Below are 57671 nucleotides of genomic sequence, written 5' to 3'. Positions count from 1 at the left end.
TGAAATGCCGAATCTCGAAGAAATGCGCAGGGGAGCCGATAACCTGCGTGCGAACGGGTTTGAAGTGGATTATATCATCACGCATATGCCGCCGAAGATCGACGTGAAAACGGAGAATCAACTCGAAGCCTACTTCAGCCAGATTATGAAGCAAACCAAATATAAAAAATGGTTCTTCGGGTCCCAGCATATTGACCGCAAGATTACCTATAAAAATTACGCGGTATTTAACAGCGTACTTCCCGTTGAAGATACATAAAAATGAAATAATTTGCTGGAAGAAATATGCACAAAAATCGGGGTGACAATTTAGCACCCCGATTTTTGTGAATTTTTTTGACAAATTAAGCAGAAGGCGGCTCTCTGCAAGGGTTGTAACATGCCAAATAATGCTGTATAATATAGCAAAATGTAGGATTATGCTTTGGAATTTTATTGGTCAAATGGGAGGAATTGAATTGCAGAAAACATCGCGCCGCTTTTGGCGGACTTCGTTAGCGGCAGTTTGTGCAGCCGTTCTTTTGTTTACGGCTGTTCCGCTCGGGAGCAGCGTGTCCGCGGCCACAACGGCAAAAACAACAGATTACCTCAATTTAAGACAGGGGCCGGGTACCAATACAAAGGTCATTCTGACTCTGATTAAAAATGCCACGGTAACGATTCTGGATAATTCGGACAGCCAGTGGGCGAAGGTTAAGACTGTCAGCGGGTATGTCGGATACTGCTTTAAGCAGTATCTGAGCTTTTCGGGCAGTCAGAACACTTCGTCATCTTCTTCCGGAATCACTGCTAAAACGACAACGGCTTTGAACATGCGAAACGGCCCGTCCCTCGGCAACGGGATTATTACCGTTCTCAAGACCGGTACTTCGTTGAAGGTGCTTGATAATTCCAACCGCGACTGGGTGAAGGTTCAGACTTCCGACGGAAGGAGCGGTTGGTGCTACCGCCAGTACCTGGCAATTTCAGGTGCTGCAAGTTCCACAAGCTCAAATACTTCAACTTCTTCCTCCGGCTCATCTTTGACCGCGGTAACAACGGATTACTTGAATCTCCGCACCGGTGCAGGGTTGAATTACCGTGTTATTCTGACGATGAAGAAAGGTTCCACCGTCACGGTGCTTGATAATTCCAACCGGTCTTGGGTAAAGGTTCGCACAGCGAGCGGAACACAGGGCTGGTGCAGCAGGGATTATCTGAAGATTTCAAGTTCCACATCTTCATCATCCTCGTCATCATCTCGTTCTTCAAGTACCACAACTTCTTCCAGCAGTTCCTCCAAAGCTTCTAGCTCTTCTAGTTCTTCCACTTCTTCCAACTCCAGTTCTTCCGCCTCTTCCGGTTCAACAGGGAGCACGAGCACTCCTTCCACTCCGAAGCTGACGGGTGCGCTCGTGCAGGTTAACGATTTGCTGCGGCTTCGTTCCGGACCAGGCACATCTTACAGTGTGCTTGGATACCTGAAAAATGGTACATATCTTACCGTACTTGAGCCACCGAAGAATAGCTGGATGAAGGTGAAATGGGGAAGCACAATCGGATATGTCTGCACGGACTATGTGAAGTTTCTTTATGACGGCGATACAGGTTCCAGCAATTCCATTTCGATTTCCACGACTTCTGCAAAAATTCCGCAGGGCAAAACGCTTTGGATTAAGGCTTCCGGCTCCGCTACCTGGACAAGCAGCAACACCAAAGTTGCAACCGTCCAGAACGGATATGTTCTGGCTGTCGCGCCCGGAACAGCGGTGATTACCGCCGCTTCCGGTTCTGCAAAAGCTGTCTGCAATGTTACAGTCACTGAGGCAGAACCTGTCCGCGCTGCTTATGCGTCCCCGAATATTGCGGCACCGGGCAGCGCCGTAACGTTTACCGCAGTTACCGATACGCAGCGTGACGGTGTCAGGTTCCTCGTTACGATGCAAAACGGAAGTGTGCGGACGCTGCAGGCTTCTCTCTCAGCAACAAACACCACAAATGGCGTTACGACAAAAGTTTGGACGGCTTCTACCAAGTTTGATACTGCCGGCGTGTACTCCTTTACGGCGGTTTCTTCCGTCAAAGGCGTTTACAGTTCCGGCGGCGTCGCTTCCGATGTGATGGTAGCTACACAGGGCGACCCAGAGGTTTCCACGAACGAATCCCGCCGCGCTTCCGATCAACTTATCAACATGATCGCTAGCTGGGAAGGGTACAGCGCTACGGTTTATGCCGATAAACTTACCTACAACAGCATTCCGACAATCGGCTACGGCTTTACACTCAGCTCCAACGCGGTTTTCTACAACAATCTCAGTAAGCCGGAGGCTTGGGCTCAGTTGGTGAACACGGTTAACCACGGTTCTTACACTACAGAACTGAACCGGATGATTGCCGCGAATAATTTCAAAATGAATCAGAATCAGGCCGATGCCTTGATTAGCTTTGCTTATAACGTCGGCGCGGGATATTTCAACTCTTCGCAAGAGATGGATTTCCGCAGGATTATGAAAAATGCGGTTGTACCGCCCGAAATTCCATCGTCAGGATTAGGCGCGAAGGTTACATACAGCACATCCATGCGCCAAAACCATACGTTCAATTCCAACCCAATTTGCAGCGGCGTTTCCAACGGCACGTCCGTAACGGTAATGGATGTCTGGAAAGAAAAGAAGAATGATGTCTGGTATAAGGTTCGCCTTTCAAACGGGGAGACCGGTTGGCTGAATGCAGGCTATGTCAATTTCAATAATTCGGATAAAATGGAACATGACCTGAATTACACCAATGCAACGGCCTTCGGTTCCGAATTGATTTTGTGGAATCAGGCAGGAGGAAACTTCGTTGCGGGGCTTTTCTACCGCTGCCTGAATGAAGCGAACATTTACAACTACGGAGATTTCAAGAACGACAGAAGTTACCTTCTCAGCAATCCGTATGGATATACATTCCCGAAATCCGCTTCCGTCCTTACAGGCTGAATCCAAAAAGCAAGCGCACTCCTTCATTCCGGAGTGCGCTTTTTCCTTAGAATCCTAAAGTTCTTTCAGCCAGTATTTCCGGTCGAGGCTGCGGTACCGCACTGCCTCGGCAATGTGCTGCGGCTCTATGGTTTCCGAACCGTCAAGGTCGGCAATCGTGCGGCAGACCTTCAGAACACGGTCGTAGGCACGGGCCGAAAGTCCGAGACGCTCAAAGGCAGTTTTCAGAAGATTCCGGCTTTTTTCCGACATGGGGCAGAATTCTCTGAGCCGGTCAGGCGTAATGCGCGCGTTGCAGGTGATGCCGGTGCCATGGAAACGCTGGTTCTGTATCGCACGGGCGGCGTTGACCCGCTTGCGGATTTCCGCGGAGCTTTCCGCTTTTTCATCGGAGGAAAGCTCGTCAAATTCCACGGGAGGAACCTCAATGTGAAGGTCAATCCGGTCCAGCAGCGGGCCGGAAACGCGGGAGAGGTATCGCGTCACCGCCTGCGGCGAACAGATGCACCTGCGCTTCGGATGTCCAAAATAACCGCACGGGCACGGATTCATCGCGGCAACGAGCATGACGGAGCAGGGATACGAAACGGTGCCGCCTGCGCGGGAGATTGTCACCATACCATTTTCAATCGGCTGGCGGAGAACTTCCATGGCTCCCCGGGAGAATTCGGGAAGCTCGTCCAGAAACAGAACACCGTTGTGCGCAAGCGAGATTTCGCCGGGGCGCGGAATACTTCCTCCCCCGGAGAGTCCGGCGGGCGAAACGGTGTGATGGGGGGCACGAAACGGCCGTGTGCGGATTAGGGAAACGCCGGGCGGAATCGCCCCCGCTATGGAATGAATTTTGGTGGTTTCAATCATTTCTTCAAAGGTCATGTCCGGCAGAATGGACGGCAGTCGTTTGGCGAGCATGCTTTTTCCCGAGCCGGGCGAACCGACGAGGAGCACATTATGCCCCCCGGCTGCCGCAATTTCGAGCGCGCGCTTCGCCTGCAGCTGGCCGCGCACATCGGCGAAATCAGCAGCGGGGGGAGAGATAAGATTCTCCGTTTCATTTGCAGAGGCCGGCGAAATGGCTTCGGCACCTGTCAGGTGGCGGAGCAGCTCTGGAAGATTTTTGACGGGAAAGACGTCCAGCCCCTTTACAACAGCACCCTCCGCGGCATTGTCGCAGGGAACAAATATGCGCCGAAAGCCGCGCTTCTTTGCCTCAATGGCCATGGGAAGAACACCGCGGACGCTTCTTACTTCGCCTGTCAGAGAAAGCTCGCCGATGAAGACGCTGTCGTCGGTGCCGCAGTCGAGCTGTTTGCTGGCTTTCAGCAGTGCAATCAGCACGGGCAGGTCATAGAGCGGCCCTTCCTTTTTCTGGTCAGCCGGCGCGAGATTCACCGTAATGCGGCTGACGGGAAATTCATACCCGCAGTTTTTGATTGCGGAACGCACGCGGTCGCGCGATTCTTTCACCGCGGTGCCGGGAAGGCCGACCACCTCGAACGACGGAAGCCCCTGCGAAAGGTCGGCTTCCACTTCCACAGGAAAAGCCTCCATGCCATACAGGCCCATGCTGTACACGTGAGAAACCATCCGATAATTCCTCCTGCGTATATTCTTTTGACATTATACTCCTATCTTCGACGGGTTTCAATGCAATATTCCCGTCGAGGAGGGCGGTTGACTTACGCCCGGTGTTAGAGTATGATGAAACTCAAATCATCGCATTTTCCGGGGGTGATGGATTTGTCCGCCCACAGAATCGACAGTCTTACAGCCTGCGACGATGCGCAGTTGGCGGCGCTCGTTAAGGAAGGAAACGCAGAGGCATTTGCCGAGCTGACGGAGCGCTACATCTCCTTTATTCGGGCAAAGGTTTCCCCTTACCATGCTGCCGGTGTGGAATCAGAGGATCTGTGCCAAGAGGGCCTCTTGGGCCTTCTCCTTGCCGCGGAGAGTTATAATCCGGAGCGCAGCGCCTCGTTCCGCACCTACGCGGATGTTTGTATTTCAAACCGCGTCATCATGGCCTACCGTTCCGCGATGGGCAAGAAAAACAGTCCGCTGAGCAATTTCGTTTCGCTCAGCGGGGAAGATGCGCCGGATTTTCCTGCGGACTGTTCCGCGGACCCGCAGGTCCTTGTTGACAACCGAGAAAGCTTTGAAATTTTTCAGAAACGCTTGGAGCAGCTTTTGACACCTATGGAGCAGAAAGCCCTCCGGCTTTATCTCAGCGGCTGCAGCTACCGCGAGATTGCAGAAAAAATGTCCGTCACCGAAAAGGCGGCGGACAATGCCCTTCAAAGAGTGCGCAGCAAACTGAAACACGCCTACTAAAACATCTCGGAGCGCCGTTTTTCGCGGAGCTGGCGGCGTTTTTCACCGGCTTCCCACTCGGCTTTTTCGGCCGGTGTTTCGCAAATCAGCCGCGGCACGGGTGTCGGCTTGCCGTTTTCGTCAAGTGCCACAAGTACAAGATATGCGGTGTTTACAAGTTTCCGGTTGCCGTCGAGGGCTTCCACATAGCTGTCGACCCGAACTTCCATGGAGGTTTTGCCCACATAGGTCATTCGTCCGTAAAGAACGACGACGTCATCGGGGAAAACGGGTTCTTTGAACTGCAGGCTGTCGATGACGGCGGTTGTAACGTTGCGGTTGCAGTGGCGGCGTGCGACAGCGCCGGCAACAATGTCAATCCATGCAACGAGCTGCCCGCCGAACAGACGATTCTGCGAATTCAGATGAGCTTTAAAAACGGGCTGCACCTGCTCAATTTCAGAATCGCTAACACGTTTTGCAGGCAGCTCCGGTGTTGCTAAATAATCTTTTTTCATCCTCTTCACCATTTTCTTACGTTTTTTTCTTTTACTATATCCTGATAATCAGGAAATAGCAAGCAGTCTTTTAGAGTTAGGAGCCATGAATTTGAGTAACGGAAATCAGTGCTGTGCGGTAATTCTTGCCGCAGGCGCTTCCACAAGAATGAATCTTTCTGTTGGAAAACAATTTTTTCCCCTTCTCGGAATGCCGTCTGTCGCTCGGACGATTTTGGCGTTCGAAAAGGCAGGCGAAATCGGTTCAATCGTCGTCGTCTGCCGGGAAGAGGAGCTTGACCAAATGCGAATCATCGCACGCGGAATCGACGCGAAAAAAATCATCTCCATTGTCCCCGGCGGGGAAACACGCCAGCAGTCCGCCGCCGCGGGCCTTGCGGCTGTTCCGCACGAAGCGGAGCTTGTGGCGGTGCACGACGGTGCCCGTCCGCTTGTCCGCCCGGAGGAGATTGACGCCTGCGTTGCGGACGCGCGTGAACATGGCGCATCTGCCCTTGCCGTTCCGGTCAAGGACACCATTAAGATAACGGACAGCGCCGGCTTTATCGATTCCACGCCGGACCGCAGCTGCCTTTGGGCGGTCCAGACGCCGCAGGTGTTCCGCCGCAGCGATTATGAAGCCGCCATGCGCCGGGCGCAGGAGGAAAACGCAGATTACACCGATGACTGCCAGCTTCTCGAGCATATGGGCGTTCGAGTCCATCTCTGCCGCGGAAGCTACGAGAATATCAAGCTGACAACGCAGGACGATATCATCACCGCAGAGACCATTCTGCGGCGCAGGGAGGAATCGGTATGAGAATCGGTCATGGATATGACGTGCATCGGTTTGCCGAGGGAAGAAAATTGATTCTCGGCGGCGTTGAGATTCCAGCCGAAAAGGGGCTTCTGGGCCATTCGGATGCCGATGTCCTCACGCACGCGATTATGGATGCCCTGCTCGGCGCCGCGGCGCTCGGCGACATCGGAACCCATTTCCCGGACAATGACCCGGCTTATGCCGGTGCGGACAGCCTGAAGCTGCTGGCGAAGGTTTGCTCGCTGCTGGCCGAAAAGAACCTGCGCTTGGGGAACATCGACGCGACAATTATTGCACAGGCACCGAAGCTCAAACCGTATATTATGGAGATGCGGAATAACATCGCAAGAGTATGCGGCGTGCCCGCCGACAGCGTCAGCGTGAAGGCAACCACGGAAGAAGGTCTCGGATTTACCGGAAACAAGGAGGGAATTGCAGCACACGCGGTTTGCCTTCTGGAACAGCTATAAGCAAAGCAGGGGTCTACAGCATATCCTGTATTACTAAAGGAACCGCCGGTTCTTTTCCATGAGGATCTGACCGGCTCATTTTCTGTTCGGATCGGCGTTCCATCACCGTTTTCTGGGCAGCAGGCCTTTCGTCCAGGCTTCTGATCGGCGGTTCGCCAACGGAGGGGATTTGCTGTGGGAAGACCTATGATTCTCATTGGATCAGTCACCTATGCGATGAAAGGGCAAAGACTTCTTGCCCATTACGGAATTCGTTCAAGTGTCGAAAGGATTTATCATAATTCGGACGGCCGTGGCTGCGGCTACGGACTTTATGTGCCGATTCGCACAGATGAAGCAGAACGGATTCTACGCCAGTCCGGAATACCCGTGGCTGGACGTGACGTGTGGGAGGGCTGATGAATGATTTACCTTGATAATGCTGCTACTACTTATCCGAAACCGCGTGAAGTGCGTGCAGCCGTGGCGAACGCACTGGTTCGGTACGGAGCGAACCCGGGAAGAGCGGGCCACAGCTTGGCAATGGCTTCTTCCGAAGAGATTTTCCGCTGCAGAAGCGACGCGGCGGAATTTTTCCATGCACCCGGCCCGGAATGCGTGGCGTTCACTTTGAACTGCACGCATGCCATGAACTATGTGATTAAGGGGCTGCTGAAACCGGGTGACCATGTCGTCATTTCCTGCTTGGAACACAATGCGGTCATTCGTCCGCTTCATGCTTTGAAAGCATTCGACATAACCTATACCGAGGCTCGTGTTTACCCCGGCGACAACGACAGTACGGTAAATTCGTTCCGCAAAGCGCTGCGCCCAAATACCAAGCTTGTCATCTGCACTCATGCATCGAATGTGTGGGGAATTCGTCTGCCGGTGGAGCGCATTGCCGCGCTTGTGCATCAGTATGAAATTCCGATTGCCGTAGACTGTGCCCAGACGGCCGGTTTGCTGCCGATTGACTTGCAGGACAGCAAGATTGATTACCTCTGCGTAGCCGGGCACAAAGGCCTTTACGGCCCCATGGGGACCGGTATGCTCATTACGGCGAAAGGTTCCTCGCTCGCAACGCTGATTGAGGGCGGAACCGGCACGGAATCTATCAACCCTGTGCAGCCTTCCGGCATGCCGGAACGCATGGAGAGCGGAACCCTGAATATGACGGGAATTGCAGGCCTAAGGGCAGGAATCGGTTTTGTGCGCCGCCACGGAATCCAAAGAATTTTTAACCATGAAATCTCTTTGATGCGTGAACTGCACCGCCAGCTGGCTGCGATGGACGGCGTTGTGCTTTATACTCCGGCGCCTGACCCGAAATACTATGTTCCGGTTCTGTCCTTCAACATCCGCGGAATGCAGAGCGAGATAGTCGGCCGTCAGCTGAACGAGTTAGGCGTTGCGGTTCGTGCCGGACTGCATTGCGCACCCGCTGCTCACCGCTTTATGGGAACAATCGAGACAGGAGCCGTAAGGGTCTGCCCGTCTGCGTTTACGACCATGCAGGATATTCAGGGCGCCGCGAATGCCGTAAAAAGAATCTTAGTCAAAAAAAGACAGACAAAGCATTGAAAGTGCTAGTAAATATGTTAAAATAAACTAAGTGTTATATGCGGAAGAAAGGAAAAAGGTATGGATGAAATCATTGCGGCGTGGCATCTCTTCCTCCAGATGCTCCGGCAGTTCAGTTGGAATGATGCACTGGATATCATACTCGTTTCCTTCATCATTTACAACGCAATCAAGCTTGTGCGTGAAACGCGCGCGGGGCAGCTGGTCAAGGGCATAATCATTCTTCTGGTAGTGTGGGGCCTTGCCACTCTGCTGAAACTGACCATGATGAGGACACTCATGGTGTATCTGTTTCAGTATGCACTGATTCTCGTGATGATTGTCTTTCAGCCGGAGATACGGCGCGCGCTTGAACAAATCGGGCGAAGCGAATTCGGCCGAAAATCTTGGCTGGGCGGCGGAACTTCCGAGGAAATTTACCGCAGGAACCGCCTCTGCATCAATGCGGTTGTGGAAGCCGCAGTCCAAATGTCCAAACAAAAGACAGGTGCCCTGATGGTGTTTGAAATGAAAACAAAGCTCGGTGACATCATCGACACGGGAACGATTATCAATGCCCTTCCGAGCGTGCCGCTCATCTGCAATATCTTTTTCAACAAGGCACCTCTGCACGACGGTGCCATGATTCTGCGCGACGGCATGGTCTATGCCGCTGGATGCATTCTTCCGCTGACAAAGAGCGACAGGGTTGCGATTGAACTCGGAACGCGGCACCGTGCCGCAATCGGCATGAGCGAAAATTCCGATGCGGTCATCGTTGTCGTTTCCGAGGAAACCGGCCAGATCTCTGTTGTTTCAAACGGAGTCATTACTAGAAATTACACACGGGAAACGCTTCAAAGTGAACTTGAATCTCGTTTGCTGGCGGAGAGCACCGAGGAAAAGGACGAGAAAAAGCAAAGTCGTTTTCCCTCATTCAGAAGGGGGAAAAAGCAATGAAAAAGGACAAGCAGCCGAAAATTAAGAAACGCTTTAAGTGGAATCGCCTGTTCTACAACAATCGCTTTGTTGCTGTGATTTCTGTGCTGTTGGCAATTGTTCTATGGTTCGTTGTGGCCTGCACCAACACAGAAGATCACCCGCGGGCGATTGTAGGTGTCCCGCTGAAGATTACGCTTTCCGATGCCGCGCAGAGCGAGGGATTGAAGGTTTTCCGCCCGACGAACACGACCGCCTCGGTTTATGTGAAGGGAAATGCTGCGGTCGTATTTCAACTACAGGCTTCCGACTTGGTTGCCTATGTTCCGTCTGCCTCAAGCATCACGACCCCCGGAAACTATTCGCTGCCGGTTGCCGTGCGGAATTCGGAAACGAACCTCGGGCGTACGGCGTATACGGTGGACCACACGGATCCGGAGGTTGTCAGCTTCATGGTGGACCGCTACCGGGAAAAGACATTCAACATTGAAAGCGATATTACCTACAAAGGCGGGCTGAAAACCGACCCCTCTTATTTTGTCGGTTCCCCTGTTCTGACTTCCGACACCGTCACCATTGCCGGTCCGGAAAAAGAAGTCAACCAGGTGAACCGTGTGGCGTATCAATATGAGGTGACAAACACGCCGACGGATTCCTTGCAGTTTACTGCGACGCTTGTGCTGTTTGATGCGAACGGCAATAAACTGGACAAAGGAAACATGACAGTTACCCCCGAAAAGGTAGACGTCACGATTCCCGTTTTGCCGCGCAAGACCATGACGGTTACCGCGACCTTTGCAAATAAACCGTCCGGTCTGACACTCAGTGCCGACCAGATTAGTATTCAGCCCAGCACCATCGACGTCGCAGCGCCGAAAACCGTGCTTGACAATATGATGGGCACAATATCGCTTGACCCAATTGATTTTTCCTTAATCAGCCCGACACACAATTCGTTTGACGCAAACATTACGCTGCCCTCATCCTGCAAGAATCTCAGCAGTTCGCCGACCGCTCATGTTACGTTGGATCTTAGCAACATGGCAACGAAGCAGCTTGTGGCGTCTGTTTTCAACGTGAAGAATGTGGGCACCGACCGGAACGCCACCGTGCGCACGACGGGGCTTTCCGTCACCGCCGTAGGACCGCCGGAGGAACTCGCAAAACTGACCGATACCAGCGTCATCGGCAGTGTTGACCTTTCGGATAAGCAGAATTTCACCGGTCAGACGGAAGCACCGGTTACGTTTACAATCAGCAATTCCACCAAGTGCTGGATTTACGGAAACTACAAGGTTTCCGTAACCATTGCCAGCAAGAACTCATAATTATTCACGAAAACTTTCGATTGAAATATGGAGGCTTAGGTATGTCGAAAATCTATGAAGTACGTGCGGAAATGGTAAAGGCTATGAAGAGCGGCGACAAACAGCGGAAAGACGTTCTTTCACTGCTTCTCTCTCAGCTGAAGGCAAAACAGATCGATAAGCAGGCAGACCTGACGGAAGCCGAGGAAAACGAAGTCGTTCGCAAAGAAATCAAGCAAGTGAAGGAAACCTTGGAAACCACACCGAAAGACCGCGAAGATATTCTGAGCAAGAGCAGGTTTGCGCTTTCCGTTCTTGAGGAATTTGCCCCGAAAGAAATGAGCGAAGAGGAAATCCGCAAGACGATTCAGAGCGTTCTCGCTTCACTCGGCATTACGGCACCTACCCCGAAAGATCGCGGGCGCATCATGAAGGAACTCATGCCGCAGGTCAAGGGCCGTGCCGACGGTGCAGTCGTCAGCCGCATTGTCGGGGAGATTTGTTCGGGCAAATAAAATTAACAGAATCACAAAGAAAGCAGGCTTTACAGCCTGCTTTTTTCATTTTCAGGATTCTTTTTCGAGTGCAGGACTTCCTTCTGCTGCATATAGTAATGTCAGCAGAACTTTCAAATTCGATAAAGGAACGGGAATCTTATGCCATACACGACTCGCGAACTTTTGGCGCGGCTGCTGATGTGCGAAGCAGACGGCGAGGGCTACACCGGAATGCAGGCCGTCGCTTCGGTTATTGTAAACCGCACCAATGTGCCTTACGGCGAGTTTTTCCGCGTCAGCAAAGGCGGAGATATGCGTGCCATCATCACCCAGGCCGGTCAGTTCACCTGCATGAAAGAAGTTGTGGGAGGGGCCTATAATCCACAAAACATATACAACATGGTCCCCAATGATACTCATTATGAGATTGCAGACTGGGCCATGGCCAACGGTACGCTGAACGCTGTTGCGAACTCGCTGTTTTATTTCAATCCTTTCAAACCGTCTTGTATTCAGTATTTTCCGCCAAACCAAACAGGTCAGTTCCTGACACGAATCGGTCAGCACTGCTTCTATATTCCAACTGAAAAATACGCGAAAACCTAGGAGGATTCATAAGATGAATATGCAGACTTCAGATTTCCGAGCGACTTACACAACAAGTCACTCCAGCGGACTTCCGCAGGGGCTTACTCAACAGCCTACACCGCTTATCAATAATTTAGACATCGGTGGAATGAACCAAGGAACATCCGGGATGATGAACCAGGGCACATCCGGGATGATGAATCAGGGAACATCCGGAATGCAACAGATGCAGGGGATGCAGGGCGGCCCCAGTCTTCCCGGGTCGGGTATGCCGATGGCAGACCAGGAGGAAGGCGTGGGAATGGCAGCAGACAGCGTGCAGTTCCTGAACGGTTTTCTCCGCACTCAAATTGGCAACCGCGTGAAAGTGGAGTTTTTGGTGGGAGCAAACACCTACCTTGAAAAATCGGGAAAACTTCTCGCTGTTGGCGCAAACTTCATCATTCTTCAGGAGGCCATGACAGACGACCTTCTGGTGTGCGATTTCTTCAACATCAAGTTCGTAACGATCTACCGCTGACTTCTGCGGGGTGCATCTTCGGCCTCCCGCATGGACTTTGGAAGCGGTCTGTGATACAATCAAGGCAATCTGTTTTCGGGAGGCCGTTCGATGCAATTCGATGCAAAAAATATGGAGCTTCATAACAGCGGCGGGGTGCAATACCTTACATTCCCGTCGTTTTCCACATATTCCTTCGTGCGACATGCGTTTTCCACACGTGCCGGCGGAGTCAGTCAAAATGAGTTTTCTTCCATGAACCTCGGGTTCGGAAGAGGAGACAGCGATGAAAATGTTCTGGAAAACTACCGCCGTTTCTGCAACGCAGTCGGTTTCAATTTCAATTCGCTTGTTTCGTCCGCACAGGATCATCATACAAACATTCGCCGCGTGGGGAAAGAGCATTGCGGCATCGGAATTTGGAAGCCGAAGGATATGCAGAGCGTAGACGGGCTGATTACCAATGAGCCGGGTGTTACGCTTGTCACCCATTATGCAGACTGCGTTCCGATTTTCCTCTTGGACCCGGTAAAGCACGCCGTTGGGCTTGCCCATGCGGGGTGGCGCGGAACGGTGGCACGGATTGCCTCTGCGGCCGTAGAGGCAATGACGCGCGAGTTCGGCAGCCGCCCGCAGGATATGCTGGCGGGGATTGGCCCCTCCATCGGGCCGTGCTGCTTTGAGGTGGATGCTCCTGTTCGCGATGCGTTTGCGCAGCTGACGGATTTAAACCCGCAGGAATTGATTCACGACGACGGAAACGGGAAGTTTCACATTGATCTTTGGGAGACAAACCGCCGTATCCTGATGCGTGCGGGGCTGAAGGCTTCTTCCATTACGGTGGCGGAAATCTGCACGAAGTGCAATTCCAACCTGCTGTTCTCGCACCGCGCGACCGGCGGAAAACGGGGCGGCCTTGCTGCCTTCCTTGCACTGACCGAGGAGGCGGAAGCATGATTCAAGAAGCCTGCACGCTTTGCCCGCGCCGCTGCGGAGCCCGCCGTACAGCGGAGAGCGGCAGCGGAAGGTGCGGAATGGGTACAGACCCCGTAATTGCGCGCGCGGCGCTGCATTTCTGGGAGGAACCTTGCATCAGCGGAACACGCGGTTCCGGCGCCGTCTTTTTCACCGGGTGCCCGCTTGGGTGCGTCTTTTGCCAGAACTATTCCATCAGCACAGTCAAAGAAGTGGGAAAACGGGTTACGCCGAAAGAGCTTTCCGAAATCTTTCAGAAGCTGGAGGAACAGGGCGCACATAATATCAATCTCGTAACACCGACGCATTTTGTCCCAGCCATCCTAGAAGCGCTTTCGATTCGCAAACCGTCTGTGCCAGTGGTTTACAACTGCGGCGGATACGAAACACTGGAGACCCTCCGCATGCTGGAAGGCTATGTGGATATTTACCTTCCGGATTTTAAGTACATACAACCGGAGTTGGCGGCGTCGCTTTCCGGTGCGCCGGATTACCCCGAAACGGCGAAGGCGGCGATTCTCGAAATGGTGCGCCAGACCGGGCCTGCGGTCTATGACGAGGCAGGCATGATGCAGCGGGGAACCGTGGTGCGGCACCTCATTCTGCCGGGGCATACCAAAAATTCGATTGCGGTTTTGGACTGGCTTGCCGCGAACCTGCCGGACGGGGTGCCCGTCAGCGTGATGGCGCAGTATGTTCCGTGCGGCAAAGCCGCCGATTTTCCTCCCTTAGGGCGCAGAATCACCGCGAGGGAATATGAGAAGGTGCAGAACCGTCTGTTTGAGCTGGGTCTTGACGGTTATATTCAGGAGCGTGAATCCGCAAGCAAATCGTTTATTCCGCCGTTTGACCTAAGAGGTGTTACCTGAAATTTCAGCTAGGCATGAGAATACCCGCCTGACCATATCTTTAGATGGGAGGCGGGTATTGTTATGTTTGTTTCGTTTCGCATCAGCCGTACCGTTCTGGCAGTCTGCACTGCCGTCGCCGTTTTAATCTGTACTGGGGTTGCTTTTGCCGTGAATGCTTCCGCCGTAGATGCTTCCGCTGCCCCCACAGATGTTCCCGCTGGCAGCATCAAGCTTCCGGTCCTTATGTACCACAGTATGCTGAAGGAGCAAAAACGTCTCGGCAAATATGTCATTTCACCCGATGAGTTTGAAGGAGATTTGCACTATTTGAAAGAAAACGGATACCAGACTGTCAACGTACAGGACTTGATTCAATATGTCAAAATAGGCACCCCGCTCCCTGCAAAGCCGATTATGCTGACTTTCGATGACGGGTACTATAACAATTATACTTATGCTTACCCGCTGGCAAAAAAATACGGCGCAAAGATTATCATTGCGCCGGTTGGTTCTTATACGGATCAATTTTCAAAGAAAGATTCCGGTCACCCCAGCTATTCCTACCTGACTTGGGACCAGATTACGGAGATGATGTCTTCCGGCCTTGTGGAGTTCCAGAACCACAGCTACAACCTCCACACCACCAAGGGACGCCTCGGAGCGCAGAAGTGCTGGGGGGAAGATTTTCAGGCCTACAAAGATATCCTGCAGAATGATGTGGGAAAGATGCAGACGGAGCTGGAGTTAAACACCGGGTTCCGGCCGACTGCATTTGTCTACCCGTTCGGAGCTGTAAGTGACTGCTCCGATTCGATTCTGCGGGAAATGGGCTTTCAGGCGACATTTACATGCTTGGAGAAAATGAACTACATTACGAGAGACCCAGACTGCCTTTTTTCCTTAGGGTGTTTTCTGAGGCCGTCCGGCATCTCCAGCGAGGCTTACTTCCGAAAAATCGGGCTTGTCAGTAATTGATTTTCCGAAAGATGATGCGATTGAACAGGTGTATCAGTGCCGGCATCAGGAAAAGTGCCAGTGTTATCATCATGACCAGCACGAGTATCATCGGGAACGTGATTGGGGTTATCTCAAAGAACGTGGGGAATAGCGCCAGGGCAAGCACGAAAATGGTGCACATCGAACTAAACAGGACTATGTGCATGATGTTGAACGGATAGCATACGCGGAACAGAATCATCAGTTCAATAAAACCTGCCAGTAGAACTGCAAGCGTGGAGAGCTCCTCGTCGGAGAAATGGAACAGCAAAGACATGGCGGACAGCGTTAAGATGCAGAAAGTAAGCGTCAAAGCTCCGGGCAGTGAGTTGCGCATGACATTGTGGCTGAATTTCCCGTGCAGGCGGTCTCGGTTCGGCTCGAGGCCGAGGAAAAACGACGGAATGCCAATGGCGACAGCATTGATGAGCGTGAATTGAATCGGCTGGAACGGGAAGTTGCAGGCAAAGAAAATGAAGATGACGGAGGTCAGCGCCGAGAAAATCGCTTTTACCAGGAACAGTGTAGCGGAGCGCTGCAGGTTGTTGATGCAGCGGCGGCCCTCATTCACAATGCGCGGCATGCTGGCAAAATCGGAATCGAGCAGGACTACGTTTGAAACCGTGCGTGCGGCGTCGCTGCCGGATGCCATCGCGATGCTGCAATCGCTTTCCTTGAGCGCCGGAACATCGTTGACGCCGTCGCCCGTCATGGCTACCGTGTGCTTTTTCGCCTTCAGTGCTTTCACAAGCTCGAGCTTCTGCTTCGGCGTGACGCGGCCAAACACGGTGTAGCGTTCCGCAGCCTCCCTGAGTTCCGCTTGGGTTTTCAATTTGGAAGCATCCACGAAGTTTTGCGCATTTTTCAGGCCTGCCCGCTGCGCAATGCGTGAAACCGTGGTGGGATTGTCGCCTGAAATGACCTTGATGTCCACACCCTGACTGTTGAAGTATTCCAGAGTCCGTTTTGCGTTTTTGCGGATTTTATCGCTCAAGATGACGAGCGCGAGGGGCAGCGCCGCGGCTTCATTTAAGCCGTTTTCGTCCAGATAATCGGTTTTGGCGAGCAGAAGCACGCGCTGGCCGAGGTTTTCATATTTCTCCGCTTCCGCGCGGATCTCTTCAAACCGGTTTGGCAGAATGAATTCGCCTGCACCCAGAACATAGCAGCCTTGGTTTTTGAAAGCAGTGCCGCTCCATTTCCGCGCGGAGGAAAAAGCAACCTTTTTGCCGCAGACCCACGAGGGCGCTTTGGGGTAGGCATTCTGGATAGCACGCATCGTCGGTGTTCCGTCATTCTGAGCCGCGGCAAAAGCGGCAAGAATCTGTTCTGCTTCCTCTGCGGTGCAGTTCCCGAGCGGGACAACTTTGTCAACCTGTAAGCTTCCTTCGGTTATGGTGCCGGTTTTGTCAAGGCAGAGCGTGTCAACACGGGCCAGAGTTTCAATGGCGCAAAGTTCCTGCACGAGTGCTTTGTGGCTGGAAAGACGAATCACACCAACAGCAAGGACAACGCTCGTCAGCAGGACAAGCCCTTCCGGAATCATTCCAATCAGCGCGGCAACCGTGCTGACAATGCCGTCGGCATATCCTTCGTTGGAAACAAAAACTTGCTTGTAGAACAGCGCGGTGCCGATTGGAATAATCGCAAACCCAATCCATTTAATAATTCGGTTTGTCCACGCCATAATCTCGGAATTCGGCTTCTTTATGTATTTGGCACTTTGTGTAATTTTGGAAGCATAGTTATCTTTGCCGAGATGTTCCACTTTGGCCCGGCAGGTGCCACTGACAAGGAAAGCGCCGCTCAGGAGCATGTCGCCTACGTCCTTTGAAACCGGGTCGGATTCGCCGGTCAGCAGGGATTCGTCTACTTCGCAATGCCCGTCGAGGATAATGCAGTCAGCGGGAATCTGCATGCCGGAAGAAAGTTCAATGACGTCGTCGAGCACAAGTTCAGAGACAACTACTTCGCTTTTCATTCCCGAGCGAATGACATGGGCCTTTGGAGATGTAATCAGCGAAAGATTGTCAATTGTTTTTTTGGCACGGATTTCCTGAATAATTCCAATTAATGTATTGGAGATGATGACGCCCATGAAAAGGAGATTTTTCCATGATCCGACCGATATAATGAGTGCAGCGAGAATAAAGTTTAGGATATTGAAGAATGTAACGGTGTTGTCGCGGACGATTTGACCGATTGATTTCGTTCGGATTTCATCTTTTCCGTTTACAAGTCCCTGCCGTATGCGCTGCGAAACCTGTAATTCAGTCAGTCCGCACGAATAGTCAGGCTTAAATCGCTCACAATAGGAGGGTAAAGGTTTAGTCGCTTCATTCATCTTTCAAACAGCTCCGATTCCAATTTCTTGCAGAGCGAAATTTCTCTGATCCGCATTTTCCTCAGGATATCTTAAAGTATATACGAAAATCGCAGCAAATAAAGATTTATGCCCTGTTAATTAAAAATATGTTCATGATTTTCGTTATTTTGCACAATGTTAAGAGACGCGTTCTGCCACTTTGAGCATTAATTCCTCTTGCTTCGCAGTCCTTAATTGATTATAATTGACAACTGGGCTGAGAAGCCATTGTTCATTTATTGTTTACAATCATGTACTTGCATTTACGATGTGTTTCAGTTACAATACAATAAATCTAAAATTGTAAAAATTTGTATGAATTTTCGTTCGGAACAAGAATACACAAAGGGGTGGTTTTTATCGTAAAGGCACTGCGTTCCTGCTATGCACTTTTTGCAGGAAAAAAAGAGATTTCTCAGGCCGATATTGACCGCGCTGCTGTGTTTCTGTTCACCGTATCGCTTTTCCTTCCGTTCTATTTCAGCCTTGTCACAGTTTCGTGCATTGCTTTCATGACGATGGTGAAATACCGTATTCGCACGAAAGCGTTTCAAGCCCCGTTCACGAAACTGATTTTTACTTTTTTGGTTGGGTCGTTTTTTGTAGCCGCTTCCTACAACAATTACAGAGGTATGGCATATTCCATTTTGATTTATGCCATCGTTGTGTGTGGCCTCTATTTCAGAAGTGTGATGACCCGCGAACTTTACTATATGGCGCTGGACACAGCCTGTGCTGCAAGCGTCTTTTGTGTGGTTGTAGCTCTTATCCAGAAATTTTTGGTTTATTCTTCGTTTTCTGATTACCGTCCGGTTTCCACTTTTGTCAATGCCAATTACTTTGGCATGATGATTGAATTTATTGTTGTAATCGCACTTTACCGTATCTTTACGAATCCGAAAAAAACGATGCAGTACGCCATTGTCATCGCTCTCAATCTTGCCGGCCTTTACTTGGCGGGAAGTTTTTCTTCTGCCTTAGGTATGGTTTGTGCTGTTTTTGTGTGGCTTGTCTATAAACGTCAATCCAAAATTTCTAAGGTAGCTTTTCTTGTGATCCTTGCCGCGGGAATTGCTTTCTTGGTGTTTCCGCAGCTCCTGCCAAGGTCCGCCGCGGAAATTCAGCGTACAATTGATCATCGCATGTCGATCTGGCATGCTGCGTGGCGCGCATTTAAAGCGACTCCTATTTTTGGGCGCGGGGCAACTGCATACCATATTATTTGGGAACAGTACGGGGGATACCAGACGTATCACTGCCACAGCCTTGTACTCGACACACTTTTGAATTTTGGCATTGTGGGTGCGGCCGCCATTTGCGTCTACATTGGGTCATATATCCGCATCCTTGTGCAGCGGTATCGCCATCATATTTGCCGTGACTTGGATATTCTGGCGGCTGCGATTTTTGTTTCGGTTTTGGTACACGGCCTTACGGATGTTACGATTTTTTGGATTCAGACCGGAGCATTTTTCTTCCTTATCGTTTCTTGCCTTGGCATTGATTCCGCTTACCAGAACCAACAGGAGTATCTTGCTCATTTGTTTCCAACACTCGAGGACCGCACCGCGCAAGCAGTTTACCTGAAAAATTGACGGGCGGCTAATCCCCGCAGAATGATGCAGGAAAGTCCCCCACCGAACATGGAAGAGGCGGGGGATTTTTATTTTTCAAATTTTTACCGTAAAAAACGGAGAAAAGAGGGAGGAACGTGAAAAGAAAAACGAATCAAGCAAACACAGCAATGGCAGAAGCAAAAGAAATCGCCAAATCCTTGGCTGAGTACTCCGCAATGGAAAAGTACATTCTGCTGTCTAAGCTCAAGACACGCGAAAAAGGCCTGGACTTTGTAGACGTTGAGATGCTTTCTCGCCAATACCCAAGCAACGAGATTACACATGAAAAACCGAAACCATGGTATGTGCAGTTGGCGCAAGCATTCATCAATCCGTTTACCCTAATATTACTCGTTATTGCTGCGATTTCCTTCCTTACTTCTTACGTGCTAGCTCCGGTCGGGGAGAAGAACCTTTCCGCAGTCATTGTAATTGTGGTTCTGGTGCTGATTAGCGGCGCCATGCGTTTTTTTCAGGAGTTCCGCTCCGGAAAGGAAGCAGAGGGCCTACGCTCTCTCGTTAAGACGACGGCAACCGTAATCCGCCGCGAGAACGGCATGGAAGAAATCAATATCGCGGACCTCCTTCCGGGCGACATTGTGGTTCTCTCCGCAGGCGACATGATTCCGGCAGACGTGCGCATTTTGCGGGCAAAGGACCTTTTCGTCAGCCAGTCCGCTCTGACTGGCGAATCGGAAATGGTGGAAAAATTCGCCGAAGCGGACCCAGACGCCCATAATACCAATCTGTTTGACCTGCGCAACATCTGCTTCATGGGTACGAACGTGGTGAGCGGTTCCGCGACCGCGGTTGTTTTGGCGACAGGCGACCGAACCTATTTTGGCAACATGGCAAAGGCCCTTTCCAGCCAGCGCGAGCCGACAAGCTTCGATAAAGGGGTCAACTCCGTCAGCTGGCTGCTGATTCGCTTCATGTGCATTATGGTGCCGATTGTTTTTGTGCTTAACGGTGTTACAAAGCACGATTGGCTTCAGGCGCTGCTGTATGCAATCTCCATCGCCATCGGCCTCACGCCGGAAATGCTGCCGATGATTGTCACCACCAATCTGGCAAAAGGCGCCGTGAGCATGGCGCGCCAGAAAACCGTCGTCAAGCACCTCAATTCGATTCAGAATTTCGGCGCTATGGATGTGCTGTGTACGGATAAAACGGGAACGCTCACGCGGGATGAAATCGTGATTGAGCGCCATTTGAATGTGAAGGGCGAAGAAGATGTCACAGTCCTTCAATATGCCTACCTGAACAGCTATTTCCAGACTGGTCTAAAGAACCTCATCGACCTTGCCGTCATCGACAAGGCTTCGGAAAAAAGCATTACCTACCTCAACAACGAATATCAGAAAGTGGACGAAATCCCGTTTGACTTTACGCGCCGCCGCATGAGCGTTGTGCTAAAAGACAGGCAGGGAAAGACACGCCTCATCACAAAGGGCGCTGTGGAAGAAATCCTGCAGATTTGCACAACCTGCCGGTACGGAGAAGAAATCGTACCGTTGACCGGTCAAATGCGGGAAAAAGTCAAGGGCATGGCGTCCGAACTCAATTCGCAGGGAATGCGCGTAATTGCCGTGGCTTACAAGGACAGCCCGTCCGTGGAAGGCGTGTTCGGTGTGAGCGATGAAAGCAATATGACGCTCATCGGTTACCTCGGCTTACTCGACCCGCCGAAAGAGACAGCAGCGACGGCTATCGAGGCTCTGAAGCGCTACGGCGTTCAGGTGAAGGTGCTGACCGGCGACAATGAGCTTGTCACAAAGAAGATTTGCGGCGATGTCGGCTTGCCGGCCGATACCATCCTTCTTGGGCCGGAAGTGGAACAGCTCAGTGATGAAGAACTTTCGGCACGCGCCGAAAAAACGACCATTTTTGCCAAGCTGTCGCCTCTGCAGAAGGCAAGGGTCGTGGAAGCCTTGCAGAAGAACGGCCACACAGTCGGGTTCATGGGTGACGGCATCAACGATGCCCATGCTTTGAGCAAAGCGGACGTCGGCATTTCCGTGGACACAGCGGTCGATATTGCAAAGGAAAACGCCGATATTATCCTTCTCGAAAAAGACCTGACGGTTTTGGAACACGGCGTTGTGGAAGGCCGGAAAATCTTCGGAAATATTATCAAGTACATCAAGATGACCGTCAGCTCGAATTTCGGCAATATGCTTTCGGTGCTTGCGGCGAGCGCGTTCTTGCCGTTCCTTCCGATGATGCCGGTACAGATTTTGCTGCTCGATTTACTCTATAATATCTCGCAGATTTCCATTCCGTGGGACAATATGGACGACGAGTACCTGCGCATTCCGAGAAAGTGGGATGCTTCGGGAATCGGCAAATTCATGCTCTGCATCGGTCCGGTAAGCTCCTTGTTCGATATTGCAACCTTCCTGCTTATGTGGTTTGTTTTTGGATGCAACACGGCTTCGGACCCTGCGCTTGTGGCACTGTTCAATTCGGGCTGGTTCATCGAGAGCCTGCTTTCCCAGACGCTGATTATTCACCTCATCCGCACTCCGAAGATTCCATTTGTTCAGAGCCGTGCTGCTGCTCCTGTGGTAGCCCTCACAACAGCCGTTATGGCAACGGGCATTATTTTACCGTTTACCGGTTTGGGTGCTTCTGTGGGCTTCTGTGGCCTTCCGGCCGTATATTTCGGCTGGTTGGCAGCGATAATCCTGTCGTACGTTTTGGTCGCGCAAATCGTCAAGACAATCTACATCAAGATCAACCATTCTTGGCTTTGAGCCGAGATTTTTAGCTTGCATTTGTCCCTGCAACGTGCTATAATAGCAAACGTCGCGGGGACAAAACCCCTTTCTTTTTATAAAATTCGGGCCTGTAGCTCAGCTGGGAGAGCGTTCGGTTCGCATCCGAGAGGTCGAGAGTTCGAATCTCTTCAGGTCCACCATACATGAGGAAATCTGTAAAAGGATTTCCTCTTTTTTGTTTTCATTCGTAAGAATCTGCCCTTGACGTTATCGGCTAGTCATAAATTAGCAGCAACAAAGGCTCAATCTCATCGGTTAGTCCATAGAATCGCAGCAGCCACATGGCAGGGAGTTCCAATCTACGTAGAAGGCCATCACCCGGGAAAGTGATGGCCTTCTACTTTTGTCTGATTACTGATCCGATGAGGTGGAGCCCTTTTTCTCTGCGTCAACCTTGTAGAATACGGCAATACCGGTAGATCCGATTTTTCCTGAGATGGTATCCTCTGTTACTGTGAATACATTTCCGGAAATCTCATCAATATAGGTTCCGGGTGTTGTAAGGTGGTTCTTTACCGATACGGATTGGTTTGCATCACTGCCTAATACAAGAACAGCTCCGCTCTTTCTTGAAACATAGGCTGTGTTGTATGTACTGTCTGTATCATAGAAATCATCTTCTCCATTACATGCGTTATGGAAATGGTTAACGGCTGCAACCTCCGGGCTTGTGAAGTGTGTGCTTCCTTGCTCACCTACCAGGATAGAATCCTTATCGGTCTGGCTGGGGCGTGAGAAGTAAAGCGCTGTTGCACCGTTTCGGCTCGCAATGATTGCGTATGCACGGTCGATTATATTCTGATCAACATTTTTTGTCCATCCGCCTTCGTTTGTATGATTTGAATACGTGTCATGGCTTTCTGCCCAATATACAATCTTGTTTGCTGGAACGCTCGAATGAACGGTCCAGTTTCCTTTTTTCAATGAAACTTTGCCGTTTGTGAATGCGTTAAGAATTGTGCTTGAGTAGGAGGAATCTGTAACGGACATATACTTTGCATACTCCTCAATAAGCGAAGCAGCTTGCGATGCATTGTTATCTACAGGGCTTCCTAGAATCTCTCCGTAGTTGAACATATCGGAATCGATAACCGTGCTCCAAAATGAGCTCCCCTCGGAAGGAAGCGAGATGTGCTTAGCGGCATCCCATCGGATTCCGTCAACGCCATCGGATTTTAATTTCTGAATGTATGAGGCTACCTTGTTCTGCACATAAGAATCCTCGGTGTTTAAGTCCGGCATACCGATATCACCGTGTGTAATTTCATATCGGTTTGAGTAATCGCTTAAGCTGCCATAGTTATGCCAGTATTTTGATGGCATAAGTGTTGAATCAATACCGCTATGGTCACCTGCTAAATGGTTTGCGACCACGTCCACGATAACTTTAATTCCGTACTTGTCTGCGGCGGCACAAAGCTCTTTTAAATCCTCCTCTGAACCAAGTCCCGAATCGTTGATGTAGAAACCGTTTGGCTGATAAAGAAAATACCAAGCGCTGTTTCCTTTGTATGATGCTTGAGCCGGTGATGTTTGAACGGAAGAAAATCCTGCTTTCGCGATTTCAGGAAGGGCTTCCTTAATCTGCTTGAACGTCCAGTCAAAGCAATGAAGAATGACGCCGTCTTGAATATTATCTTCTAATCCGTAGTAAACGGTCGCTTCCGCTGTCTCTGATGTTTTTTTGCCTGCTGAACAACCGGAAAAGCAAAAGCCGCTTAATCCGATTGCAGCAGATAAAACAATCAAGAACAGCATTTTCTTTAGTTTTTTTGCTTTCATCTTTTTTACTCCTCCGAAAAATTGATTTTGAAAAAGATTGCCATGATTAGCCATCAATGTATCGAAAATTCTGGTTAAATATTACGATGTTTACTCACAAAAATCAACATATTTTCGAAATTAAGTAAAAGCGAGATAAAAGACATCGGTACCCCACGCGCGCGGCTGCATGCAGCCTGATTTTGTACCTGCTCCAGCAAAGATGAGATTCTATTTTAAGGTTTGGATGCAATAGCAATTTACCCGAATTGAGGATAATCCGAGACATAATTTGATTTAAACTAGCAATAAATTCATTTGACAAAATGGAACTGACATGTTAGAATACGACTAACATGTCAGATTGGGCCCGATAGTAAAATCAAAGATGATGCCCCGTACAACAGCGAATATTTCCAATGTATCCGGTGCAACCTACTTGCCAGTTGGGTTAAAAAGCGGCTAGCATCACCTGACATGAAACCAGGAGGTGCTATGCCGATTTATCAGCGAAAAGAATCCAATGGCTCCAAATTTTTTCAGTAGGTATTATTTATCCAGAGTATTGGAAACATTCGTAGACAAAAGATTCATTGCACAAAAATTAGCTCATTTGACAATGACACAGCTAACATTTTAGTTAGTTTGGGGGACCGGCAAACAATTTTTTGGAGGGAAATTCTATGGTTAATGTTGTCATTGGCATCATCATGTTACTGTCCTTTTTCGGTATGATCTATTACTGCGTCAAGGGCTACAATCTAATGGTTGGCTTTTTCGTCATTTCTGTCTTCTGGGTCATTCTGGCGTTAATCGGCAATGCTATTTCGCCGAGTGAAGCTATGAAAGACCAAAGTGTGATTAATGTGCTGACAAATGTATTCCAGACTGGGCCGGAAAACTACGGCAAATCCATTCTGGTCAACGTCTTCTTCGGCGCATTCTTCGGCAGAGTCCTGATGGACACCGGCATTGCTTCGACGCTAATCCGTAAGGTAACAGAGCTTGGCGGCGATAAACCGCACATCACCATGTCGCTGCTCTGCATCGTTACCACCGTTATCTTCACTTCCATGACCGGCATCGGCCCTGTCATCTCCATTGCGGTTATTGTTCTTCCCATCATGTTGTCCCTCGGCATTGCGGCGCCAATCGCCCTCTTTGCTTTCATGGGCTCCATCATGGCGGGCATTTTCTCCAACATCGTCAATTTCAAGCAATATCAGGCCATGTTTGCAACGGTCAAAGAAGAATATGCAAGCTATAGCTTCAATACGTATTTCAACTTCTCCATCATTGCTTCCATCGTCGCACTGGTTGTCGTTCTGATTGTTGCGAACGTCTGCCTTGGAAAGAGCAAGACTTCACGTGCATGGGCAGCAGCCGCTCCGGGAAGCGCCTGCACGGACAACGCGCCGGCTATTTCTTGGATCTCTGTCATTCTTCCGGTTCTGCTCGTTGTTCTTTTCAACTGCCCGATTATCCTTGCCTTTATCGTTTCCGCTTTGTATGCTCTGCTGACCTGCGGTAAGCTCAAGGGCGGATTCGTCGAAATCTGCCGCATGCTGGCAAAGCAGTTCGCCGACGGTGCAGTTGACGTTGCCCCGATGGTAGGCTTCCTGCTTACCCTGTCAATGTTTAACAACGCTGCAAACTATGCGGCACCTTACTTTAAGACTTTGTTCGGCGGAGTGATTCCAACCTCGGCTCTTCTGCTCTGTGTTGTGTTTGCAATTCTGACTCCGCTTGGCTTCTTCCGCGGGCCTATGAATCTGGTAGGCTGCGGCACCGCAATTTTGGCTGTTGTCGCTGCAACCGCCAACTGGCCTATCATGTTCCTGTATCCGCTGTTTGCAGTTACAACCGTTGCACCGCAGCACCTCGATATCACTCAGTCTTGGGTTGCTTGGGGCTTCGGTTATACCAAGGTAAACCCGAAAGATTATATGAAAATGTCGATTCCGACCGGTTGGATTATCGGCGCAATTCTCTGTGCTACTGTTTACTTCATGTATGGCGGCTTAGTCCACTAATTCGCCAGTACCGGGAACAGTAGCTCCCGTACTTAGTCAACAGCGAATAGGGTGGCCTTTTATCCAACATTGAAAACCGGCAACTGGTCAAATCCTATTCGCTGCTTTCTTCGTTTTCGCAAAAGGACTTATCGCAGTAGATACTGCTTTCATCAGAAAAGAGGGTCAATTTAACGTGAGCAGACGTGTTCGGATGGGTATCGATGTAGGCGGTACCTATACTAAAGCAGTAGCAATCGATGACGCAACGCATGAAGTCATCGGTAAGGCTGAAGTGAAGACAACACATGACGATCCGCGAGGCGTGGCGGCAGGTGTTGTACGTTCCTTTCAGAACTGCATGAAATTGAATAATATTAAGCCTGAAGAAGTCATATTCGTTGCGCACAGCACCACGCAGGCGACGAATGCACTGATTGAGGGCGATGTCGCGACCGTAGGCGTCGTGGGAATATCCAAGGGAGGTCTCGAAGGTTTTCTGGCGAAGAGGCAATCGAAACTCGACGATATCGACCTTGGAAACGGAAAGAAAATTAAGATTATCAACGAATTCGTAAAGACCAAAAATCTTACGAAGGAAGTTGCAAACAAAATCGTTGACGATTTGAAGAGCAAGGGCGCACAGGTTATTGTTTCTTCCATGGCATTCGGAGTGGATGACAACGGCCCCGAGAAGCTCATTTATGAAGCCGCGGCGGAAAAGGGAATCCCGACCACCATGGCTTCCGATATTACAAAACTCTATGGACTTACCAGACGTACGAGAACCGCGGCCATCAACGCAAGCATTCTCCCAAAAATGATGGACACCGCCAACAGCACGGAGATGTCCATTCGTGAAGTCGGCGTAAATGTTCCGCTGATGATTATGCGCGGCGACGGCGGCGTTATGGAAATTAACGAAATGAAAAAACGTCCGGTACTTACCATGCTTTCCGGACCTGCCGCGTCCGTCATGGGTGCTCTTTTGTATCTGCGCGCATCGAACGGCATTTATTTTGAAGTCGGCGGCACGACCACGAACATCGGTGTCATCAAAAACGGTCGCCCTGCCATTGACTACGCCGTTGTTGGCGGTCACCCAACTTTTGTCAGCTCGCTCGATGTCCGCGTGCTCGGTGACGCAGGCGGCTCGATGATTCGCGCGAATAAAAACGGCGTCATCGACGTAGGCCCCCGCTCCGCACATATCGCAGGTATGGAGTACTCGGTTTTCACCGATCCGGAAAAAATCGAGGGCGGCAAGGTGGAGTTCTTCTCGCCGAAGCCCGGAGATCCGGACGATTACGTCGCGATTCGCCTTACAAACGGCGAGCGAATCACCATCACGAATACCTGCGCGGCCAATGCGCTGGGCATAACCAAACCGGGTGATTTCTCCTACGGCAACGTGGAATCCGCCAGAAAGGCAATTAAGATTTTGGCGGATTATTGCGGCACGACCGTTGACGATATCGCCACACAGATTATGGACAAGGCAATTGATAAGATTAAACCTGTTTTTGAGAGCCTTGTAGAGAAGTATAAGCTGGAAAAGGAGCAGATGTCGCTGGTAGGCGTCGGCGGCGGTGCAGCCGTTCTGATTATCTACTTTGCAAAGAAGATGGGCATCCGCTACAGCATCCCCGAAAACTCGGAAGTAATTTCCTCCATCGGTGTTGCGCTTTCCATGGTGCGAGATGTCGTCGAGCGTATCATTCCGTCGCCGACCAAAGAGGACATCCGTTGCATCAAAGCGGAGGCTTTCAATAAGGCCATCGAGAGCGGCGCTTCACCGGAAACCGTAGAAATTCACATCGAAATTGACCAGAACACCTCAAAGGTCACGGCAATCGCCACCGGTTCCACGGAAGTCAAGACCACCGACTTGCTTAAAGAATGTGATGAAGAAGAAGCTCGTCAGCTCGCTGCGGAAGACATGCAGATTTCCAAGGATGAAACAACGCTGCTCGAAAAGACAGATTACTTCTATGTGTTCGGAGGCAAGGCGCAAAAGCCAGGCCAAAGCATGCCAATCCGTATTCTGGACAAGAAAGGATTTATCCGCGTGCAGCGTGGCAGCGCCCGCGCAGAAAAGGTCAAGGCGTCTGATTATCTCTCCGTTGTGGAAAAGTTCTGGGAGGAAATGGCCGATTATCAGTCGGAACTGATTGCCCGTCCGGATTTCTATCTCTGCATCGGGGCAAGGGTAATGGATTTCAGTGCAATTGACCTGGAACAGCTGGAACTTTTGATGGATATTGAGGTATCCGATTTGGATCCGGATAGCGAGATTATCGTTGTTGGGGCCAATATGACGGTAATGTAACGGAAAGGCAGAAAGTCGGATGAGCGTTTCGGCGGAGAAGATCGCCTCCTTAATTGACATGACAGAGGCTTTGCGCACGGTTGATGATGAAACATGGGGCTTCTATGCGTTTTCAGCCGATTTCCTCAACAATCGTATTCCGGATGAAAAGAAACACGAGATGATTCGGAAGTCGATTGCGTGCGGGGAAAACTGCGCCGACCGCGTCATGAAAGAAGCGGGAGATTCTTCGCCGAGCACGATTGTCCGGCAGCTCGGCCTTGAAGTCATAGAAAACGATTTCCCCATGACCGGAAATCGAAAAGTTTTTGCTCAATTTACCCCACCAAAACAAATTGAGATTTTCAAAGACCCCCTGAAAAGATATGAGAGTCTTCTTGCAAGGGCAAGCGAGCAGCAGGCATCGCTGCTGATTCCCTTGCAGGAGATTTACAATTTGGTGCTTGGCCACGAAATCTACCATTATATCGAAGAATGTAACGCCGACACAATTTATTCACGCGCCGAGAAATATACGCTTTGGCGCTTTTTTGGCTTTCATTATAACACCACGGTAAACGCGCTTGGGGAAATAGCCGGCATGGCTTTTTCCAGAAAGCTCAATCATGTTGCCTATTCTCCTTTTTTGCTTGATGTTCTACTGTTTTTCGACTATGATGAGGAGCAGGCATCGGCAATTTTTCAGAAAATCATGCACATGAAAGAACATATCTGAGAATAATGTGATACGTCAGTTCCGGAGCGGAACTTACATAATTGCGAAGAAGCACACGCTTTTGCAAATTATGTTTCAATCCTAGAAACAACAACCGATGAGCACGACAATTTTTCGTTCGGAAGGTTCATGCGGAAATTGACGTCACGGCTGTGGAAGATCCGGAAGCAAGCGTATCTCGGCAAAGAAGAAAAATCGGACGTTAAAGGCTTTGTATAAAGTCTGAAGTCCTCAAAATAAAGGAGAAATGTTACTATGCAAATGACAATGAGATGGTTTGGAAGCAAGTATGACACGGTTACGCTTTCACAGATTAAGCAGACCCGCTACGCGACCGGTGTGATTTCCACGCTGTACGACAAGATGCCCGGCGAAGTCTGGAGTCTGGACGAAATCCTGAAGCTGAAAAAAGAGGTTGAGGACGCAGGTTTGACGCTGTCCGGCATTGAAAGCGTCAATGTGAGCGACGCAATCAAGAGCGGCTCCGCAGACCGCGACAAAGACATTGAAGCATATATCGAAACCCTGGAGAACCTTGGTAAAGCCGGTATTCACATGGTTTGCTACAACTTCATGCCGGTGTTCGACTGGACGAGAACGGAACTTGCCAGAAAGCGCGAAGACGGTTCTACCGTGATGGCCTACAATCAGGCGGCAATTGACAAAATCAATCCGTCCGAAATGTTCAACTCCATTTCAGGCGATATGAACGGTGCCATCATGCCCGGATGGGAGCCGGAGCGCATGGCAAAAATCAAAGAACTGTTCACACTCTATCGCGATGTCGATGAAGAAGCGCTGTTCCAGAATCTGAAATACTTCTTGGAAGCCATCATGCCCGTCTGCGATAAATATGACATCAACATGGCAATTCATCCGGATGACCCGGCATGGAGCGTTTTCGGCCTGGCGCGCATCATCACCAATAAGGAAAATATCCTTCGCGTGATGAAGATGGTAGATAATCCGCACAACGGCATCACCCTCTGCACCGGTTCGCTCGGCTCCAACACCAAGAATGACCTTCCGGACATTATCCGTTCTTTGAAAGGGCGCATCCATTTTGCCCATGTCCGCAACCTCCGCTTTAACGATGCGGAGCGTGATTACGAGGAAGCCGCCCACCTCTCAGAAGACGGCGATCTTGACTTGTATGAAATCATGAAGGCCCTTTACGACATCGGGTTTGACGGAATTATTCGTCCTGACCACGGCAGAATGATTTGGGGCGAAGTCGCGATGCCGGGCTACGGCCTCTACGACCGTGCGCTGGGCGCTGCATACCTCTGCGGACTTTGGGAATCTATTGTAAAAGAAAATCGCTGATTGATTTATCAGATGGTTTCTGAGAAAGGATGGTCATAAGCATGAAATTGACAAAAGCGTCATTGCAGGACAAATCCGCGTGGGAATCAGCGAATGTTGTTCTTCCGAAATTCGATATAGACACCATGTGCCGTGAAACCGAACAAAATCCGATTTGGGTGCATTTCGGTTCCGGTAATATCTTCCGCGGCTTTATTGCGCGCTTGCAGCAGCAGCTTCTGAACGAAGGCTTATCCAAAAGCGGAATCATCGCCGCGGATACTTTCGATGCAGAGATTATCAATAAAATCTATAAACCGCATGACAATCTGAGCCTGTATGTCAGCTTGGAACCGGACGGAAACTCAGAGATGGAAATTGTGGCGAGCGTTGCAAAGGCGGTCGACGCAACAGGGGCTGACCCGAAGGACATGGCGTACCTTACCTCTGTTTTTGAAAACCCGTCGCTGCAGCTTGTCAGCTTTACCATTACGGAAAAAGGCTACGCTCTGGCCAATTTGCAGGGGGAATATTTCCCGATTGTAAAGAAAGACATTGCGAACGGCCCGGAGCATGCTACCCATGCGATGAGCATTGTTGCGAAACTTCTGTTCGCAAGATACAAAGCCGGCGCCGCTCCGATTGCCGTTGTCAGCATGGACAACTGCAGCCATAACGGCGAAAAGCTCCGCTCCTCGGTGCTTGCCATCGCGGAGGCGTGGGCCGAGAACGGATTTGTCGATTCCGGCTTTATCCGCTACCTCAAAGACGAGTCCAAGGTGACATTCCCTTGGAGCATGATTGATAAAATCACGCCGCGCCCGTCGGAGACGATTGAGAAACGCCTCACCGAAGCGGGAATCGAAGAAATGGCGCCGATTATAACCGAGAAAAAGACGTTCATCGCGCCGTTTGTCAACGCGGAAGTGCCGCAGTACCTTGTCATTGAAGACCGCTTCCCGAACGGAAGACCGCCGCTTGAAAAGGCCGGTGTGTTCTTCACCGACCGCGAGACGGTGAACAATTCGGAGCGCATGAAAGTGACAACCTGCCTGAACCCGCTGCACACGGCGCTTGCGGTGTTCGGCTGCCTGCTTGGCTACAAGAGCATTTCGGCGGAGATGAAAGACGAAGACCTGAAAAATCTGGTTCTTCACATCGGCTACGACGAAGGAATGCCGGTCTGCGTCAACCCGGGCATCATCAATCCTGCGGATTTCATCCGTGAGGTGATTGAACAGCGCCTGCCGAACCCCTTCCTTCCCGATACTCCGCAGCGCATCGCGACCGACACCAGTCAAAAGATTCCGATTCGCTTCGGTGAAACGATTAAATCCTATATCGCCCGTGATGACCTGAATGTAGACAGCCTTACCTATATTCCGCTTGCAATTGCCGGATGGCTGCGCTACCTCTTGGGCGTAGACGATTGCGGTGAGTCGATGGAAGTAAGCAGTGACCCGATGCTCGCCGAGCTTAAGTCTAAGCTTGCCGGAATCGAAGTCGGAAAACCGGAGTCCTACAAAGGGCAGCTGCAAGCAATCCTGTCCAATGAGGTTCTCTTTGCAACAGATCTCACCAAAACCGGACTGAACAGCAAAATCGAAACGATGTTTGTTGAGATGCTGAAAGGCCCCGGCGCGGTAAGAGCTGCGTTGAAAAAATACCTATAACAAAATTGATGATGCCACACGGCTGCCGTGTGGCATCATCAAAAAAATAGAGGTGTTCGTATGGATTCCGTGTTCAATCGGTTGAAAGAATACAAACTCGTTCCCGTTGTCAAAATCGAGGACGCCGAAAAGGCGCTGCCCTTGGCGCAGGCCCTGCGGGAAGGCGGGCTTCCCTGCATGGAGGTTACCTTCCGCACCGCTTGTGCCGCGCAGGTCATTCGCAGTATTACTTCGGCATTTCCGGATATGCTAATTGGGGCGGGGACGGTGCTTACCACAGGGCAGGCCGAAGAAGCCGTAGAGGCAGGCGCACAGTTTATTGTCAGCCCCGGGCTGAACCCCACGGTGGTACGCTGGTGCTTGGAGCACGGTGTTCCCGTTCTTCCCGGCTGCTCAACTCCTACCGACATTGAAACAGCTCTCGGCCTCGGACTCAACGTCGTGAAGTTTTTCCCTGCCGAAAGTTCCGGCGGTATCGGTAAGATTAAAGCGCTCAGCGCCCCTTACAGCCAGGTTCAATTTATGCCTACGGGCGGAATTAATGAAAAGAATCTTTCGGCATATCTCGCAAATCCGAATGTTCTCGCTTGCGGCGGAAGCTGGATGGTTAAGGAAGATCTCATCCGCTCCGACAATTTCGAGGAGATCACAAGGCTTTGCCGCCGTGCCGTAGCGCTGATAAAGGGGGAGAAAGATTCTTCTTCAAAGGATTCCTCCGTTTCTTTCCCGGTATTGGATCAGGAGCGGCCTCTCGATGCACTGGGATTCGGCGAGCTGCTGCTTCGCCTTTCTGCAGAACGCGGCGAACGCATCGCTTGGGGCGAGCGGTTCCGCAAATTTGCCGGCGGCGCGGAGCTCAACGTGATGGCAGGCCTTGCTCAGCTCGGCCTTAACGCCGGAATCCTTTCCCGTCTGGCGGCGAATCCGATGGGCGACTATATTCGCGCACAAGTGATGAGCAAGGGTGTCGATTGCCGTTATCTTGAAGCAGACCTTGCCAAAGACGCACGGACTGGCCTTTACTTTTATGAGTCGGGCAGCTCACCGCGCAAGCCGACTGTCGTCTATGACCGGAAAAACTCCAGCTTTACGGAATTTACCGTGCAGTCTGTTCCAAAGCAGGCTTATGAAAGCACAAAACTTTTCTACACCAGCGGCATCTCGATGGCATGCTCGCCGAACTGCAGAAAGCAGGTTGAATCTCTGATTCGCTCCTTCAAAGAAGCCGGCTGCGTCATCGCTTTTGACGTCAACTACCGCGCGAACCTGTGGAGCGAAGAAGAGGCGCGCGAGGCAATCGGGTCGATTCTTCCGCTTGTGGATATCCTCTTCGTCTCGGAAGAAACGTCTCGGCGTATGTTCCGCAAGACGGGCAATCTGGAAGAAATTCTGCGCTCCTATTCTACCCAGTACGGCATTTCGGTCGTTGCCACATCGCAGCGCACCGTACACAACACACATTCCCAGACGTTTGGCTCCATCATCTATGGCGCAAAAGCAGACGCCTTTTTCACGGAACCGCCCTATGAGGGAATTGAGGTTGTCGACCGCATCGGCAGCGGAGACGCCTTCGTTTCGGGCGTGCTGTACGGTATTCTGGAGTGCCGTGATTTGCGCAAGGCTGTTTCTTACGGCAACGCCGCCTGCGCAGCCAAATGCACCGTTGAGGGCGATTTGCCTTGCATTAATCGCAGCGAGCTGGAATCCATCGTCCGCAACCACCTCCCGGGAGCTGTCTCCAGTGAGATGAATCGCTAAAAATTGGAGGAGTTTTATCATGGATATCCGCTATTCGGTCAATCCAAGGGATTTCAAGCGCTATACCACGGATGATATTCGCCGCGAATTCCTGATTGAAAACCTGTATCAGCCCGACCACGTCGTTTCAGTTTACAGCCATGTTGACCGTATGGTTACGCTCGGCTGCATGCCGGTGCACAGGCCCGTTCCGCTCGATGACGGACTGGACGTGTGGAAGAACTTCGGCACGAGCTACTTCCTTGAGCGCCGTGAAATTGGCATCTTCAACCTTGGCGGACGCGGAACCATTACCGTGGACGGCAAGGTCTACACGCTCGACCGGAAGGACTGCCTGTATATTACGGCAGGCAGCAAAGAGGTTGTGCTTGCAAGCGAAAGCTCCGTTGTTCCCGCAAAATTTTATATGGTCTCCGCTCCTGCCCACCGCTCGTGGGAGACTAGGCTTATCACATTAAAGGACGCCGTAAAACGCCCGCTCGGCTCGATGGAAACCTCCAACAAGCGCACCATCAATCAGTTCATTCACCCGGATGTGCTGAAAACCTGCCAGCTGTCCATGGGCATGACGGTTCTGGAACCCGGCAGCGTATGGAACACTATGCCAGCTCATACCCATGAGCGCCGAATGGAAATTTACACCTATTTTGATCTCCCGAAGGACGGCGTTGTATTCCATCTGATGGGAGAAGGCACCGAAACCCGTCATATTGTGATGCAGAACGAGCAGGCTGTCATCAGCCCGTCTTGGAGTATTCACGTGGGTGTCGGAACGACAAATTACAGCTTCATCTGGGCAATGGGCGGCGAAAATCAGGCGTTCGATGATATGGACGAGATTCCAATCAACGAAATGCGCTGAAGTTGTGAAAAATGGTTGTCCCTCAAAATAGTAAAATGGGGTGAATCGGTATGAACGTTCTAGATTCGTTTTCTCTAAAGGGAAAAGTTGCCTTTGTCACCGGAGCGTGCTACGGAATCGGCTTTGCCATCGCTTCCGCTCTTGCCGAAGCAGGTGCAAAAATCGCGTTTAACGGCCTGAACGCGGAACATGTGGCAAGGGGCATTGAGAATTATCGCAAAGCGGGAATCGACGCACACGGCTATGTGTGTGATGTTACCGATGCGGACGCAATTGAGGATTTGGTAAAGAAAATCAACCAAGAGGTCGGTGTCATAGACATCCTCGTCAACAACGCTGGAATCATCAAACGCATCCCGATGCTGGACATGAAGCCCGAGGAATTCCGGCAGGTGATTGACGTAGACCTCACCGCGCCGTTTATCGTTTCAAAGGCCGTCATTCCCGGTATGATTAAAAAGGGCCACGGCAAAATCATCAATATTTGCAGCATGATGAGCGAGCTGGGGCGCGAGACGGTTTCCGCCTATGCGGCCGCAAAAGGCGGACTGAAAATGCTCACGCGCAATATCGCCTCGGAATACGGCGCATACAACATTCAGTGCAACGGCATCGGCCCGGGATATATCGAGACACCCCAGACTGCACCGCTGCGCGTGCCGGGAAATCCGTTCAACGACTTCATCATCAGCAAAACTCCGGCAGGGCGCTGGGGCAGAACGGAAGATTTGACCGGCCCTGCAGTCTTTCTTGCGAGCGACGCAAGCAATTTTGTAAATGGTCATATCCTGTATGTTGACGGCGGAATCCTTGCCTATATCGGCAAACAGCCGTAAGCATTCGGAACGCAAAGCAGTCTGCGAATCAGTGGTGAACTGGTTTGCAGACTGCTTTTTTGTTTCTAGCGATTCAGTTGCTGTTCTTGTGTTTAGCGGTAGCATGACTGTGAAATTTCACAATTTCATACCACAGAACAGAACCCGCGGCAATTCCTATGGCTAGAAAGAACTGACCCATGGTAAGCGGAGCGAACTTCAAAATTCCGCACAACGGAGTATAAAGAATCAGAAACAGCATCGCAAACGTCCCGAGCAAGGTGGCCCACATCACATTGTCTTTCGCCAAGCGGCAAATAGACGCATAGGCAAAGTCGTAACTCGAGCTGTTGACAAGAACAAGGAAAAGATTCGCGATTATGACGATGGAAAGTCCCATGGCCCTTGCAAGCGGAGCATTGTAAGGCGCTTGCTGCAGAAAGGAAAAATAAGTCGTGAAGGATGCCGCAAATACCGCGATGCCTTGCAGAACGCTTTTCCAAAGCAGGTTCGGCGTTAATAGCTTTTCGTTCGGTTTCCGCGGTTTGCGCACCATGATGTTGCGTTCCGCCGGCTGGCGTTCGAGAACAATGGAGCAGGTGGGGTCGATAATCAGCTCCAGCAGAACAACGTGGAGCGGCAAAAGAAACAAATCCGCGGGGTTGATGTGGAGAAACGGCGCGAGCAAGGCGGAAAATGCAATTGGAATGTGAATGGTAAAGACATAACCCACCGCTTTTCGGATATTGTCGTAGATTCTTCTGCCGTCGCGGACCGTATCGACAATTGTAGTGAAGTCATCGTCCATTAGAATCAAATCGGCGGCTTCCCGCGATACTTCGGAACCGCGCTTGCCCATTGCGATGCCGATGTCCGCATACTTTAGGGCCGGTGCGTCGTTCACGCCGTCGCCTGTCATAGCCACGATTTCTCCGTTGTCCTTCAACGCCTTAACGATACGCATTTTGTGTTCGGGAATCACACGCGAAAAAATACTCACATCGCGAACACGCCTGCGAAGTTCTTCGTCGCTCATGCTGTCGAGTTCCTCGCCGGTCATGATTCGGTCTGCGTTCGGCATGCCGATTTGCTTTGCGATGGCGCTTGCGGTGATGCCGTTGTCGCCGGTAATCATAACCACGCGGATACCGGCTTTTGTGCACCGGCTGATGTCCTCTTTCATGGATTCCCTCGGCGGGTCGCATAGCCCCACAAGCCCGCAAAAGGTCAGTTTGCAGTCGGTGATAGCAGCCGGAATCGCATCTTCGTCAACGGGTTTTTCAAGCCCCACCGCGATGACGCGCAGGCCTTGCGATGACATTTCCAAAATCCTGTGTTCCGTTATTTGGCGCTCTGTTTCGGAGAGTTCGCAGAGATCCAGAATCTTCTCAGGGCCTCCTTTTGTGGCGATGAGAACTTCTCCGTCATGCCGCCAGACATGGCCCATCATTTTCAGTTCGTTCGTAAAGGCATATTCGCGGATGAGCGTTCCGCTGAACAAATGGCCTTTGCCGATGCCGTTTGCTTCACAGCAAGCGACCATGGCTTTTTCCATGGGGTCGTAGGCGTTTGTTTCGCAGGCAAGCCCCATGGTTTCCAGCAGCGTCTGGGTGTCGCCGTCCGGTGCCCAGATATCCTGAACGGACATCTGGTTTCGCGTGATTGTTCCGGTCTTGTCGACGCATAAAACCGATACCGCGCCGAGCGTTTCCACACTGGGAAGTCTCCGCACGAGGGAATTCCGCTTTGCAAGCCTCCAAGCACCCATCGAAAGAAAGACCGCGAGGATAACGGGAAACTCTTCCGGAATCATCGCCATGGCAAGCGTAATGCCGGACAAAACGCTTTCCGTAATTCTTTCCGGGAATGCGTGGTCAGGCAGGTTGAGATATGTGAATACGCAGACTAAGACGAAGAGCGCAATAGCGATGATGGAACAAGTTTTTACTAAGCTGTCGGTTTGTTTCTGCAGCGGAGTGCGGCTTTCCGGAGCGGAAGCGACATTCGCTCCGATTTTTCCGTATTCGGTCGCAGCCCCGATTTTCTCAACTTGAACGACGGCGCTGCCCTTTAGCACAAACGTGCCCGCATAACAAGTATCCTTGCGCCAGTAGTCGGAAGAGGGCTCCGCTTTGCCCGCCGCAGCCTTCCAGACGCCTTCGTTTTCACCGGTGAGCGATGATTCGTCGATGCACAGGTCGTTTGCTTCTAGAATCTTCCCGTCGGCGGGGACTTTCATGCCCTCGGCAATCCTCATAATGTCGCCGGGCACTAAATCCGCGCTTTCAATTTCCTCCTGCCTGCCGTCGCGAATTACCTGTATCCGCGGGGCAGAAAGATTTTTCAGTGCGTTCAATGTCCGGTCGGTTTTCCACTCCTGTGTCACGTCGATGCCGATGACGCCGATGACAAAGACGAGCATAATTGCGCCGTCGCGCGGTTCTCCCAGAATGAAATAGATGGTTGCGGCAATCAGCAAAAGAAGAAATATCGGCTCACAGATGATGTGAAGTGCCTTGCGGAGAAAACTTTGCTTTTTTCGCGGTGTGAGTTCGTTTTTTCCGTATTGTTCCTGCAATTTTTGTACCTGTTCCGTCGTTAGACCATACGCTGGGGGAGTATTCTGGGGTGTTGTCATATCCGTTACCTCCGTGCGCCTTTCGGCGTCTCTGAAAGATAGCTTCATGGCATATTCCAATAAAAAAGCACATCTATGGAACATACAACTGTCCCACAGATGTGCCAAAATCTGTTGCCGTTTCCGGCCCAGCCCCATAAACCGAATCGGGTTTATCGCCTGCTCAGTTTGTACTGTAGATTTATTTGCAGTGCAAAGAGGTCCTTTAATCGGCAGTATATGGGGAAGGTCTTGTTAAGGTGCTATTGCGGTTCGTTTTTGGCCAAAAATCTGCTATGTCCGGCAATTCGCTGTTTATGGTATATACTTTTTTCAATTCTGTGGTAGCATGAGAATAGCAGCGAGGAGGTTATACGATGGATCAGAAAAAATTCGGTCGGTTTCTTGCACAGCTTCGCAAAGAAAAAAATCTGACGCAAGAGGCACTCGGCAAAAAGCTCGGCGTCACGAATAAGACGATTTCCCGCTGGGAAAACGGAAATTATATGCCGGATATTGAAATGCTGAAAATGCTCAGTGAAGAATTCGATGTCAGCATGAATGAACTGGTTTCAGGCGAAAGAATTCCTTCGGAAGAATTCCGCAAAAAAGCCGATGCCAATTTGGTGGAAGCGCTGCAGAACAGCAGTTTCACCGCCAAAGAACGGATGGATTTCTGGGCAAAGAAATGGCGAAAAGAACATTTCGCTTTGATTGCGATATGCGTTTTGATATTTCTGGCCGTATTGATTGTGGCGCTGGTCAAACGATGGAGTCTATTGGTGTCTGTACTGCCCGTGATTGTCCTTATTGTGTATGCCGTTCTCAAAAACCGCGAGATGATTTATGTGGAAGCTAGGGTATATGGTTCGACTCCGGTTGCGGAAGAGAAGGCGAAACTTCATTAAACTGCGGTTGACATAATACCGCTTGACAGGAATCCGAAAATATGGTATTCTCAGATTCCTGCTAAGCGGAGGCTCATCTGCTGATGCAGGGTAGGTGAATGGAAAACAGCCGCTGAATATGGGGATGTAAAGGCTTCGACGGGGGCTGTGAACCAAGGCAAGCGAGCAGCGAGGCGGAACGCTATAATTTCGCAAAGCAAAATAAACGACAACAATACTAACGCCAATTATAGAATGGCGCTCGCAGCTTAATTAAGCTGCCGTCCTTACCGGGAGCACCGCGGCCCGGATAAGGGCGTCGACTAGCGGTGAACGTGAGCCGGGGGACGCCTTTACCCCGGCCATGACTTGAAAGGCTACCAAAGTGAGAAGCCTGCCTTTGGGCGTCACACTGCGGGAAACTGAAAACATAGGCTACGCTCGTAGAAAACCTTGGCAAATTACCCTCGGACACGGGTTCGACTCCCGTCATCTCCACCAAAAAACAGGTTCTGCGGCATCACCGTGGAACCTGCTTTTTATAGGCATATTTGGGGAGTTGAAGGGGAGCGGTAGTGAATTGCGTGCCTGCGGCACGGGAGAAGCCGCGGCGCAAAAAGTCCGGCCATCTTCGGCCGGACTTTTTTGTGTTTGAGAAGCTGTTTTTTTTAGGTGCTTTCGCGCTCCACGAGAGTGACCGGGAATATAACGCTGGTTGGAATCACGTTTTTATCCTGCCCCATAACAATGCTTTCCACCGCGCATTGGCAGATATCCCAGACTGGCTGGCGGATTGTGGTGATGGACGGCGTGCAGAATTTACATAAATCAATGTCGTCGTAGCCCACAACCTTCATTTGCTCCGGAATACGAATGCCGCGCTTGTAGCATAGTTTAATAACTTGCGCCGCGATTATGTCGTTGGAAGTAAAGATTCCATCAATGTCTGGATTACTGTCTAAAAGCGAAGTGATAATGTTTTCATATCGCATCGAGATGAACTGTTCTTCGGTTGCGTCGATTGCAACATAAGGCACTCCTTTTTTTTCACAGACTTCCTTGAAACCGAAGAAGCGTTTGTTCGCATCCATGTTGAGGTAGGAACTACCGCTGATGTGTGCAAGCTTTCGGCATCCTTTCGCGATGAGGTGTTCCGCTGCGAGAAGGCCGCCTTGGTAGTTGTCTGAGCAAACCGATGGAATCCGCGGTGAGATGACGCGGTCAATCGAAATGATTGGCGCGTCAATGGCAACGTTAAGGTCAATGTCCTGCGTGTGGCTGGCGAGGATGATGCCGGCAACCTTGTTGGCATTCAGCATGTTAAAATACTCTAGTTCTTTCTTCGCTTCGTTGTTGGAGGTACACAGCAGCAACTTGTATCCGCTGCTTGTCACCAAATGTTCTACACAGTCAATGACCTTACAAAAATACATGTTGCTGGCTGATGGCACAATCAGCCCAATGAAGTTGCTCCTTTTTTTTGAAAGTGCCCTTGCAAGCTCGTTTGGTTTGTAGTTCAGCTCGCGCATCGCTTTGTTGATTTTCGCTCGTGTTTTTTCACTGATATATCCCCGACCATTCAGCATCCTTGACACTGTGGTAACGGTGACACCGCTTCTTTCGGCAACGTCCTTTAGCGTACTCATATTTCAAACCCCGTTTGCGAAATTTGTAGAAAGAGCAGCCAAATCTATGGGAGGCCGCTTTTTTATGGTAAAAAAACTCTATGATAAATTATAGATACAAAGAATTTATATGTCAACCGTATATTGCAAATTTTTTGAAAAATAAAGTTCTATAAAGTTATGATAATGTAATAGAATGTGCATAATTCTAAATTCAAGAACATTTTTTACTAAAAAAATATACAAATTACATATCAACCACTTGACATATATATGTCAAACGGTTAATATATTATCTGTCATCCAAATAAGGCTTTGTAAAGTAAACATGAAAGATTAAGAAGGGAAATCAGCCAATTGCTTCAAGCGACGAGGAAAAGCTTGCGTTTGCTTCTGGCAGAAAGGTTTAGGCCCGCAACTTGTGCCGGGGTCAGACCGTCAAGAGCGGAATGAGGGCGGACAAAATTGTAAAAGAAGAGAAAAACCGCGATAAGATTGTTGGCGGAATCGAACGAGGCAAATCCCTGTTTGGTTTTGTACCACGCCTTGAATTGCTTGTTAAAGCATTCGATCAGGTTGTTGGTAATATCATCGCTGAAGCTCTGGACCCGGATATGTTTCACGCCAAGCACTGCTTTTACAGGAACTTTGTAAGCACTGTAGCGGTCGGTGACGATGGCTCCGGGTTTACCGAGATGTTTAACGGAATTAAGTAAGGAAAACGCCTGAGGGCTGTCCCTGTGCCTGGAAAGGTGGAAGCTGAGAACAAAGCGGGTTTCGCTGTCCACAATTAACCAGAGGTAATACTTCATGCCTCGGATTTTTACTACAGTTTCGTCCGCGTGCCATTCGTCGGAGTTGAAATTGAGCGTTGGCATCAGTTCAAGCGCGATGTTTTGAAACAAAGGCGCGAATTTCGTACACCAGTTACTGATAGTAGTGTGGGAAACCTGAATATTCATGACAGTACGCAGAATCAAAGCAATATTACGGAAAGAGTTTTTTCCCAGATAAAACATCGACAGTGCCGTCAGGATAACATGCACTGGATAACGCATCCGCTTGAAATCTGTTTTCCCGGACAGCTTCGACATGGAAGGTGCCGTAACGGCAGCCGGTTTCGGCACAAAAATGGAATGGCCGCACTTCTTGTCGCAGCATTGGTAGTTTGAGTAGTATTTGTGGTCATGGTGAAGGAACATGGCTTTTCCGCAGACAAGGCAAGTCGGATAAGGACGCACGCGCGGCCTTCCGGGTTTGTCAGCCGCATGGGCATCCGGCGCAAATTGATGCCCGCATACACGGCAAAGATATTTCTGGTTTCCATATTTATCTTTGCCATAACGATAAAAGTTTTGATGGTTGTTGCATTTCGGACAGCAAATCTGGTATGATTTTGTCATGAGGACTCGTCTCCTTTCGGGAGTACATTGTTTTGTGTCAAAACCATTGTACCAGAAGGGCTGACGAGTCCTCAACTTTCATTTAACTTTACAATACGCCAAATAAATTGAGGAGGATTATGCATGAAAAGACAAGAATACTAGCTTTGACGGCATGCGTAGCAGTCGTTCTTTCGTCTCTTGGCGGATGCAAAAAAGACAGCAAATCGCAGAGCGGCACAGCAAGCAATGGCAATGGAGGCAATGTTTCCCTTACCTTTTTCAATACCTCCGCAGAGGTAAACACACAGTTTAGCGATTTGTTCAAGACTTATCACGAATCTCATCCGAACGTTATCGCTTTTACTTATTATCTTCCTTTCGCCGTTTCTCATCACGATTCTGAATACATTTAAGTCCACGCAGGAATTTATCGAAAATCCTTTTTCTCTGCCGACGCAATTTAACTTTGATAATTACTCCAAGGCCATCGAGGAAATGAATTTTGCGACAGGTTTTGTAAACTCGCTGATTATTACGGCCTTCGGTGTGCTGCTTGTTCTTGTTTTTTCTGCTATGACGGCATATCTTTTTGCTCGTTTTTCGTGGAAAATCAACAAAGTGCTCTTTTTCATCATGACGGCTTCTATGGCAATTCCGTTCCAAGTAGTCATGATTCCTCTGGTCACCATCTACGGTACAATCGGCTTTTTCGACTCAAGGGAATCTCTGCTGTTCATGTACTGTGGCTTCGGTTGCCCGCTTGCGATTTTCACGTTCCACGGATTCATTAAAGGAATTCCAGTTGCACTGGAAGAAGCTGCTTCCATCGATGGCTGCGGTCGTATACGGACATTTTTTCAAATTGTGCTTCCTCTGCTGAAGCCGGTTATTTCCACCGTTACCGTCCTCGATGTGCTGTGGATGTGGAACGACTATTTGCTCCCGAGCCTTGTGCTCCAATCGCCCGAGCTGCGCACACTTCCGCTTTCGACTTTTAATTTCTTTTCTTCCTACAGCGTTGACTTCACTCCGCTAATGGCAGGGTTGATTATGACAATGCTGGTACTAATGCTGTATCTATTTTTGCAGAAATATATCATCAAGGGAATTGTAGCAGGCGCAGTAAAATAATGTTTTTTGCTTAGTAAAAGCAGTTATTGTCGCGGATATTGTGACAAAAACCGTATTATCTACCCTTAGCTCACAGTTTTCTTGTTGGAAGCGACAGCTTTTTGACAGCAAGAGTGCATGCAGGATGAAATTGTGAAATGGAAAGAGAAGCTCTACATACCCCAAATAGACAGGTCCCTCTGTATGGCTGTCGCTTCTAATTACCTCTTCTAAAAATGCAGATAAGGAAGTCTTACCCATGAAAGATACCGTATTAGAAGAACTGCAACCGATTCTGAACGCAGCCCCCATCATTGACTTGGAGAAGGATGGAGTTGAAGCAGCTCGCCTCTCTCCGCCGGTTCCGACGGAACACTCTGCGGATGTGAAAATCACTACACGCACAATACAAGGCCCCGATTGCCCACTTACCGTGAGGATCTATGAGCCGATTAACCGTACGCAGGAATTGCTTCCAGCGCTGTTTTGGAGTCATGGCGGCGGTTATGTTTTGGGCAAACCGGAGTACGAAGACGGCATCTGTGAACGCTTTGTGCTCGACGTAAACTGTGTCGTTGTGCAAGTGGATTATCGTCTTGCGCCGGAGCATACTTATCCAGCAGCCGTCGAGGATTCCTATGCAGCCTTAAAATGGGTAGCCGACAGCGCCTCTGATCTTAAAATTGATCGCTCAAGAATTGCCATTGCGGGCCCAAGCGCCGGCGGCGGCTTGACAGCAGCGCTTGCTCTTATGGCGCGTGACCGTGGCGAAGTGCCAATTTTGATCCAGTTGTTGCTTTACCCAATGTTGGACGACCGGAACGAGACCCCCTCCTCTTACGAAATCAATATGAAAACTATGCCAAGAGCATGGAACCGCGAAAACAATATCGCTGCATGGAAATTGTATCTCGGCAAAGACTTTGGAGATGAAGTTCCGCCTTATGCAGCCCCTGCGCGTGCCAAAGACTTGACCGATTTGCCACCGGCCTATTTCTGCGTTGGGCAGCAAGACCCATTCCGCGACGAGGATATCGAATATGCCGCGAGACTTGCCCGCGCCGGAGTTTCTGTGGAATTTCACATGTATCCCGGCTGTTTTCATGGATTTGACTTTATTGCGAACCGTGCAGAGATCTGTGAGCGGTGTCGGAGGGATTACATCACAGCTCTAAAAAGGGCATTTGACCGTGCTGCCGGTAAAAAATAACCAGTTGTTATAAAAAACTGACCAGCAGATACAAAAATAGCTACACAAACGAGAGGACGAAAAATAAATGACTATCAGAAATCAAATCATGCTTATTACGTATCCTGACAGTATGGGGAAAAACCTGAAGGAACTGTCTGAGATTCTGAATGAGCATTTCCGTGATATCATTGGCGGGTTGCATATCCTCCCGTTTTTTCCATCTTCGGCGGACCGTGGTTTTGCTCCCATAACCTACGATATCGTCGATCCCGCTTTCGGTGACTGGGACGATATCAAGGCTCTTTCAAACCGGTATTACCTGATGTTTGACTTTATGATTAACCATATTTCAAGGCAATCGCTGTTTTTTCAGGATTTTCTTGAAAAAAAAGAACAGTCGAACTACAAGGACATGTTCATCCGGTACCGTGATTTCTGGCCCGGCGGTGAGCCGACGCAGAAAGATATTGACCTCATTTATAAACGGAAACCGCGCGCACCGTATACATATGCCAAATTTGGTGACGGAACATCCGAGAAAATATGGTGCACATTTGACGAAGAACAGATTGACCTTGCTGTAAACGCAAAAGTAACACGTGATTTTATACGAAATACCATGCAAAATATGGCTGAAAAAGGAGCGTCAATCATCCGGCTAGATGCTTTTGCGTATGCAGTGAAAAAAAGAGGAACAAACTGCTTCTTTGTTGAGCCTGAGACATTTGAATTACTCAATTTTTGCCGCAGTGTTGTGAAAGAACATGGGGCTGAAATTTTGCCGGAAATCCACGAACATTTCTCCATTCAGATGAAATTGGCAGAAAAAGATTATTGGGTCTATGACTTTGCTCTGCCGATGCTGATGCTGCATGCCCTCTACACCGGAAAAAACAAAAATTTACTTAACTGGCTCAGAATCTGCCCCAGAAAACAGTTCACAACACTCGATACACATGATGGCATCGGCGTTGTAGACGTCAAAGGACTTATGACGCAGGAAGAAATCGACCAAACTACTGAGTTTTTATTTTCAAAAGGTGCAAATGTCAAAAGAGTGTATAATACGATGGCGTATAACAACCTTGACGTTTACCAGTTAAACTGCACCTATTACTCAGCTCTCGGAAACAATGACGATGCCTATTTACTTGCACGGGCAATTCAATTCTTTGCACCAGGTATTCCGCAGGTTTATTATGTAGGCCTCCTTGCCGGCAAAAACGACATCGAACTGCTTGAAAAAACGAAGGTCGGTCGGAATATTAACCGCCATTATTATTCAAAAGAGGAAATCGAGAAGGAAATCGAAAGACCTGTGCTGAAAAAGATGTACGCGATTATGCGCTTCCGCAATCAGTATCCGGCGTTTGGAGGCGACATTTCCGTCGACGATGTGGATTCAGAAAATGAATTAAGAATCCGTTGGACGAAGGGAAAATATCTCGCGCAGTTGCATGCGGATCTGAAAACTTTCCGGTTTGAGATTACTTACACTAGTGAAGATGGTACTCTGAAAAAGCTCTCTCTAGGTTGATTGCCACCCTGAATCGGCGGAGTGGCTATTATGAACTGTTGTGAAAAAATGGTGATTGATCAATTACAATATCTTAAATAGAAAGGTCGGAAACGACCGATTCAGCTTTTTCGGTAATTTCGGCTATGTCAAGAGAAGTTCGCAATTTGGGGACTCCACGAAATGAATTAAGCTGCGCTTAGCAGAAGTGTCTGAATCGATTTGGGATTCAAATATGCTCTGGAAACGGACCAGTCTTCAGCGTATTCCATGAGATATGTTGTAACCAACCGCAGATAGGAATCTTTGTTTGGGAATATCCCGACGACGTTGGTTCTGCGCCGGATTTCCTTGTTCAGCCGTTCCAGCATATTGGTCGATGAGATTTTACGGGCATCAAGCTCGGGGAATGCATAGAAAGCCAGTGAGTCCTCCAGCCCGTCTTCCAGAAGCTCGATTGCTTTGGGAAACCGCTTCCCATATTGCTCCGACAACTGTTTTGCGCGCTGTCGCGCTAATTGGACGGAAGGCGCCAGCCAGATTTCTTTCAGTTGGACCGCAAAGGATTCTTTTTCTTTCTGCGGTATATGGGCCAGAATATTTCGCATGAAATGCACTTTGCAGCGTTGCCAGGATGCGCCGGGAAAACTTTCTCGGATGGCGGCAATCAGCCCTTTGTTCGCATCGGAAACCACCAGCAGCGGTGTTTTCAAGCCGCGATCCAAAAGACTTTGAAACAACTGGGAATAGCTCTCTTTGGATTCGTCCAGCATCGGCTCCACGGCGAGAATGTCCCTGTGCCCTTGCTCGTTGACGCCGCAGACAACCATCACCGCCATGCTGACGACACGGCCATCCATACGGACTTTTTCGTACAGGGCATCCGTCCAAATGACAGGATAACGAGTATCCGTCAGAGAACGGTTGCGAAATTCCTGTACCTGTTCATTGAGCCCTTTTGTCATCTCACTGACCTGACTGCGGGAGAGGTTCTCTATCCCCAGACTGTGAGCCAACTTTTCCATCTTCCGTGTGGACACGCCCTGCACGAATGCCTCCTGAATAACCTGTACCAGCGCCGCCTCGCTGCGTTTGCGTTCAGTGACAAAGAACGGGATATATCCATGGCTGCGCAGCTTTGGCACCATGAGATACATCGTCCCTACGCGAGTATCCAGCCTCCGGGGACGATATCCGCAGCGGTAGTCACTTCGAGACGGATTGTGCGCATTCTTTTCCGCCCCCACAAGGCCGGAAACCTCCGCCTCCATCAGTTGAGCGCAGAGCCATTCCAGCATACTGAGCATCGGGTCGGGCTCCGCCATACATTTCAGTAGCAATTCCGTAAGATCTGTGTTATTCTTTCCTTGAGTCATTGGGACCAACTCCTTTTTGAATGTCTTGACACCATTCATTTTAAAGGAGTCCCAATGGCTTTTCTATACCTTCTCGAAATTGCGAACTTTATTGTACTCTATCGTAATTTCTCAAAAGGTATTAACAAGCACAGCAGCCGGAACTTCATCTGTTCGAGGAGAAACGTTTTCGATATTCTGTCTCGGAAGATTTTGATAAAAATAGAAAGGGAACGGGCTTTCCGAAAGCCCGTTCCCTTTCTTATTCAATCCGTTATGCCATTATGTTCTGCCGAACTTGTGCCGCAATTTTACGAAGGACCATGACAACGATGAGGACGGCGACCGAGACAAGCGCCGTAAAGCCGCCGGGCGCTACGTTGAGCTGGTAAGAAAGGAAAAGCCCGAGCAGAATATCCACCATGCTGAACAAAATGGAGAACAGGAGCGTCGCGCGAAATCCCTTTTTCAGCTGAAGCGCCGTGGCGACGGGCAGAGCAATCATCGAGCTGAGAACAAGTACGCCCACCACGCGAATCGAAACCGAAATCGCAGATGCCACAAGAATCGAGAAAACGTAGTTGATGACCTTCACACGCACGCCCGCAACCTGTGCCGCTTCTTCGTCGTAGGCGATGTAGAGCATCTCGTGGTAAAGGAAAATCACAGCGAGAATCGAAAGAATCGTGAGAAACAGCACGGTCAGCTTGTCAAACTGGTCAACCGTCAGAATACTGCCGAACAGGAACGCGTCTGCGTTTGTATGCAGCTTTCCGGAACTGATGATGGTGATTGCTACGCCGACGCTCAGCGAAAGCACGATGGTCAGAATCAGGTCCGTGTATTTTTTGAAGTAGGTGCGCAAGAATTCAATGAGGGCGCCGCAGATTGATGTAAACAGAAAAGCACCGATGACGGGACTTCCGCCGCAGGCGAGCCCGATGGTAATGCCCGCGAGCGACGCATGGGAAAGCGTATCGCCAATCATCGAATAGCGGCGAAGGACGAGGAAAACCCCGATGCACGGGCAGAGAATTGCAATGCAGATGGATACAAACAGCGCATCCTGCATAAAAGCATATTGTAACATTATTTTCTGCCTTCCTTCTCCGATTTCAAAAATTCTTCCGCGTATTGATTCGGCGTGCACAGATGGCCCTTTCCGTGGTCGAGGTGGTAAATCAGCGTGGAGTTTTCAATAGCTGCTTCGAGGTTGTGCTCCACAGATACAATCGTCACTCCGTATTTGCGGTTGATATGGGTCAAAAAGCCGTAGATTTCTTTTCGGCTGGCGAAATCCACTCCGGTCGACGGCTCGTCCAAAACGAGCAGCTCGGGCCTGCCGAGTGTAGCGCGCGCAATCCGTATCTTCTGCGCCTGTCCGCCGGAAAGCGAACCCATCAGCGCCTTCTGGTAATCTTCCATGCCGACGAGCGCAAGACTCTTTTTCACCGCGTCTTTGTCGCGGATTTTCAGCAGCCTGCGGTAAGAATCGAGCATCTCATACACGGTAATGGGGAAGTCCGGGTTTGAAAAATCGTTCTTCTGGGGAACGTATCCGATGCGCTTTGCTTTGCAGGAAATCGTGCCGGCGGTGGGCTTGAGAAAGCCGAGAATGAGCCGCATTAATGTGCTTTTGCCGCAGCCGTTTTCTCCCAGCACGGAAACGTAATTGCCGTCGTCGATTTTCAGATGAATCCCGTCCAGAATAAACGGCGGGGAACCGGTATAGGAAAATGTCAAATTTTTCGCTTCAATCAAGAAAGACACCAGCCTTTTGTTTTCTGGCGTACTCCCAAGGCTATTGACAGGCAGTGCGCCAAGACTTATTATAAATGCAAATGATATGCATTTGCAATAGTTTTCGGAGGAATCGAATTTATGCTGAAAAAAATTACAGCGGCAGTGCTGAGCCTGCTGACTGTTCTTTCTTTTTCGTCTTGTGCGGGAAAGCAGGAAACGTCGGAAAGCGGAAAAGTCAAAGTGACAGTCAGTTTCAACGCCCTCAAGGAGTTTACCGCCGCTGTGGGCGGAGATAAAGTGGAAATTTCAACCATGGTTCCCGACGGAATGGAACCACACGATTTTGAGCCGAAGGCGGCAGACATTGCCGCTTTAAGTCAGGCAAAGGTCTTTGTGATAAACGGACTCGGCATGGAGTCTTGGGCGGAGAAAGCGGTCGCCGCGGCAGGTAATGACAACCTGATCCAAGTAAACGCCTCCAAGGGCGCCACCCCGCTCAAAAGTGCCGACGATTCTGCGGATGAGGAGCACGGTCAGTATGACCCGCATCTCTGGCTAAGTCTCAAAGGGGCAGAGATTGAGGTCAAGAACATCAGTGACGGGCTGTGCGAAGCTGACCCGGCAAACGCCGAGTATTACAAAAAGAACTGTGAAAGCTACACCGCAAAGCTCGAGAGCCTTTTTCAGGAGTACAAGACCAAGTTCAGCGCGGCAAAAAAGAAAACCTTTGTTACAGGCCATGCCGCGTTTGCATACCTTTGCAGAGATTTCGGCCTTGAGCAAAGCAGCGTGGAAGACGTTTTTGCAGAAGGGGAGCCGAGCGCCAAAAAGCTCGCTCAGCTTGCGGACTACTGCAAGAAAAATAATGTGAAAACGGTGTTCGTCGAAAAAATGGTAAGCCCGGAGATTTCGGAAACGCTGGCGCGCCAAGTGGGGGCCAAAACTGTTGCCATCTACACCATGGAAGGCGCGGAAGACAACAAAAGCTACCTTGACCGGGCAAAAGCAAATCTCAGCGCAATCGAAGCAAGCCTTAAAGAATGATGTTTTACTTGAATTTTCCACCGCATTCCCCTATAATAAGAACCATGTTTGACTTTTTTGAATAGTGAGTGATGTGCAGTGGTGGATATTCTCAAGGCGATTTTGTTCGGTATCATAGAGGGCCTAACGGAGTGGCTGCCGATCAGCAGTACCGGCCATCTGATTTTGGTCGAAAGATTCGTCCACATGAACGTGACGGACGATTTTATGGAAATGTTCCGCGTAGTCATCCAGTTGGGTGCTATTATGGCCGTCGTCGTACTTTATTTTCATAAACTGAACCCGTTCTCTTCCAAAAAGAGCGCGGTACAGAAGAAAGATACTTTTGACCTGTGGAAAAAGGTAATTGTGGCGCTTGTTCCGCTGATTCCCGTTTTTCCGTTCAACGACGAAATCGACGCGGCTTTTTATAACTACAAAACGGTCGCCTTGATGCTCATTGTTTACGGTATTCTCTTCATTATCATCGAGAACCGCAATAAGCACAGAGTTCCGTCTGTGTGCAGCATTTCCGAATTAAGCTATCGGCAGGCGCTGATTATCGGCGTATTTCAGGCGCTGGCACTGATTCCGGGAACTTCGCGCTCCGGTGCAACCATCGTCGGCGCACTCTTAATCGGCATTTCGCGTGAAACCGCCGCTGAGTTTACGTTTTTCCTCGCAATTCCGACCATGTTCGGAGCAAGCCTGCTGAAGCTGTTGGATTTCGGAACTGCGTATACATCTTTGGAAGCCGTCATTCTGCTGACCGGAGTGGTTGTGTCCTTCCTTGTTTCGATTGCTGCAATCCGCTTCCTTGTTGGCTATGTGAAGAAGCATGACTTTAAGCCGTTCGGCTATTACCGCATTGTGCTCGGCGCATTGGTGCTGCTTTATTTCATGGTTCTGGCGCGCTGAAAAACAGGATAGAAATCCCCTCCGGGTAAAACTCGGAGGGGATTTTGTTTTGTATGCTTTTTTGTTTAGGAAACGCGGATTTGCGCGAGCGTCTCGCCGATACTGCCGTTGATGACAAGGTCAGCGTGGCTGTCGAGCGGGGTTGTCGTTTTATTGATGAGAACAAGGCGCGAACCGCGGTAGTAATCGACCAAGCCGGCAGCGGGGTAAACGGTGAGAGAGGTTCCGCCTACAATCAGCATATCCGCATTGGCGATTGCCTCTACGGCGCCGGTCAGTGTCTTCTGGTCGAGCCCTTCTTCGTAAAGCACAACGTCCGGCTTCACGGTTCCGCCACAGGAGCAGGTGGGAATACCTTTGCTGTCCCGTATAAACTCGGCGCTGTATTCTTTTCCGCATTTCATGCAGTAGTTCCGGTGAACCGAGCCGTGCAGTTCAAACACATTTTTGCTGCCGGCTTTCTGGTGCAGGCCGTCGATGTTCTGCGTTACCACAGCGGTCAGCTTTCCGGCGGCTTCCAGCTCCGCCAGCTTTTTGTGCGCGGCATTCGGCTGTGCATCGAGCGCAAGCATCTTGTCGCGGTAAAAGTCGAAGAATTCTTCGCGGTGCGTCATAAAAAAGGTATGGCTCAGAATCGTTTCGGGCGGATACCGATATTTTTGCCGGTAGAGGCCGTCAACGCCGCGAAAGTCGGGAATTCCGCTTTCGGTGGAGACACCGGCGCCTCCGAAGAAAACGATTCGGCTGCTTTTGTCAATCATGCTTTGAAGCTGTTCTATACTTGTCATACAAATCCCCCCAATTCGAGCCGAGATTGTAATTTCATTTTCCATCGTACTCGTTTTTTCCTGAGATTTCAAGCCTGCTGTCGTTTGTTGCGGGAGCGCAGAAATCCTTCTAGCTTTGCGACAAATAGAATTTAGCAATCGACTCTTTTTAGTAACTGGCTCTTTGGATTCACTAAAGTCAAAAATAAAAGGGCTGCTGCAATTCGTTTGCAGCAGCCCTTTACGCTTATAAAGAATTGGGTTGCGGGTCAGCCTGTGAAGTGCTGTGTCCAGTAATACCGGCCGGACGCATTCTTTGCTATGCCGACACCGATTTTCGTGTAGGCGGATTTCAAAATGTTTGCGCGGTGGCCGGAGGAATTCATCCACCCGTTCATGACCTGAGCCGGTGTCGTCTGGCCCATTGCGATGTTCTCGCCGGCGGCGCGGTAGGTAACGCCGAACTTCTTCATCAGGTCAAACGGAGAACCGTAAGTGGGGGAGGTATGGTCGAAATAGTTGTTGTTCGCCATGTCCTGCGATTTCACCGTTGCCGTCTTCATCAGAAGCGAATCTGCTGTGAGGGCAGGGAGGGAATTCTTCGCGCGTTCAACGTTTACAAGGCGGACGACCTCATTCTGAAATTCCGAATAGCTTGAAGTGCTTGCAATGGAGGAAGCCGGCTTAGAAGGAGTCTGGGAAACCGTTGAGCCGGAAGAACTCTTGGAGCTTGACGGCTTAGAGGATGACTGCGAGCCGGACTTCTGGGAAGGCTGAGAATAAGACGATTTGGAAGAATTCTGTTGGCATGATGCTTGGAAAGGATTCTGTGCACAGAATGCTTGGAAAGGATTTTGCAAGCATTGTGATTTACAAGATGTTTGAGGGTCACAATTCTGGGAAGAAGGCTGATAGCAAGACGATTTTGAAGAAGCCTTAGAGGATGATGCAGCCGGATTATTTTGCTTAGTCACGCTGCCCTTGGTTGACGCAATATTGCCGGAAGTCTCCGTCTGCTTGGAGGGGACAATTGCTTGGGCTTTCTCTGCGGAACAGCCGTTGTTCGCCGTATTGCAGTTGCCCTTCGTAACTGTGCTGTCAGATTTGGAAGTTGCTCCGGTGTTGCCATCCTTGCAGCTTTCGCCAGCAGATGTATCCGCGCAAATGGATGTGTTGTTTGCGTCAGAGGACGCCGGCTGCGAAGCATTGTTCAGGGAATTCGATGTAAATGCACTAAAGCAGCTGATTGCTGCAGTGATAATGAGGCTTATGATCTTACGTTGCATAATGATTTCCTTTCTTTGAAAATTCAGTCCTCGGTTTTGTACGGTCGTTGAATCGGTTACAAAAATGTAACCTTTCTGTAACGTATTGTAACACACGGACACCCTTTAGAACAACACACAATTTTTTCCTAGCCCGTCATCTTGCTTTTGTGCAAACCATGCATGGGTAAAAAAAGAGCCTTTCGCGGCTTTCGCCGTGAAAGGCTCTTTCAAAAGTGCAGAGCAGATTAGATTCGTGCAACGCCGGATTTGCGTGCTGCATCGGCAACAGCCTTTGCAACAGCAGAAGCAACATTGCGGTCCAGTGCGCTCGGAATGATGTAGTCCGGGGAAAGTTTGTCCGGAGTGACGAACGAAGCGATTGCATAAGCTGCGGCAATCTTCATTTCGTCGTTGATGTCCTTTGCGCGAACGTCCAGTGCACCGCGGAAGATGCCCGGGAATGCGAGAACGTTGTTGATCTGGTTCGGGAAGTCGCTGCGGCCGGTACCAACAACGGCGGCGCCTGCCTTGAGGGCAACGTCCGGCATGATTTCCGGAACCGGGTTTGCCATCGGGAACAGAATCGGGTCTTTGTTCATACTCTTAACCATTTCTTCGGTGACGCAGTTCGGAGCGGAAACGCCGATGAATACGTCTGCGCCCTTGAGCATTTCAGCGAGAGAGCCGGCTTTCTTTTCCCGGTTGGTGATTTTGGCCATTTCTTCCTTAATCGGGTTCAGGCCCTCGCGCCCTTCGTAAATAGCACCGTGGCGGTCGCACATAATGACGTTCTTGAGACCGAGAGCAATCAGCAGCTTGATGATTGCAATGCCGGCTGCGCCTGCGCCGCTGGTAACGACCTTAATCTCATCGATCTTTTTGCCGGTGAGCTTGAGAGCGTTGATCATAGCGGCAAGTGTAACAACTGCCGTGCCGTGCTGGTCGTCGTGGAAAATCGGAATATCGCAGCATTCCTTCAGGCGTCTTTCGATTTCGAAGCAGCGGGGTGCAGCAATATCCTCGAGGTTGATGCCGCCGAAGCTGCCGGCAATCAGGCGAACGGTGTTGACAATATCGTCAACATTCTTGGACCGAATGCAGAGCGGAATGGCGTCCACATTGCCGAAAGCCTTGAACAGTGCGCATTTGCCTTCCATAACCGGCATGCCGGCTTCCGGGCCGATGTCGCCGAGGCCGAGAACTGCACTACCATCGGTAACAACAGCAACAAGGTTGGAGCGGCGGGTCAGGTCGTAGCTCTTGTTGACATCCTTCTGAATCTCCAGGCAGGGCTGTGCAACGCCGGGAGTATATGCGAGAGAAAGGTCTTCGCGCGTCTCCAGCGGAGCGCGGCAAATCATCTCGATTTTACCTTTCCATTCGTAGTGCTTTTTAAGGGATTCTTTTGCGTAATCCATGGCAATAATTCCTTTCTTTGTTGTGATGTATTTATGTTATATATTCAGCTTGCTAATAGTATCTTTCAGCATTTCTGCGCTGGCGCTGAATTTCTTCAGTTCCTCATCGGTGAGCGGCGGAGTTACGCTGTTCACGAGGCCGTCACGATTCAGAACGAACGGAACGCTCAGGCAGACATCGGAATAACCGTATTCGCCATGGAGCATACCGGAAAGCGGCATAACAGCATCTGCATCGTGAAGAATGTTGCGGCAGATGTTTGTTGCAGAAACAGCAATTGCATAGAAGGTTGCGCCCTTGAGCTTAATGATTTCGCCGCCGGCCTTGTGCACGGTTTCAAGAGTCTTGTCACGGTCAATCGGAGTGATAGCAGGATTCTTTGCCTGAGCACTCTTGATGTACTCATCCAGCGGAATGCCGCCGATGCTTGCGAGAGACCACGGCACCATAGCGGAGTCGCCGTGTTCACCGAGAACATAAGCATGAACATGCTTCGGGTTGACATTCATGTGCTCTGCGATGATTTCACGCAGACGAGCGGAGTCCAGCAGAGTTCCGGAGCCGAACACGCGGTTTTCCGGCAGATCTGTTGTTTTAAGAATCGTGTAGGTAATGACATCAACCGGGTTGCTCACTACCACATAAATGGCATTCGGAGCATACTTCACGGCTTCCGGCATTACGCTCTTGATGATGTTGACGTTGCCCTGAGCTAGGTCAATGCGAGTTTGGCCGGGTTTGCGGGCAGAACCGAGCGTAACAATGACAATGTCGGAGCCTTCGAGGTCAGAGTACTCACCCGAGTAGATATTAACCGACGGGCAGAGAGCCGTGCACTGGATAATATCCAGGGCTTCGCCCCTTGCCTTGTCCTTATTGATATCGACAAGTACGATTTCGGAGGCGAGACCTTCCAGAGTCAGTGTGTAAGCGATTGTTGCACCTACATTACCTGCGCCGAGAATACTGATTTTGTTAGCCTTTTTCATGAATGGAAATTCCCCCTGTAAATATATGAAAAGCACGTAAGGTGCTTTTTTTTGATTTTCTATTAACTCTCCGGCTGTGCCGCTTTTTCCTTAACCAAAGCCATGCGGTAACCGATGCCGATTTCCGTTAAAATATACTTTGGGTTGGCAGGGTCGGATTCAATCTTTTTGCGGATATTGGCGATATTCACGCGCAAAATCTGGCGGTCATCTGCAGCAAAATGACCCCAAACATGCTTAATGATTTCTTCATAGGTTAAAACCTTACCCGGCTGCTTGGCAAGAAAAAGAAGGATTCGGTATTCATTCTGGGTGAGGTGAATTTCTTTTCCTTCCATTGTAACAATGCGCCGAAGCAAGTCAATAACAAGGCCGCCGTTTTTCAAAATTCCGTTTTTGGCGTTGTCGCCGAATTCCATTTTTACGCTATGCCTCTGGGCCATGCGGATGCGTGCCAGAAGTTCCGGGTAACCGAACGGTTTTCTGAGGTAGTCGTCCGCTCCCATGTCAAGAGCGCGGACTTCTTCTTTTTCACTTCCGCGGGAAGAGAGGATGAGGATCGGCAGTCCGGTCCAAGAACGGACTTTTTTGAGAACCTCAAGCCCTTCCATATCCGGAAGTTCCTGCTCCAGAAGGACAACATCCGGGCAGAGAGAAGAAATCATTGAAACCGCTGCAGCGCCATTCTCCGCAGGCAGGGGCTTGTAACCGTTTGCCTGAAGAACCGACGAAATGGCATCACGTGTTTCGGCATCGTGTTCTGCAATCAACACCGTAAATCTATTCTGCATCAGTTATTGTTTTTTCCCTCCCTATGTTCCGGTATGTGAAATAGTTTTGTCAGATGTTTTTATGTATGTTAATTGTTTGTCAACTATTATACATGATTCTGACAAAAAGGGACAGAGTATTAAGATTAAAAAAATATAAAAATTCCTGTTTACCCATTGTTGAGAATTATTCTTTCTGATATTCTTAACAAATGGGGAAGGACGTTTTTTCATGCCTGGGTGGCTCTAAAGCCGTCTGGGTGTTTTTTATGCCCGTTTTGTCGGGAAAAGGCGACAAATAGGCTTGTGAATTCTCAGAAATGTGTTACTATATTAGAGAATGCTCTAAAATATCATGGAGAGGCAGGAGAGTCACGGACCTTTCTGCTAATGGTATTTTATTGCCTGCCGTTTTGCGGCGCCGCGGCATTCATCTGGCCGAGTTAGTAATGTTCGCGGTCAAGGACCAAAAAACGGTACATATAGTCAACCTAAGAACAAAATAGAAACGGTGGTATTTATGGGGGTAATTGCGTTCCTAATCTTCTTCCCTTTCCTTGCAGCCGTTGTGCTTTCTTTGATGAAGAAGCAGAGCAAGGCAAGGGACGGGGTAGTCTACACCAGCTGCATTCTCATTGTGGCGGCGGTAATCTACCTCGCTGTGACTTTTCTCTCAACTGGCCAAACGCAGGAGTATCTTGTTGAAACAGCCGTTTGGGATCACCTGATACTTGCAGGGGAAATTTTCCTGATGCTTCTGGTGTTCTACTATGGCTTCCGGTACAAGAAATACTATGTTGTCCTGCTTTCCGCAGCCGGCACGCTCCCAATTGTTTGGGAAGAACTCGCCGGTTATGGCATAGAGGGGAGAAACCATATAACGGTCGACTACCTGACAATTATTATGTGCTTGATTGTCGGCGTTGTCGGCAGCCTGATTTGCCTCTATGCAGTCAGCTACATGAAGGATTATCACAAACATCATACCGATTGCCGCGACAGAACTTCGTTCTTCCTCGCCATGCTGTTCGTGTTCCTCGGCGCCATGTTCGGCCTGGTGTTCTCCGCGAATCTTTCTTGGATGTTCTTCTTCTGGGAGATTACATCCATCTGCTCGTTCCTGCTCATCGGTTACAGCCAGAACGAAATTGCAATCCGCAATTCGTTCCGCGCTTTGTGGATGAACCTGCTCGGCGGATTTGGTTTTTCGCTTGCGATTCTCTACTGCACACTTGTACTGAAGATTGCCAATATTCAGGATCTTGTTAAAGTTGCCACCCGTAACGGCTCCGGCGATTTTGTAGCCATCCCGCTGGCATGCCTTGCATTCGCCGCATTGACAAAGAGTGCACAGATGCCGTTCTCCAGATGGCTGCTCGGCGCTATGGTGGCACCTACTCCGACGAGCGCACTGCTTCACTCGGCTACGATGGTCAAAGCGGGCGTTTACCTGCTGATTCGTCTTTCGCCTGCCATGCAGAACACGCTGCCCGGCATGATGGTAATTCTCATTGGTGGATTTACATTCTTTGCCGCTTCCGTGCTCGCGATTTCGCAGAGCGACGGCAAGAAGGTGCTTGCTTATTCCACCATCTCAAATCTCGGCCTGATTACCGCATGCGCCGGCGTTGGAACCAGCGAAGCAACATGGGCCGCGATTCTGCTCATGATTTTCCACGCTGTTGCAAAGTCTCTGATGTTCCTCTCCACGGGTGCTGTTGAGAACTGCACCGGAAGCCGCGACATCGAAGACATGCACGGCCTCATTGTCCGCCTGCCGAAACTGGCTTTTGTCATGATGATCGGCATCTTCGGAATGTTCCTGGCGCCATTCGGAATGTTGAT

48 protein-coding genes, 1 tRNA gene, 1 other RNA gene and 1 riboswitch (2 of these 51 running past the window's edge) are annotated in these 57671 nt (G+C 50.0%); of the genes, 35 read left to right on the top strand and 15 right to left on the bottom strand.

What is annotated here, in order from left to right; genetic code table 11:
* Together NOG13_RS06135 and NOG13_RS06130 are read left to right on the top strand one after the other, a co-directional pair.
* Positions 1 to 259 carry the 3' end of a metallophosphoesterase family protein gene (locus NOG13_RS06135; RefSeq protein ID WP_283109697.1) on the top strand. The gene continues 392 nt to the left of window position 1, outside the view, so 259 of the gene's 651 nt are visible here — the last part of the coding sequence; its start codon lies off the left edge, out of view; it ends in the stop codon at positions 257 to 259.
* Between the two features lie 199 nt (positions 260 to 458).
* A complete protein-coding gene (locus NOG13_RS06130) occupies positions 459 to 2960 on the top strand; it encodes an SH3 domain-containing protein (RefSeq protein WP_283109696.1) in 2502 nt (833 codons plus the stop codon).
* A gap of 54 nt (positions 2961 to 3014) precedes the next feature.
* On the opposite strand, the gene NOG13_RS06125 is transcribed toward NOG13_RS06130, so the two are convergent.
* Complete coding sequence (locus NOG13_RS06125) at positions 3015 to 4547, bottom strand: YifB family Mg chelatase-like AAA ATPase (RefSeq protein WP_283109695.1); 1533 nt, start codon at positions 4545 to 4547, stop codon at positions 3015 to 3017.
* Between the two features lie 111 nt (positions 4548 to 4658).
* Here NOG13_RS06125 and NOG13_RS06120 point away from each other — a divergent pair, with 111 nt between their 5' ends.
* Positions 4659 to 5291, top strand: coding sequence for a sigma-70 family RNA polymerase sigma factor (locus NOG13_RS06120; RefSeq protein ID WP_283109694.1), 633 nt, complete (start codon positions 4659 to 4661; stop codon positions 5289 to 5291).
* Here NOG13_RS06120 and NOG13_RS06115 read toward each other — a convergent pair.
* Positions 5288 to 5788: an acyl-CoA thioesterase gene (locus NOG13_RS06115; RefSeq protein ID WP_283109693.1), complete on the bottom strand. Its 501-nt coding sequence runs from the start codon at positions 5786 to 5788 to the stop codon at positions 5288 to 5290. The genes NOG13_RS06120 and NOG13_RS06115 overlap by 4 nt on opposite strands.
* Before the next feature lie 91 nt (positions 5789 to 5879).
* Here NOG13_RS06115 and ispD point away from each other — a divergent pair, with 91 nt between their 5' ends.
* The 12 genes from ispD (at position 5880) to NOG13_RS06055 (ending at position 15230) form a co-directional block, all read left to right on the top strand.
* The gene (gene ispD / locus NOG13_RS06110; protein ID WP_428849319.1) at positions 5880 to 6587 is read left to right on the top strand and encodes a 2-C-methyl-D-erythritol 4-phosphate cytidylyltransferase; all 708 of its coding nucleotides are present in this window, start codon (positions 5880 to 5882) and stop codon (positions 6585 to 6587) included.
* Positions 6584 to 7057 (top strand): 2-C-methyl-D-erythritol 2,4-cyclodiphosphate synthase, encoded by a 474-nt coding sequence (gene ispF / locus NOG13_RS06105; RefSeq protein ID WP_283109691.1) that lies wholly within the window; start codon positions 6584 to 6586, stop codon positions 7055 to 7057. The genes ispD and ispF overlap by 4 nt, the downstream gene beginning before the upstream one ends.
* 174 nt (positions 7058 to 7231) lie before the next feature.
* Positions 7232 to 7456: a putative Se/S carrier-like protein gene (locus tag NOG13_RS06100; RefSeq protein ID WP_283109690.1), complete on the top strand. Its 225-nt coding sequence runs from the start codon at positions 7232 to 7234 to the stop codon at positions 7454 to 7456.
* Between the two features lie 3 nt (positions 7457 to 7459).
* A complete protein-coding gene (locus NOG13_RS06095) occupies positions 7460 to 8620 on the top strand; it encodes an aminotransferase class V-fold PLP-dependent enzyme (protein WP_283109689.1) in 1161 nt (386 codons plus the stop codon).
* A gap of 60 nt (positions 8621 to 8680) precedes the next feature.
* On the top strand, positions 8681 to 9559 hold the full coding sequence (gene cdaA, locus NOG13_RS06090) for a diadenylate cyclase CdaA (protein ID WP_283109688.1): 879 nt from the start codon (positions 8681 to 8683) through the stop codon (positions 9557 to 9559).
* Positions 9556 to 10866, top strand: coding sequence for a CdaR family protein (locus NOG13_RS06085; protein WP_283109687.1), 1311 nt, complete (start codon positions 9556 to 9558; stop codon positions 10864 to 10866). The genes cdaA and NOG13_RS06085 overlap by 4 nt, the downstream gene beginning before the upstream one ends.
* 41 nt (positions 10867 to 10907) lie before the next feature.
* Positions 10908 to 11360: a GatB/YqeY domain-containing protein gene (locus NOG13_RS06080; protein ID WP_283109686.1), complete on the top strand. Its 453-nt coding sequence runs from the start codon at positions 10908 to 10910 to the stop codon at positions 11358 to 11360.
* Between the two features lie 141 nt (positions 11361 to 11501).
* On the top strand, positions 11502 to 11948 hold the full coding sequence (locus tag NOG13_RS06075) for a cell wall hydrolase (protein ID WP_283109685.1): 447 nt from the start codon (positions 11502 to 11504) through the stop codon (positions 11946 to 11948).
* Positions 11949 to 11961: 13 nt separating this feature from the next.
* Positions 11962 to 12450, top strand: coding sequence for a hypothetical protein (locus NOG13_RS06070; protein ID WP_283109684.1), 489 nt, complete (start codon positions 11962 to 11964; stop codon positions 12448 to 12450).
* A gap of 90 nt (positions 12451 to 12540) precedes the next feature.
* Complete coding sequence (pgeF, locus tag NOG13_RS06065) at positions 12541 to 13386, top strand: peptidoglycan editing factor PgeF (RefSeq protein WP_283109683.1); 846 nt, start codon at positions 12541 to 12543, stop codon at positions 13384 to 13386.
* Complete coding sequence (locus NOG13_RS06060) at positions 13383 to 14273, top strand: radical SAM protein (protein WP_283109682.1); 891 nt, start codon at positions 13383 to 13385, stop codon at positions 14271 to 14273. The genes pgeF and NOG13_RS06060 overlap by 4 nt, the downstream gene beginning before the upstream one ends.
* 63 nt (positions 14274 to 14336) lie before the next feature.
* Positions 14337 to 15230 (top strand): polysaccharide deacetylase family protein, encoded by an 894-nt coding sequence (locus NOG13_RS06055; protein ID WP_283109681.1) that lies wholly within the window; start codon positions 14337 to 14339, stop codon positions 15228 to 15230.
* Here NOG13_RS06055 and NOG13_RS06050 read toward each other — a convergent pair.
* Positions 15220 to 17595: a cation-translocating P-type ATPase gene (locus tag NOG13_RS06050; RefSeq protein WP_283109680.1), complete on the bottom strand. Its 2376-nt coding sequence runs from the start codon at positions 17593 to 17595 to the stop codon at positions 15220 to 15222. The genes NOG13_RS06055 and NOG13_RS06050 overlap by 11 nt on opposite strands.
* Positions 17596 to 17966: 371 nt before the next feature.
* Here NOG13_RS06050 and NOG13_RS06045 point away from each other — a divergent pair, with 371 nt between their 5' ends.
* From NOG13_RS06045 to NOG13_RS06035, 3 genes are all read left to right on the top strand, one after another.
* Positions 17967 to 19211, top strand: a complete 1245-nt coding sequence (locus tag NOG13_RS06045; RefSeq protein WP_283109679.1) for an O-antigen ligase family protein — start codon at positions 17967 to 17969, stop codon at positions 19209 to 19211.
* Positions 19212 to 19327: 116 nt separating this feature from the next.
* Positions 19328 to 21988 carry a magnesium-translocating P-type ATPase gene (mgtA, locus tag NOG13_RS06040; RefSeq protein ID WP_283109678.1) on the top strand — a complete coding sequence of 887 codons (2661 nt, stop codon included), beginning with the start codon at positions 19328 to 19330 and terminating at the stop codon, positions 21986 to 21988.
* Positions 21989 to 22076: 88 nt separating this feature from the next.
* A tRNA-Ala gene (locus NOG13_RS06035) sits at positions 22077 to 22152 on the top strand.
* Between the two features lie 211 nt (positions 22153 to 22363).
* Here the strand turns inward: NOG13_RS06035 and NOG13_RS06030 are convergent.
* Positions 22364 to 23794 carry an alpha-amylase family protein gene (locus tag NOG13_RS06030; RefSeq protein WP_283109677.1) on the bottom strand — a complete coding sequence of 477 codons (1431 nt, stop codon included), beginning with the start codon at positions 23792 to 23794 and terminating at the stop codon, positions 22364 to 22366.
* Positions 23795 to 24456: 662 nt separating this feature from the next.
* On the opposite strand from NOG13_RS06030, the gene NOG13_RS06025 reads away from it, so the two are divergent.
* The 8 genes from NOG13_RS06025 (at position 24457) to NOG13_RS05985 (ending at position 35263) form a co-directional block, all read left to right on the top strand.
* Positions 24457 to 25806, top strand: coding sequence for a citrate transporter (locus tag NOG13_RS06025; RefSeq protein WP_283109676.1), 1350 nt, complete (start codon positions 24457 to 24459; stop codon positions 25804 to 25806).
* A 193-nt stretch (positions 25807 to 25999) separates the two neighbouring features.
* Positions 26000 to 28114, top strand: a complete 2115-nt coding sequence (locus tag NOG13_RS06020) for a hydantoinase/oxoprolinase family protein (protein ID WP_283111166.1) — start codon at positions 26000 to 26002, stop codon at positions 28112 to 28114.
* Between the two features lie 19 nt (positions 28115 to 28133).
* Positions 28134 to 28829, top strand: coding sequence for a hypothetical protein (locus tag NOG13_RS06015; RefSeq protein WP_283109675.1), 696 nt, complete (start codon positions 28134 to 28136; stop codon positions 28827 to 28829).
* A gap of 255 nt (positions 28830 to 29084) precedes the next feature.
* Complete coding sequence (uxuA, locus tag NOG13_RS06010) at positions 29085 to 30155, top strand: mannonate dehydratase (protein ID WP_283109674.1); 1071 nt, start codon at positions 29085 to 29087, stop codon at positions 30153 to 30155.
* A gap of 41 nt (positions 30156 to 30196) precedes the next feature.
* Positions 30197 to 31807: a mannitol dehydrogenase family protein gene (locus tag NOG13_RS06005; protein WP_283109673.1), complete on the top strand. Its 1611-nt coding sequence runs from the start codon at positions 30197 to 30199 to the stop codon at positions 31805 to 31807.
* 60 nt (positions 31808 to 31867) lie between these two features.
* Positions 31868 to 33565: a bifunctional 4-hydroxy-2-oxoglutarate aldolase/2-dehydro-3-deoxy-phosphogluconate aldolase gene (eda, locus tag NOG13_RS09455; RefSeq protein ID WP_346347646.1), complete on the top strand. Its 1698-nt coding sequence runs from the start codon at positions 31868 to 31870 to the stop codon at positions 33563 to 33565.
* Positions 33566 to 33584: 19 nt separating this feature from the next.
* Positions 33585 to 34427: a 5-dehydro-4-deoxy-D-glucuronate isomerase gene (gene kduI / locus NOG13_RS05990; RefSeq protein ID WP_283109672.1), complete on the top strand. Its 843-nt coding sequence runs from the start codon at positions 33585 to 33587 to the stop codon at positions 34425 to 34427.
* A 50-nt stretch (positions 34428 to 34477) separates the two neighbouring features.
* Positions 34478 to 35263, top strand: a complete 786-nt coding sequence (locus tag NOG13_RS05985) for a gluconate 5-dehydrogenase (RefSeq protein ID WP_283109671.1) — start codon at positions 34478 to 34480, stop codon at positions 35261 to 35263.
* Between the two features lie 73 nt (positions 35264 to 35336).
* On the opposite strand, the gene NOG13_RS05980 is transcribed toward NOG13_RS05985, so the two are convergent.
* The gene (locus NOG13_RS05980; RefSeq protein ID WP_283109670.1) at positions 35337 to 37880 is read right to left on the bottom strand and encodes a cation-translocating P-type ATPase; all 2544 of its coding nucleotides are present in this window, start codon (positions 37878 to 37880) and stop codon (positions 35337 to 35339) included.
* 86 nt (positions 37881 to 37966) lie between these two features.
* A riboswitch (NiCo riboswitch) is annotated at positions 37967 to 38057 on the bottom strand.
* 179 nt (positions 38058 to 38236) lie between these two features.
* Here NOG13_RS05980 and NOG13_RS05975 point away from each other — a divergent pair.
* Both NOG13_RS05975 and ssrA read left to right on the top strand, forming a co-directional pair.
* Complete coding sequence (locus tag NOG13_RS05975; protein WP_283109669.1) at positions 38237 to 38767, top strand: helix-turn-helix domain-containing protein; 531 nt, start codon at positions 38237 to 38239, stop codon at positions 38765 to 38767.
* Between the two features lie 120 nt (positions 38768 to 38887).
* Positions 38888 to 39247: a transfer-messenger RNA gene (gene ssrA / locus NOG13_RS05970) on the top strand.
* Positions 39248 to 39414: 167 nt separating this feature from the next.
* Here ssrA and NOG13_RS05965 read toward each other — a convergent pair.
* Positions 39415 to 40392, bottom strand: coding sequence for a LacI family DNA-binding transcriptional regulator (locus tag NOG13_RS05965; RefSeq protein WP_283109668.1), 978 nt, complete (start codon positions 40390 to 40392; stop codon positions 39415 to 39417).
* 341 nt (positions 40393 to 40733) lie between these two features.
* Positions 40734 to 41774: an IS6 family transposase gene (locus NOG13_RS05960; protein ID WP_283109667.1), complete on the bottom strand. Its 1041-nt coding sequence runs from the start codon at positions 41772 to 41774 to the stop codon at positions 40734 to 40736.
* 119 nt (positions 41775 to 41893) lie between these two features.
* On the opposite strand from NOG13_RS05960, the gene NOG13_RS05955 reads away from it, so the two are divergent.
* The 4 genes from NOG13_RS05955 (at position 41894) to gtfA (ending at position 45595) form a co-directional block, all read left to right on the top strand.
* The gene (locus NOG13_RS05955; RefSeq protein WP_283109666.1) at positions 41894 to 42169 is read left to right on the top strand and encodes a hypothetical protein; all 276 of its coding nucleotides are present in this window, start codon (positions 41894 to 41896) and stop codon (positions 42167 to 42169) included.
* An 82-nt stretch (positions 42170 to 42251) separates the two neighbouring features.
* Positions 42252 to 42887, top strand: coding sequence for a carbohydrate ABC transporter permease (locus NOG13_RS05950; protein ID WP_346347645.1), 636 nt, complete (start codon positions 42252 to 42254; stop codon positions 42885 to 42887).
* 238 nt (positions 42888 to 43125) lie between these two features.
* A complete protein-coding gene (locus tag NOG13_RS05945; RefSeq protein ID WP_283109665.1) occupies positions 43126 to 44076 on the top strand; it encodes an alpha/beta hydrolase in 951 nt (316 codons plus the stop codon).
* 67 nt (positions 44077 to 44143) lie between these two features.
* Positions 44144 to 45595 carry a sucrose phosphorylase gene (gene gtfA, locus NOG13_RS05940; protein ID WP_283109664.1) on the top strand — a complete coding sequence of 484 codons (1452 nt, stop codon included), beginning with the start codon at positions 44144 to 44146 and terminating at the stop codon, positions 45593 to 45595.
* A gap of 167 nt (positions 45596 to 45762) precedes the next feature.
* Here gtfA and NOG13_RS05935 read toward each other — a convergent pair whose 3' ends face one another.
* The 3 genes from NOG13_RS05935 to NOG13_RS05925 all read right to left on the bottom strand — a co-directional run bounded on the left by NOG13_RS05935 (position 45763) and on the right by NOG13_RS05925 (position 48690).
* Complete coding sequence (locus tag NOG13_RS05935) at positions 45763 to 46950, bottom strand: IS256 family transposase (protein ID WP_135661204.1); 1188 nt, start codon at positions 46948 to 46950, stop codon at positions 45763 to 45765.
* 253 nt (positions 46951 to 47203) lie between these two features.
* Positions 47204 to 48019, bottom strand: coding sequence for a metal ABC transporter permease (locus NOG13_RS05930; protein ID WP_283109663.1), 816 nt, complete (start codon positions 48017 to 48019; stop codon positions 47204 to 47206).
* On the bottom strand, positions 48019 to 48690 hold the full coding sequence (locus NOG13_RS05925) for a metal ABC transporter ATP-binding protein (protein ID WP_283109662.1): 672 nt from the start codon (positions 48688 to 48690) through the stop codon (positions 48019 to 48021). Before NOG13_RS05925 ends, NOG13_RS05930 begins: the two co-directional genes overlap by 1 nt.
* 120 nt (positions 48691 to 48810) lie before the next feature.
* Here NOG13_RS05925 and NOG13_RS05920 point away from each other — a divergent pair, with 120 nt between their 5' ends.
* Together NOG13_RS05920 and NOG13_RS05915 are read left to right on the top strand one after the other, a co-directional pair.
* The gene (locus NOG13_RS05920; protein WP_283109661.1) at positions 48811 to 49716 is read left to right on the top strand and encodes a metal ABC transporter substrate-binding protein; all 906 of its coding nucleotides are present in this window, start codon (positions 48811 to 48813) and stop codon (positions 49714 to 49716) included.
* Positions 49717 to 49794: 78 nt separating this feature from the next.
* Positions 49795 to 50613 carry an undecaprenyl-diphosphate phosphatase gene (locus NOG13_RS05915; RefSeq protein ID WP_283109660.1) on the top strand — a complete coding sequence of 273 codons (819 nt, stop codon included), beginning with the start codon at positions 49795 to 49797 and terminating at the stop codon, positions 50611 to 50613.
* A 65-nt stretch (positions 50614 to 50678) separates the two neighbouring features.
* On the opposite strand, the gene NOG13_RS05910 is transcribed toward NOG13_RS05915, so the two are convergent.
* The 5 genes from NOG13_RS05910 to NOG13_RS05890 all read right to left on the bottom strand — a co-directional run bounded on the left by NOG13_RS05910 (position 50679) and on the right by NOG13_RS05890 (position 55847).
* Complete coding sequence (locus NOG13_RS05910; protein WP_283109659.1) at positions 50679 to 51401, bottom strand: NAD-dependent protein deacylase; 723 nt, start codon at positions 51399 to 51401, stop codon at positions 50679 to 50681.
* 248 nt (positions 51402 to 51649) lie between these two features.
* On the bottom strand, positions 51650 to 52666 hold the full coding sequence (locus tag NOG13_RS05905) for a CAP domain-containing protein (protein WP_283109658.1): 1017 nt from the start codon (positions 52664 to 52666) through the stop codon (positions 51650 to 51652).
* Positions 52667 to 52893: 227 nt separating this feature from the next.
* Positions 52894 to 54066 (bottom strand): NAD(P)-dependent malic enzyme, encoded by a 1173-nt coding sequence (locus tag NOG13_RS05900; RefSeq protein ID WP_283109657.1) that lies wholly within the window; start codon positions 54064 to 54066, stop codon positions 52894 to 52896.
* Between the two features lie 36 nt (positions 54067 to 54102).
* Entirely contained in the window at positions 54103 to 55056 is a 954-nt protein-coding gene (locus NOG13_RS05895) for an L-lactate dehydrogenase (protein WP_283109656.1), read from the bottom strand.
* A gap of 62 nt (positions 55057 to 55118) precedes the next feature.
* On the bottom strand, positions 55119 to 55847 hold the full coding sequence (locus NOG13_RS05890) for a response regulator transcription factor (protein ID WP_283109655.1): 729 nt from the start codon (positions 55845 to 55847) through the stop codon (positions 55119 to 55121).
* 499 nt (positions 55848 to 56346) lie between these two features.
* Between NOG13_RS05890 and NOG13_RS05885 the strand changes: the two genes are divergently transcribed.
* A protein-coding gene (locus NOG13_RS05885) for an NADH-quinone oxidoreductase subunit 5 family protein (RefSeq protein ID WP_283109654.1) crosses the window boundary here: on the top strand, positions 56347 to 57671 show its 5' portion. Its footprint extends 598 nt past the window's final position; the window shows 1325 of its 1923 coding nt (coding positions 1-1325); the start codon lies at positions 56347 to 56349; its stop codon lies off the right edge, out of view.

Source organism: Thermocaproicibacter melissae (genome assembly GCF_024498295.1).
Taxonomy (GTDB): Bacteria; Bacillota; Clostridia; order Oscillospirales; family Acutalibacteraceae; genus Thermocaproicibacter; species Thermocaproicibacter melissae.
The sequence above is the reverse complement of the archived record's forward strand: the minus strand, read 5'-3'. Positions and strand labels throughout refer to the sequence as shown.

Excerpts from the sequence above, each read along its gene's own strand:
- NOG13_RS06125 (WP_283109695.1), bottom strand. The coding sequence starts at position 4,547 with ATGGTTTCTCACGTGTACAGCATGGGCCTGTATGGCATGGAGGCTTTT.
- NOG13_RS06120 (WP_283109694.1), top strand. The coding sequence starts at position 4,659 with ATGATGAAACTCAAATCATCGCATTTTCCGGGGGTGATGGATTTGTCC.
- NOG13_RS06115 (WP_283109693.1), bottom strand. The coding sequence starts at position 5,788 with ATGAAAAAAGATTATTTAGCAACACCGGAGCTGCCTGCAAAACGTGTT.
- ispF (WP_283109691.1), top strand. The coding sequence starts at position 6,584 with ATGAGAATCGGTCATGGATATGACGTGCATCGGTTTGCCGAGGGAAGA.
- NOG13_RS06095 (WP_283109689.1), top strand. The coding sequence starts at position 7,460 with ATGATTTACCTTGATAATGCTGCTACTACTTATCCGAAACCGCGTGAA.
- cdaA (WP_283109688.1), top strand. The coding sequence starts at position 8,681 with ATGGATGAAATCATTGCGGCGTGGCATCTCTTCCTCCAGATGCTCCGG.
- NOG13_RS06085 (WP_283109687.1), top strand. The coding sequence starts at position 9,556 with ATGAAAAAGGACAAGCAGCCGAAAATTAAGAAACGCTTTAAGTGGAAT.
- NOG13_RS06080 (WP_283109686.1), top strand. The coding sequence starts at position 10,908 with ATGTCGAAAATCTATGAAGTACGTGCGGAAATGGTAAAGGCTATGAAG.
- NOG13_RS06075 (WP_283109685.1), top strand. The coding sequence starts at position 11,502 with ATGCCATACACGACTCGCGAACTTTTGGCGCGGCTGCTGATGTGCGAA.
- NOG13_RS06070 (WP_283109684.1), top strand. The coding sequence starts at position 11,962 with ATGAATATGCAGACTTCAGATTTCCGAGCGACTTACACAACAAGTCAC.
- pgeF (WP_283109683.1), top strand. The coding sequence starts at position 12,541 with ATGCAATTCGATGCAAAAAATATGGAGCTTCATAACAGCGGCGGGGTG.
- NOG13_RS06060 (WP_283109682.1), top strand. The coding sequence starts at position 13,383 with ATGATTCAAGAAGCCTGCACGCTTTGCCCGCGCCGCTGCGGAGCCCGC.
- NOG13_RS06055 (WP_283109681.1), top strand. The coding sequence starts at position 14,337 with ATGTTTGTTTCGTTTCGCATCAGCCGTACCGTTCTGGCAGTCTGCACT.
- NOG13_RS06050 (WP_283109680.1), bottom strand. The coding sequence starts at position 17,595 with ATGAATGAAGCGACTAAACCTTTACCCTCCTATTGTGAGCGATTTAAG.
- NOG13_RS06030 (WP_283109677.1), bottom strand. The coding sequence starts at position 23,794 with ATGAAAGCAAAAAAACTAAAGAAAATGCTGTTCTTGATTGTTTTATCT.
- NOG13_RS06025 (WP_283109676.1), top strand. The coding sequence starts at position 24,457 with ATGGTTAATGTTGTCATTGGCATCATCATGTTACTGTCCTTTTTCGGT.
- NOG13_RS06020 (WP_283111166.1), top strand. The coding sequence starts at position 26,000 with ATGGGTATCGATGTAGGCGGTACCTATACTAAAGCAGTAGCAATCGAT.
- NOG13_RS06015 (WP_283109675.1), top strand. The coding sequence starts at position 28,134 with ATGAGCGTTTCGGCGGAGAAGATCGCCTCCTTAATTGACATGACAGAG.
- uxuA (WP_283109674.1), top strand. The coding sequence starts at position 29,085 with ATGCAAATGACAATGAGATGGTTTGGAAGCAAGTATGACACGGTTACG.
- NOG13_RS06005 (WP_283109673.1), top strand. The coding sequence starts at position 30,197 with ATGAAATTGACAAAAGCGTCATTGCAGGACAAATCCGCGTGGGAATCA.
- eda (WP_346347646.1), top strand. The coding sequence starts at position 31,868 with ATGGATTCCGTGTTCAATCGGTTGAAAGAATACAAACTCGTTCCCGTT.
- kduI (WP_283109672.1), top strand. The coding sequence starts at position 33,585 with ATGGATATCCGCTATTCGGTCAATCCAAGGGATTTCAAGCGCTATACC.
- NOG13_RS05985 (WP_283109671.1), top strand. The coding sequence starts at position 34,478 with ATGAACGTTCTAGATTCGTTTTCTCTAAAGGGAAAAGTTGCCTTTGTC.
- NOG13_RS05980 (WP_283109670.1), bottom strand. The coding sequence starts at position 37,880 with ATGACAACACCCCAGAATACTCCCCCAGCGTATGGTCTAACGACGGAA.
- NOG13_RS05975 (WP_283109669.1), top strand. The coding sequence starts at position 38,237 with ATGGATCAGAAAAAATTCGGTCGGTTTCTTGCACAGCTTCGCAAAGAA.
- NOG13_RS05965 (WP_283109668.1), bottom strand. The coding sequence starts at position 40,392 with ATGAGTACGCTAAAGGACGTTGCCGAAAGAAGCGGTGTCACCGTTACC.
- NOG13_RS05960 (WP_283109667.1), bottom strand. The coding sequence starts at position 41,774 with ATGACAAAATCATACCAGATTTGCTGTCCGAAATGCAACAACCATCAA.
- NOG13_RS05955 (WP_283109666.1), top strand. The coding sequence starts at position 41,894 with ATGCATGAAAAGACAAGAATACTAGCTTTGACGGCATGCGTAGCAGTC.
- NOG13_RS05950 (WP_346347645.1), top strand. The coding sequence starts at position 42,252 with ATGAATTTTGCGACAGGTTTTGTAAACTCGCTGATTATTACGGCCTTC.
- NOG13_RS05945 (WP_283109665.1), top strand. The coding sequence starts at position 43,126 with ATGAAAGATACCGTATTAGAAGAACTGCAACCGATTCTGAACGCAGCC.
- gtfA (WP_283109664.1), top strand. The coding sequence starts at position 44,144 with ATGACTATCAGAAATCAAATCATGCTTATTACGTATCCTGACAGTATG.
- NOG13_RS05935 (WP_135661204.1), bottom strand. The coding sequence starts at position 46,950 with ATGACTCAAGGAAAGAATAACACAGATCTTACGGAATTGCTACTGAAA.
- NOG13_RS05930 (WP_283109663.1), bottom strand. The coding sequence starts at position 48,019 with ATGTTACAATATGCTTTTATGCAGGATGCGCTGTTTGTATCCATCTGC.
- NOG13_RS05920 (WP_283109661.1), top strand. The coding sequence starts at position 48,811 with ATGCTGAAAAAAATTACAGCGGCAGTGCTGAGCCTGCTGACTGTTCTT.
- NOG13_RS05910 (WP_283109659.1), bottom strand. The coding sequence starts at position 51,401 with ATGACAAGTATAGAACAGCTTCAAAGCATGATTGACAAAAGCAGCCGA.
- NOG13_RS05905 (WP_283109658.1), bottom strand. The coding sequence starts at position 52,666 with ATGCAACGTAAGATCATAAGCCTCATTATCACTGCAGCAATCAGCTGC.
- NOG13_RS05900 (WP_283109657.1), bottom strand. The coding sequence starts at position 54,066 with ATGGATTACGCAAAAGAATCCCTTAAAAAGCACTACGAATGGAAAGGT.
- NOG13_RS05895 (WP_283109656.1), bottom strand. The coding sequence starts at position 55,056 with ATGAAAAAGGCTAACAAAATCAGTATTCTCGGCGCAGGTAATGTAGGT.
- NOG13_RS05890 (WP_283109655.1), bottom strand. The coding sequence starts at position 55,847 with ATGCAGAATAGATTTACGGTGTTGATTGCAGAACACGATGCCGAAACA.